This is a genomic window from Roseateles sp. GW821-FHT09H11 (assembly GCF_059415845.1).
In genome coordinates, this window is record NZ_JBWKOA010000006.1 from 321,383 (window position 1) to 376,607 (window position 55,225).

General features: G+C 69.2%; 52 protein-coding genes (1 of these 52 only partly in view). 21 read left to right on the forward strand and 31 right to left on the reverse strand.

Annotated elements, in window-relative coordinates; genetic code table 11:
* Positions 1-95: 95 nt before the first annotated feature.
* On the reverse strand, positions 96-2,369 hold the full coding sequence (locus AC07PR_RS21000; RefSeq protein WP_483105564.1) for a RelA/SpoT family protein: 2,274 nt from the start codon (positions 2,367-2,369) through the stop codon (positions 96-98).
* A gap of 45 nt (positions 2,370-2,414) precedes the next feature.
* Positions 2,415-3,281, reverse strand: a complete 867-nt coding sequence (locus AC07PR_RS21005; protein WP_495136449.1) for an alpha/beta fold hydrolase — start codon at positions 3,279-3,281, stop codon at positions 2,415-2,417.
* Positions 3,282-3,329: 48 nt separating this feature from the next.
* On the opposite strand from AC07PR_RS21005, the gene AC07PR_RS21010 reads away from it, so the two are divergent.
* A complete protein-coding gene (locus AC07PR_RS21010; RefSeq protein ID WP_483105562.1) occupies positions 3,330-4,100 on the forward strand; it encodes a 3-hydroxybutyrate dehydrogenase in 771 nt (256 codons plus the stop codon).
* 3 nt (positions 4,101-4,103) lie between these two features.
* On the opposite strand, the gene AC07PR_RS21015 is transcribed toward AC07PR_RS21010, so the two are convergent.
* Positions 4,104-4,841 (reverse strand): SIMPL domain-containing protein, encoded by a 738-nt coding sequence (locus AC07PR_RS21015; protein WP_483105561.1) that lies wholly within the window; start codon positions 4,839-4,841, stop codon positions 4,104-4,106.
* Between the two features lie 237 nt (positions 4,842-5,078).
* Here AC07PR_RS21015 and ompR point away from each other — a divergent pair, with 237 nt between their 5' ends.
* Positions 5,079-5,807, forward strand: a complete 729-nt coding sequence (ompR, locus tag AC07PR_RS21020) for an osmolarity response regulator transcription factor OmpR (RefSeq protein ID WP_067269272.1) — start codon at positions 5,079-5,081, stop codon at positions 5,805-5,807.
* A gap of 4 nt (positions 5,808-5,811) precedes the next feature.
* Positions 5,812-7,137 (forward strand): ATP-binding protein, encoded by a 1,326-nt coding sequence (locus tag AC07PR_RS21025; RefSeq protein ID WP_331613380.1) that lies wholly within the window; start codon positions 5,812-5,814, stop codon positions 7,135-7,137.
* A 211-nt stretch (positions 7,138-7,348) separates the two neighbouring features.
* Here the strand turns inward: AC07PR_RS21025 and ispF are convergent, their stop codons facing one another.
* From ispF to ispD, 3 genes are all read right to left on the reverse strand, one after another.
* Positions 7,349-7,837 carry a 2-C-methyl-D-erythritol 2,4-cyclodiphosphate synthase gene (ispF, locus tag AC07PR_RS21030; RefSeq protein ID WP_483105560.1) on the reverse strand — a complete coding sequence of 163 codons (489 nt, stop codon included), beginning with the start codon at positions 7,835-7,837 and terminating at the stop codon, positions 7,349-7,351.
* A gap of 83 nt (positions 7,838-7,920) precedes the next feature.
* Positions 7,921-8,676, reverse strand: a complete 756-nt coding sequence (gene map, locus AC07PR_RS21035) for a type I methionyl aminopeptidase (protein WP_431102376.1) — start codon at positions 8,674-8,676, stop codon at positions 7,921-7,923.
* The gene (gene ispD, locus AC07PR_RS21040) at positions 8,673-9,422 is read right to left on the reverse strand and encodes a 2-C-methyl-D-erythritol 4-phosphate cytidylyltransferase (protein WP_495136450.1); all 750 of its coding nucleotides are present in this window, start codon (positions 9,420-9,422) and stop codon (positions 8,673-8,675) included. Before ispD ends, map begins: the two co-directional genes overlap by 4 nt.
* A 178-nt stretch (positions 9,423-9,600) precedes the next feature.
* Between ispD and AC07PR_RS21045 the strand changes: the two genes are divergently transcribed.
* Positions 9,601-10,659: an RNA methyltransferase gene (locus tag AC07PR_RS21045; protein WP_495136451.1), complete on the forward strand. Its 1,059-nt coding sequence runs from the start codon at positions 9,601-9,603 to the stop codon at positions 10,657-10,659.
* Positions 10,660-10,798: 139 nt separating this feature from the next.
* On the opposite strand, the gene AC07PR_RS21050 is transcribed toward AC07PR_RS21045, so the two are convergent.
* Positions 10,799-11,995, reverse strand: a complete 1,197-nt coding sequence (locus tag AC07PR_RS21050; RefSeq protein ID WP_495136452.1) for a ShlB/FhaC/HecB family hemolysin secretion/activation protein — start codon at positions 11,993-11,995, stop codon at positions 10,799-10,801.
* 455 nt (positions 11,996-12,450) lie between these two features.
* Here AC07PR_RS21050 and mfd point away from each other — a divergent pair, with 455 nt between their 5' ends.
* The 5 genes from mfd (at position 12,451) to AC07PR_RS21075 (ending at position 19,881) form a co-directional block, all read left to right on the forward strand.
* Entirely contained in the window at positions 12,451-15,918 is a 3,468-nt protein-coding gene (gene mfd, locus AC07PR_RS21055) for a transcription-repair coupling factor (RefSeq protein WP_495136453.1), read from the forward strand.
* Positions 15,919-16,101: 183 nt separating this feature from the next.
* Positions 16,102-16,548, forward strand: coding sequence for a hypothetical protein (locus AC07PR_RS21060; RefSeq protein WP_495136454.1), 447 nt, complete (start codon positions 16,102-16,104; stop codon positions 16,546-16,548).
* Positions 16,535-17,116 carry a PIN domain-containing protein gene (locus tag AC07PR_RS21065; RefSeq protein ID WP_431102370.1) on the forward strand — a complete coding sequence of 194 codons (582 nt, stop codon included), beginning with the start codon at positions 16,535-16,537 and terminating at the stop codon, positions 17,114-17,116. Before AC07PR_RS21060 ends, AC07PR_RS21065 begins: the two co-directional genes overlap by 14 nt.
* Before the next feature lie 148 nt (positions 17,117-17,264).
* Positions 17,265-17,987, forward strand: a complete 723-nt coding sequence (serB, locus tag AC07PR_RS21070) for a phosphoserine phosphatase SerB (protein ID WP_495136455.1) — start codon at positions 17,265-17,267, stop codon at positions 17,985-17,987.
* Between the two features lie 55 nt (positions 17,988-18,042).
* The gene (locus AC07PR_RS21075) at positions 18,043-19,881 is read left to right on the forward strand and encodes a putative bifunctional diguanylate cyclase/phosphodiesterase (protein ID WP_483105553.1); all 1,839 of its coding nucleotides are present in this window, start codon (positions 18,043-18,045) and stop codon (positions 19,879-19,881) included.
* A gap of 25 nt (positions 19,882-19,906) precedes the next feature.
* On the opposite strand, the gene rraA is transcribed toward AC07PR_RS21075, so the two are convergent.
* The 6 genes from rraA to AC07PR_RS21105 all read right to left on the reverse strand — a co-directional run bounded on the left by rraA (position 19,907) and on the right by AC07PR_RS21105 (position 24,920).
* Positions 19,907-20,443: a ribonuclease E activity regulator RraA gene (rraA, locus tag AC07PR_RS21080; protein WP_495136456.1), complete on the reverse strand. Its 537-nt coding sequence runs from the start codon at positions 20,441-20,443 to the stop codon at positions 19,907-19,909.
* A gap of 4 nt (positions 20,444-20,447) precedes the next feature.
* A complete protein-coding gene (locus AC07PR_RS21085; RefSeq protein ID WP_377156560.1) occupies positions 20,448-20,681 on the reverse strand; it encodes an RNA-binding S4 domain-containing protein in 234 nt (77 codons plus the stop codon).
* Between the two features lie 14 nt (positions 20,682-20,695).
* Complete coding sequence (locus tag AC07PR_RS21090; RefSeq protein ID WP_495136457.1) at positions 20,696-22,420, reverse strand: thiamine pyrophosphate-binding protein; 1,725 nt, start codon at positions 22,418-22,420, stop codon at positions 20,696-20,698.
* 112 nt (positions 22,421-22,532) lie between these two features.
* Positions 22,533-22,979 (reverse strand): FXYD domain-containing ion transport regulator, encoded by a 447-nt coding sequence (locus tag AC07PR_RS21095; RefSeq protein WP_495136458.1) that lies wholly within the window; start codon positions 22,977-22,979, stop codon positions 22,533-22,535.
* A gap of 17 nt (positions 22,980-22,996) precedes the next feature.
* Positions 22,997-23,470: a Panacea domain-containing protein gene (locus AC07PR_RS21100; RefSeq protein ID WP_483105549.1), complete on the reverse strand. Its 474-nt coding sequence runs from the start codon at positions 23,468-23,470 to the stop codon at positions 22,997-22,999.
* A 184-nt stretch (positions 23,471-23,654) separates the two neighbouring features.
* Positions 23,655-24,920 (reverse strand): MFS transporter, encoded by a 1,266-nt coding sequence (locus AC07PR_RS21105; RefSeq protein ID WP_483105548.1) that lies wholly within the window; start codon positions 24,918-24,920, stop codon positions 23,655-23,657.
* A 69-nt stretch (positions 24,921-24,989) separates the two neighbouring features.
* On the opposite strand from AC07PR_RS21105, the gene AC07PR_RS21110 reads away from it, so the two are divergent.
* From AC07PR_RS21110 to AC07PR_RS21120, 3 genes are all read left to right on the forward strand, one after another.
* Entirely contained in the window at positions 24,990-25,907 is a 918-nt protein-coding gene (locus AC07PR_RS21110) for an AraC family transcriptional regulator (RefSeq protein ID WP_495136459.1), read from the forward strand.
* Between the two features lie 12 nt (positions 25,908-25,919).
* Positions 25,920-27,032, forward strand: a complete 1,113-nt coding sequence (gene nadA, locus AC07PR_RS21115) for a quinolinate synthase NadA (RefSeq protein WP_495136460.1) — start codon at positions 25,920-25,922, stop codon at positions 27,030-27,032.
* A 178-nt stretch (positions 27,033-27,210) separates the two neighbouring features.
* Positions 27,211-27,498 carry a late competence development ComFB family protein gene (locus tag AC07PR_RS21120; protein WP_377156568.1) on the forward strand — a complete coding sequence of 96 codons (288 nt, stop codon included), beginning with the start codon at positions 27,211-27,213 and terminating at the stop codon, positions 27,496-27,498.
* A gap of 155 nt (positions 27,499-27,653) precedes the next feature.
* Here AC07PR_RS21120 and nadB read toward each other — a convergent pair whose 3' ends face one another.
* Both nadB and AC07PR_RS21130 read right to left on the reverse strand, forming a co-directional pair.
* The gene (gene nadB / locus AC07PR_RS21125; RefSeq protein WP_495136461.1) at positions 27,654-29,267 is read right to left on the reverse strand and encodes an L-aspartate oxidase; all 1,614 of its coding nucleotides are present in this window, start codon (positions 29,265-29,267) and stop codon (positions 27,654-27,656) included.
* A 46-nt stretch (positions 29,268-29,313) separates the two neighbouring features.
* Positions 29,314-30,294: a GlxA family transcriptional regulator gene (locus tag AC07PR_RS21130; RefSeq protein WP_495136462.1), complete on the reverse strand. Its 981-nt coding sequence runs from the start codon at positions 30,292-30,294 to the stop codon at positions 29,314-29,316.
* A 136-nt stretch (positions 30,295-30,430) separates the two neighbouring features.
* On the opposite strand from AC07PR_RS21130, the gene AC07PR_RS21135 reads away from it, so the two are divergent.
* The 5 genes from AC07PR_RS21135 to AC07PR_RS21155 are packed head-to-tail and all read left to right on the forward strand — an operon-like array spanning position 30,431 to position 34,542.
* Complete coding sequence (locus AC07PR_RS21135; RefSeq protein WP_495136463.1) at positions 30,431-31,000, forward strand: GNAT family N-acetyltransferase; 570 nt, start codon at positions 30,431-30,433, stop codon at positions 30,998-31,000.
* Between the two features lie 19 nt (positions 31,001-31,019).
* On the forward strand, positions 31,020-31,760 hold the full coding sequence (locus tag AC07PR_RS21140) for an iron-containing redox enzyme family protein (protein WP_377156573.1): 741 nt from the start codon (positions 31,020-31,022) through the stop codon (positions 31,758-31,760).
* Entirely contained in the window at positions 31,757-33,037 is a 1,281-nt protein-coding gene (locus tag AC07PR_RS21145; RefSeq protein ID WP_495136464.1) for an MFS transporter, read from the forward strand. The genes AC07PR_RS21140 and AC07PR_RS21145 overlap by 4 nt, the downstream gene beginning before the upstream one ends.
* Positions 33,038-33,093: 56 nt before the next feature.
* A complete protein-coding gene (locus AC07PR_RS21150) occupies positions 33,094-34,314 on the forward strand; it encodes an aminotransferase class V-fold PLP-dependent enzyme (protein WP_495136465.1) in 1,221 nt (406 codons plus the stop codon).
* 9 nt (positions 34,315-34,323) lie between these two features.
* Positions 34,324-34,542: a hypothetical protein gene (locus AC07PR_RS21155; protein WP_377156576.1), complete on the forward strand. Its 219-nt coding sequence runs from the start codon at positions 34,324-34,326 to the stop codon at positions 34,540-34,542.
* A 56-nt stretch (positions 34,543-34,598) separates the two neighbouring features.
* Here AC07PR_RS21155 and AC07PR_RS21160 read toward each other — a convergent pair whose 3' ends face one another.
* The 3 genes from AC07PR_RS21160 to AC07PR_RS21170 all read right to left on the reverse strand — a co-directional run bounded on the left by AC07PR_RS21160 (position 34,599) and on the right by AC07PR_RS21170 (position 36,830).
* A complete protein-coding gene (locus AC07PR_RS21160; protein ID WP_331617228.1) occupies positions 34,599-34,973 on the reverse strand; it encodes a response regulator in 375 nt (124 codons plus the stop codon).
* 142 nt (positions 34,974-35,115) lie between these two features.
* Complete coding sequence (locus AC07PR_RS21165) at positions 35,116-35,283, reverse strand: hypothetical protein (protein WP_377156579.1); 168 nt, start codon at positions 35,281-35,283, stop codon at positions 35,116-35,118.
* A gap of 128 nt (positions 35,284-35,411) precedes the next feature.
* Entirely contained in the window at positions 35,412-36,830 is a 1,419-nt protein-coding gene (locus AC07PR_RS21170; RefSeq protein WP_495136466.1) for an aldehyde dehydrogenase family protein, read from the reverse strand.
* Positions 36,831-36,959: 129 nt separating this feature from the next.
* Between AC07PR_RS21170 and AC07PR_RS21175 the strand changes: the two genes are divergently transcribed.
* A complete protein-coding gene (locus AC07PR_RS21175; RefSeq protein WP_495136467.1) occupies positions 36,960-37,871 on the forward strand; it encodes a LysR family transcriptional regulator in 912 nt (303 codons plus the stop codon).
* On the opposite strand, the gene AC07PR_RS21180 is transcribed toward AC07PR_RS21175, so the two are convergent.
* The 12 genes from AC07PR_RS21180 to AC07PR_RS21235 form a co-directional block, all read right to left on the reverse strand.
* Entirely contained in the window at positions 37,862-40,828 is a 2,967-nt protein-coding gene (locus AC07PR_RS21180; RefSeq protein ID WP_495136468.1) for a hypothetical protein, read from the reverse strand. The two genes, AC07PR_RS21175 and AC07PR_RS21180, sit on opposite strands and share 10 nt — an antisense overlap.
* A gap of 99 nt (positions 40,829-40,927) precedes the next feature.
* Positions 40,928-42,979, reverse strand: coding sequence for a phenylacetic acid degradation bifunctional protein PaaZ (gene paaZ, locus AC07PR_RS21185; RefSeq protein WP_495136469.1), 2,052 nt, complete (start codon positions 42,977-42,979; stop codon positions 40,928-40,930).
* A gap of 151 nt (positions 42,980-43,130) precedes the next feature.
* Positions 43,131-44,294, reverse strand: coding sequence for an ABC transporter substrate-binding protein (locus tag AC07PR_RS21190; RefSeq protein WP_377156587.1), 1,164 nt, complete (start codon positions 44,292-44,294; stop codon positions 43,131-43,133).
* A gap of 117 nt (positions 44,295-44,411) precedes the next feature.
* A complete protein-coding gene (locus AC07PR_RS21195) occupies positions 44,412-45,074 on the reverse strand; it encodes a TetR/AcrR family transcriptional regulator (RefSeq protein ID WP_297530878.1) in 663 nt (220 codons plus the stop codon).
* Positions 45,075-45,095: 21 nt separating this feature from the next.
* Positions 45,096-46,175 carry a 1,2-phenylacetyl-CoA epoxidase subunit PaaE gene (gene paaE, locus AC07PR_RS21200; protein ID WP_377156589.1) on the reverse strand — a complete coding sequence of 360 codons (1,080 nt, stop codon included), beginning with the start codon at positions 46,173-46,175 and terminating at the stop codon, positions 45,096-45,098.
* Positions 46,176-46,229: 54 nt separating this feature from the next.
* The gene (gene paaD / locus AC07PR_RS21205; RefSeq protein ID WP_495136470.1) at positions 46,230-46,820 is read right to left on the reverse strand and encodes a 1,2-phenylacetyl-CoA epoxidase subunit PaaD; all 591 of its coding nucleotides are present in this window, start codon (positions 46,818-46,820) and stop codon (positions 46,230-46,232) included.
* A 34-nt stretch (positions 46,821-46,854) separates the two neighbouring features.
* Complete coding sequence (gene paaC, locus AC07PR_RS21210) at positions 46,855-47,628, reverse strand: 1,2-phenylacetyl-CoA epoxidase subunit PaaC (protein ID WP_495136471.1); 774 nt, start codon at positions 47,626-47,628, stop codon at positions 46,855-46,857.
* A 10-nt stretch (positions 47,629-47,638) separates the two neighbouring features.
* Complete coding sequence (gene paaB, locus AC07PR_RS21215; protein WP_377156593.1) at positions 47,639-47,944, reverse strand: 1,2-phenylacetyl-CoA epoxidase subunit PaaB; 306 nt, start codon at positions 47,942-47,944, stop codon at positions 47,639-47,641.
* 65 nt (positions 47,945-48,009) lie between these two features.
* Complete coding sequence (paaA, locus tag AC07PR_RS21220; RefSeq protein WP_377156594.1) at positions 48,010-49,011, reverse strand: 1,2-phenylacetyl-CoA epoxidase subunit PaaA; 1,002 nt, start codon at positions 49,009-49,011, stop codon at positions 48,010-48,012.
* 78 nt (positions 49,012-49,089) lie between these two features.
* Entirely contained in the window at positions 49,090-50,400 is a 1,311-nt protein-coding gene (paaK, locus tag AC07PR_RS21225; RefSeq protein WP_431102346.1) for a phenylacetate--CoA ligase PaaK, read from the reverse strand.
* A 45-nt stretch (positions 50,401-50,445) separates the two neighbouring features.
* Positions 50,446-50,913, reverse strand: a complete 468-nt coding sequence (paaI, locus tag AC07PR_RS21230; RefSeq protein ID WP_377156598.1) for a hydroxyphenylacetyl-CoA thioesterase PaaI — start codon at positions 50,911-50,913, stop codon at positions 50,446-50,448.
* Positions 50,913-51,776, reverse strand: a complete 864-nt coding sequence (locus AC07PR_RS21235; protein ID WP_377156600.1) for an enoyl-CoA hydratase-related protein — start codon at positions 51,774-51,776, stop codon at positions 50,913-50,915. The genes paaI and AC07PR_RS21235 overlap by 1 nt, the downstream gene beginning before the upstream one ends.
* Positions 51,777-51,927: 151 nt before the next feature.
* Between AC07PR_RS21235 and AC07PR_RS21240 the strand changes: the two genes are divergently transcribed.
* Positions 51,928-52,539, forward strand: coding sequence for a phenylacetic acid degradation protein PaaY (locus AC07PR_RS21240; protein ID WP_495136472.1), 612 nt, complete (start codon positions 51,928-51,930; stop codon positions 52,537-52,539).
* 84 nt (positions 52,540-52,623) lie between these two features.
* On the opposite strand, the gene AC07PR_RS21245 is transcribed toward AC07PR_RS21240, so the two are convergent.
* Positions 52,624-53,586 carry a carbohydrate kinase family protein gene (locus AC07PR_RS21245; protein WP_483105526.1) on the reverse strand — a complete coding sequence of 321 codons (963 nt, stop codon included), beginning with the start codon at positions 53,584-53,586 and terminating at the stop codon, positions 52,624-52,626.
* 168 nt (positions 53,587-53,754) lie between these two features.
* Here AC07PR_RS21245 and moaA point away from each other — a divergent pair, with 168 nt between their 5' ends.
* Positions 53,755-54,891 (forward strand): GTP 3',8-cyclase MoaA, encoded by a 1,137-nt coding sequence (gene moaA / locus AC07PR_RS21250; RefSeq protein WP_495136473.1) that lies wholly within the window; start codon positions 53,755-53,757, stop codon positions 54,889-54,891.
* On the forward strand, positions 54,891-55,225 hold the 5' portion of the coding sequence (mobA, locus tag AC07PR_RS21255; protein ID WP_495136474.1) for a molybdenum cofactor guanylyltransferase MobA. It continues 283 nt past the right edge of the window; the window shows 335 of its 618 coding nt (coding positions 1-335); it begins with the start codon at positions 54,891-54,893; the stop codon falls past the right edge of the window. Before moaA ends, mobA begins: the two co-directional genes overlap by 1 nt.

The following is a 55,225-nucleotide window of genomic DNA, read 5'->3' on the forward strand; positions in this document are numbered from 1 at the left end:
CCTGAAGAGCCTCGCAGTATATGCCGGATTTTGAGGTCCGTCCAGGAAGTCGCCGGAAAAAGAACGTCAGACGCACGACGGACTCAACGACGAACTCAGCGACGTCGCGCGCTCCGGATGCCCGAGACCTGCGACAGCGCCACCAGCGTCTGCTGCAGGCGCTGCGCATCGCTCACCTCGACGGTGAAATTCATCCGCGACAGGTCGCTGCGCGCGGGCTTGCCCTTGCCGCTCTGCTGGTTCACCGAGACCACGTTGAGCTTGTCCTTCGCGAACAGCTCCAGCACGTCCCGCAGCAGCCCCGGCCGGTCCGTGGCCTCGACGACCAGGTCCACCGGGTACATCGCGCCCTTGCCCGCCCGGTCGGGCGCGGGCTCGCCCCACGCGACCGCGATCACGCGCTCCGGCGCCGCCTGCGCCATCTGACGCAGGTTCGCGCAGTCGCAGCGATGGATCGCCACGCCCTTGCCGCGCGTCACATACCCCGTGATCTGATCCGGCGGCGCGGGCCGGCAGCAGCGCGCCAGACTCGTCAGCAACGAGTCCACGCCCACCACCAGCACGCCGCCCTTGGGCGTGCGTCCTTCCCCGACCGCGCCTTTCGTGTGGCGCTGGACGAGCAGTTCCTCCTCGTCCGCCTCCGGCACCGGCGGACGCAGCAGCGTCTCGATGTTGCGCAGCGAGTACTCGTCCTTGCCGACGACCTCGAACAGCGCCTCCGCGCTCTTGAAGCCGAGCCGCCCCGCCAGATCGTCGAGCTTGATCGCCGTCTTGCCTTCGCGCTGCAGCAGCTTCTCGACCAGCTCGCGGCCCTTGGAGATCGTGTGCGTCTGCACCTGCGCGTTGAACCACGCGCGCACCTTGGCCTTGCTGCGCTGGCTCTGCAGATAACCGAGCTCCGCGTTCAGCCAGTCCATCGACGGGCCGCCCTCCTTGAGCGCGACGATCTCCACCGTCTGGCCGCTCTGCAGCGGCGTGTTCAGCGGCACCATCTGGCCGTCGACCTTCGCGCCGCGGCAGCGGTGCCCCAGGTCGGTGTGCACCGCATAGGCGAAGTCGATCGCGGTCGCGCCCGCGCAGAGCTCGACCACGTTGGCCTGCGGCGTGAACACGTAGATGCGGTCGTCGAAGTTCGAGTCGGTCTCGGCGACGTAGTCGCGTTCCCACGCCAGCAGTTGCCGCAGCACCGCCTTGCGGGCCTGCGCGACCTGCTCCTCGAACTCGCCCGCGGCGCTCACGCCGGCGTAGCCCTTGGTGCCCGCTTCCTTGTAGGCCCAGTGCGCGGCGACGCCGTGCTCCGCATGCTCGTGCATGGCACGCGTGCGGATCTGCACCTCCATCGGCCGGCCGTCCGCCGCGATCACCACCGTGTGCAGGGACTGGTAGCCGTTGGGCTTCGGACGCGCGATGTAGTCGTCGAACTCGCCGTCCACCGGCAGGTAGCGCTCGTGCAATTGCGCCAGCACCGCGTAGCAGTCCGCGACCTCCGGCACGACGACGCGCAACGCGCGCAGGTCGAAGACGCGTTCCAGCGTCAGGCCCTTGCCGCGCATCTTCTTCCAGATGCTGTACAGGTGCTTGGGCCGGCCCTGCACCTGCGCGTCGATGCCATGCGCCTGCAGTTCGCGCTCGAGCGCGGCCCGCACCGTTTCCACCGATTGCTCGCGCTCGACGCGCTTCTCGTGCAGGCCCTTGGCGAGCTGGTGGTAGTGCTCGGGCTCCAGGAATCGGAACGCCAGGTCCTCCAGTTCCCACTTGATCTGCCAGATGCCGAGCCGGTTGGCCAGCGGCGCGAAGACCTGCAGCGATTCCGCCGCCAGCTCGCGCGGGCACGGCGTCTTGCTGGCCGCGAACCAGCGCAGCGATTGCAGCCGCGACGCCAGCCGCAGCAGCACCACGCGCAAGTCGCGTGAGAACGCCAGCAGCATCTTGCGCACGAGCTCGGTCTGCTCCTGCCGGCGTTGCTCCTCGACGCGCGCCTCGCGCGCCGCGCGCTGGATCTGCACCAGCCGGCGCGTGTGCGCGACCAGGCTCGCATCGCTCTCGCCGAAGGCCTTGGCGACGATCTCTTCAGGCTTGTTCAGGTAATCGCCGGCGTACACCAGGTAGGAGGCCGCCTGCATGGACGGTGCCGCGCCGACGCCTGCCAGGATCGCCGCCACGCCGTCCGCGTGGTCGAGCGCCGGCTCCCCGGTGCCCAGCAGGTGATCGGCCAGCAGCGGCTCCGCGAACGCGCGGGCGCGTCGCACCGGGTCCGCCGTCTCTTCGGCGCGCGGCTGCGCCGCGGGCAACCGGTGAGGCAGGTCCCCGTCCAGCAGGGCCACGATGGGCGCCGCCTGGTCCTGCCGCAGCCCCAATTCCGTCTTCATTCGTCGTTCATCCGTGTCGTCGGGGGCGCGTGCGCCGCCGGGACGTCATCCGCGGTCGAGGAATTGCTCCACCACGCGGATCTGTTCTTCATGCACCAGCGTCGGCGCATGGCCGACTCCTGGGAACTCGTGCAGCTCGGCGCGCGGGCCGCGCTGCGTCATCAGCTCGGCGGTCGTGCGCGTCAGCAGGTCCGAATCGCCGCCGCGCAGCAGCAGCGTCGGACAGCGCACCGCGTCGTAGGCCGCCCAGAGCTGGGCCTCGCCGGCTTTCGCCAGCTCCGGCGTCAGTCCGGCCAGGCCCTGGCCGATGCGCGGGTCGTAATGCAGCCGGCAGCGATCGCCGTCAGGTTTGAACATCGCCCGCGACAGCGCCAGCCACTGGTCGTCCGTGTGCGGCCCGAAACCTTGCGAGATGCCGCGCAGGTAGTCCGCGCCCTGCTGGCAGTTCTCGAACTGCGGCGCCCGGCCGAGGTAGCTCGCGATGCGCTGCAAGGCGACGAACTCGATCGTCGGGCCCACGTCGTTGAGGATCAGCCGCTTGATCGGGCTGGCCGGCATCGCCGCCAGCGCCAGGCCGATCAGGCCGCCCATCGAGGTCCCCAGCCAGTCCACCTGCGCAGGACCCAGGCGCGCCAGCAGCGTGACCATGTCCGAGACATATTGAGGAAGCTGGTAGTTGCGAGGATCGCCCAGCCATTCCGACTCCCCGCGACCGACGACGTCGGGGCAGATCACCCGGAAACGGTCGCTCAGGCGTCGCGCGATCACGTCGAAGTCGCGGCCCTGCCGCGACAGCCCGTGCACACACACCAGCACCCGCGGGTTGTCGGCCTGCCCCCACTCCCAATACGCGACCCGGTGAAGGCCACAAGGGCTCAGCGCCTGGACTTTTTTCAACAAGGGTTCAGACATCGCTCGTATCCTTTGTCCCCATCCTAACAACCCTGAAGAGGACGCGGCATGTTGAAAGGCAAGACGGCGCTGGTCACCGGCTCCACGAGCGGCATCGGATTGGGGATTGCCCTGACCCTCGCCGAGCAGGGCGCGAACATCGTGCTCAACGGCTTCGGCGACCACGCGGGTCCGAAAGGACAGGTGGAGGCGCTCGGCGTGAAGGTCGGGTATCACGGCGCCGACATGAGCAAACCCGCCGAGATCGAGGCCATGATGGCCTACATCGACCAGGAATTCGGAGGCTGCGACATCCTGGTGAACAACGCCGGCATCCAGCACGTGGCCAACGTCGACGAGTTCCCGCCGGAGAAGTGGGACGCGATCATCGCGATCAACCTCAGCTCCGCCTTCCACACGATGCGCCTGGCGCTGCCCGGCATGAAGAAGAAGAACTGGGGCCGCGTCGTGAACATCGCGTCGACGCACGGGCTGGTGGCGTCGGCCGGCAAGTCGGCCTACGTGGCCGCCAAGCACGGCCTGGTCGGCCTGACGAAGTCGGCGGCGCTGGAGACCGCCCTCCTCCCCGTCACCGTGAACGCGATCTGCCCCGGCTGGGTGCTGACCCCGCTGGTGCAGAAGCAGATCGACGACCGTTCGGCCAGGGAGAAACTCGATCCCGCCGAGGCCAAACGTCAGCTGCTGGCGGAGAAGCAGCCCTCGCTGCAGTTCACGACGCCTGAGGAACTCGGCGCGCTGACCGTGTTCCTGTGTTCGGACGCCGCGATCAACGTGCGCGGCCAGGCCTGGGCCATGGACGGCGGCTGGACCGCGCAGTGAGCCTCACTTCGTCATCAGCACGTTGCCGTTGACGTTCACCGTGACGGTGGCCTTGCCGGATTCGACCGGCAGGGCTTCGTCGGCCGACGAGGCCATCGTCTTGAAGCGCGCCTGGGCCGCCATCATGACGGGCGCCGGCTGGTCGGCGTTCACGCTGACCTCGCCGATGCGGTAGCCCGAATAGCCGAACTGCTTCGCGTACAGGGCCGCCTTGGCCTTGTAGCTGGCGATCGCCTGCGCGACCACGTCGTCCTCGGCCTTCTCGCGCGCCTCGCGCGACAGCCCGTAGCTGACGTTGGCGATGGCCAGCGAGTTGATGCGGCCGCTCAGCTTGGAGATCGCGTCGATGTCGCGGCCCTGCACCAGCAGCTCGACGCTGCCCTGCCAGCCGGTGATCTGCGGCGCGGCGCTCGAGCTGCCCTTGGGCTGGCCGTAGCGCGGATAGACCGACAGGTTGCCCGCCTGCAGATCGACCTGCCCCGGCCTGGCGACCTTGCGCGCCTCGGTCAGCGCGGCCTCGAGCGCCTGCTTGAGCTCGTTCTGGACGGCGCCCGCCTCCTTGCCCTCGCGGGTGGTGGAGAAGCGCAGCTGCAGCAGATCGCGGGTCACTTCGGTGGTGGCCGAGGCATTCAGCGCGAGCACGTCGGTCCGGGCGGCCTGGGCCTGCGCCATCGCGGGCAGCACCGCCACCGCACCGGCGGCGATCAGGGTGCGGGCAAGGATCTTGGAGCTTCGGATCATTCGGGTTCCTACGGAGAGTCCAGGTGGGAACCAGCATAACGCGTGAGGAAAGCGTCACGGTTGACCACCACGGCGCGCCGTCCATCCGCCTTTTTGGGTCATTCATCGACCTCCGGTAGGGATATGGACAGCCCTGTTACAAAAGATGTAACCATCCGGTAAGGACTGATGCATCCCGCAAACAGGTCGAAAAACAGCCCTTACAGTCCCGCTGTTACAAATTCCGGAGTGGCCGCCATGCAAACCACAACCCGCCCCAACCGTGTCCTGGTCGTGGATGACGACGCCCGCATCCGCGACCTCCTTCGCCGCTATCTGGCCCAGGAGGGCTTCGAAGTCCTGCTGGCCGAAGACAGCAAGGCGCTCAACAAGCAGCTGACGCGCGAGACCGTGGACCTCATCGTCCTGGACCTGATGCTGCCCGGCGAGGACGGCCTGTCCATCTGCCGACGGCTGCGCGCCGCGGGCGACAGCACGCCCATCATCATGCTGACCGCCAAGGTCGAGGAAGTGGACCGGATCGTCGGCCTGGAGGTCGGCGCCGACGACTACCTGGCCAAGCCTTTCAATCCGCGCGAACTGCTGGCCCGCATCAACGCGGTGCTGCGCCGCCGTCCGCCGCCGGAAGCGCCGGGCGCGCCGTCCAAGGAACCGATGACGGTCCAGTTCGGCCCGTTCGAGTTCGACCTGGCGCTGCGCCGCCTGGCCAAGAACGGCGATCCGGTGCCGCTGACCACCGGCGAGTTCTCGATGCTGAAGGCCCTGGTGCGCCACCCGCGCCAGCCGCTGTCGCGCGACAAGCTGGCCATGCTGGCCCGCGGCCGCGAGTTCGAGCCCTTCGACCGCAGCCTGGACGTGCAGGTCTCGCGCCTGCGCAAGCTGCTGGAAGAAGATCCGGCGCAGCCGCGCTTCATCCAGACCGTGTGGGGGGTAGGCTACGTGTTCGTTCCGGACGAGGCGGCCTGATCCCGTGGCTCCCCCGCGTCTGGCGCTGAACCTGTTCTGGCGCACGTTCGCGCTGCTGGCGCTGCTGCTGGCGGCCGGTGTGCTGGCGTGGCAGCAGACCTTCAAGGCCCTGGAGGCCGAACCCAAGGCCCTCGAAGCGGCCCAGCAGCTGGCCGGCCTGGTCAACCTGTCACGCGTGGCGCTGTCCAGCACCGACGCGATCAACCGCGTGGCGGTGGTCAAGTCGCTGGCGCGCAGCGAGGCGGTGTCGGTCGAGGTCGCCGAAGCGACCGACCGCTGGCTCCCCTACGAGAACTCGCCCTTCGCGCAGCGTCTGCGCAAGGAGCTGGTCTCGCGGCTCGGACCGCAGACGGTGCTCGCGAGCGGGCTGAACGGCGTGCCGGGGTTGTGGGTGAGATTCGATGTCGGCCCGGACCAGTTCTGGCTGCAGACCAATCCGGCGCCGCTGCAGGCCAACATTTCCAGCAACTGGTGGTGGATCGCGATCGCGCTGGGCGCGTCGCTGCTGGGCGCCGCGGCGATCGCGCGGCTGATCAACCAGCCGCTGCGCGAGCTGTCGATCGCCGCGAGCCGCATCCGCGAGGGCGAGTACGACTCCCGCCTGGACGAAAGCACGCTGACCAGCGAGATCCGCGAGGTCAACATGGGCTTCAACCGGATGGCGCGCGAGCTGGCCAAGATGGAAGAGGACCGCAGCGTGATGCTGGCGGGCATCTCGCACGACCTGCGCACGCCGCTGGCGCGGCTGCGGCTGGAAGCGGAGATGAGCGTCAACGACGAGCAGGCGCGGACCTACATCGCGCAGGACATCGACCAGCTCGACGCGATCATCAACAAGTTCATGGACTACGCGCGGCCCAGCGAGCTGCAGCTGCAGGCGCTCAACCTGCGCGAGCTGGTGGAACGCGAGGCGCAGGGCTTCCGCGACCCGCAGCAGATCCAGATCAGCGTGCGGCTGTCCGCGGCGCTGCGCATCTGGACCGACCCGACCGAGCTGGGCCGCATCCTGCTGAACCTGTTCGAGAACGCGCGCCGCTACGGCCACCACGGCGACGAGCCGACGCGCGTCGAGGTGACCGCCGAGGCCGACAGCGCCTGGGTCCTGCTGACGGTGCGCGACCACGGGCCCGGCGTGCCGCCGGACAAGCTCGCGAAGCTGACGACGCCCTTCTACCGCGGCGACACGGCGCGCACGGCGGCGACCGGCGCGGGCCTGGGCCTGGCGATCGTCGAGAAGTCGGTGCAACGCCTGGGCGCGCAACTGCGGCTCGCGAATGCCGACGACAGCGGCTTCGTCGCGCAACTGAGGCTCAAGCGCGCGAGCGTCTGACGGCGTCCAAGCGCGAGAGCGTCTGACCGCAGTCGGCATTCCCGCTCGCGCAGTCAACCTGCCTCTCTGGCTCCCTCTCCCGCTTGCGGGAGAGGGTGGGGTGAGGGCCAGCGGACTCGGCAGTCAGCAAGAAGGCTTCAGCACTTCCACCGCCGCTGGCCCTCACCCCTGCCCTCTCCCGCAAGCGGGAGAGGGAGTGCGACCGAGCGATTCAGTCGGAGCGGACAAGCAGGCACACCGCGCGTGCCTCGATTGCCTTGAGTTCGCCGACGGGCCCCATCTTCTCGGCCGTCTTGGCCTTCACGTTGATCTGGCCGGGGTCGATGCCCAGCACTTCGGCGAGCCGCTGGCGCATCGCCGGGATATGCGGCGCCATCTTGGGCTGCTGCGCAATGATGGTGCCGTCGAGGTTGCCGATCACCCAGCCCAGGTCCTTCACGCGCCGGTAGGCCTCTTCGAGCAGCACCATCGAATCGGCGCCCTTGAACTCGGCGGCGGTGTCGGGGAACAGCTTGCCGATGTCGCCCAGCGCGGCCGCGCCGAGCAGCGCGTCGGTGATCGCGTGCGCGAGCGCGTCCGCGTCCGAGTGGCCCAGCAGGCCGTGCGTGTGCGGGACCGTGATGCCGCCGAGGATCAGCGGGCGGCCGGTGACGAGCTGGTGGGTGTCCCACCCCTCGCCGATGCGGAAATTCAGGACCATGAGGATGTGGCGTTGACTGCGGGGAACAAGCGGGGCGGCGGTCGAAAAAGCAGACGCGACGGAAGGAGCGGACGGGGCAGCGCTCAGTGCGGCAGCGCGTTCGTGACGACGAGCGGACCGTTGCGGGTGACGATCATCGTGTGCTCGAACTGCGCGGACAGGTTGCCCTTGACGCCGGAGAGGGTCCAGCCGTCGGCCTCCTCGTCGACCCAGCGGCTCTTGGTCGACAGGAAGGGCTCGATGGTGATGACCATGCCTTCGGTCAGCACGCGCGTGTCGTTCGCGTCGTAGTAGCCGGGGATGCTCTTGGGCTCCTCGTGCAGCGAGCGGCCGACGCCGTGGCTGCAGAGGTTCTCGATGATCTTGAACTTGTGCGCCTTGGCCACGCGCTCGATCGCGTGGCCGATGCGGTTGATCTTCGCCCCGGGTCTCACTTCCTTCATCGCCTGCTCCAGCGCGTACTGCGCGGCGAAGACCAGCTGCGTCTTCGTCGGCGTCGTCGGCGGAACGATGCGCGTGCCGCCGGTGTCGCCGAAGTAGCCGTCCAGCTCGGCCGAGACGTCGACGTTGACGACGTCGCCCTTCTGGATCACGCGGTCGCCGGGGATGCCGTGCGCGGCCTGCTCGTTGATCGAGATGCAGGTGGCGCCGGGGAAGTTGTACATCACGCGCGGCGCGGACTTCGCGCCGAATTCCGTCAGCCAGCGCTCGCCCATCTGGTCGAGCTCGAGCGTGGTCATGCCGGGCCGGATCGCGTCCAGCATGCGGCGCAGCACGGTGGCGACGGCTTCGCCGGCGGCCTTCAGGCCCTGGATATCGTCATCGGATTCGACAGTCATGCGCGGCTCCTGAGCAGGCGTTCGGCCAACGCGAAGTCGGCGGGATAGGTGACCTTGAAGTTTTCCATGGAAGCCTCGACCAGACGCGGCGAATGGCCCAGCGCCTCGACGGCGCTGGCCTCGTCGGTGATGCCTTCCATCGGGCCGGCCAGCGCGGGCATCAGCAGGCCGAGGCGGAACATCTGCGGCGTCTGCGCGGCCCACTTGCCGCGGCGGTCGACGGTGGCGGCGACGCGCGTCGACGGCGCCGCGCCGGGATCGGTGCCCGGGCTCGGGACCATCGCGTCCTTGAGCGTGTCGGCCACGGGCAACGCGAGCAGACCGCCGACCTCGTCGTCGTCGCAGGCGTCGATCAGCGCATCGACCCATTCGGGACGGAGCAGGCAACGGGCGGCGTCGTGGACGAGCACCCAGTCGTGCGGCTGGGCACCGCGTTCGCGCAAGGCCTGCAGGCCGGCGGCGACGGTGTCGGCGCGTGTCGCGCCGCCGGTCCGTGCGATCCAGCCGTGCTCGCCTTCGAAGCCAGGGACGGCGGATTCGAACTGGTCGTCGTCGGGTGAGAGCACGACCAGCGTGGCCTCGACCCGCGCGACGGCGCCGAGCGCCGCCAGCGTGTGCGCGATCAGGGCGCGGCCGGCGAGCGGGACGTACTGCTTGGGGCGGTCGGCGCCGGAGCGGCTGCCGACGCCCGCGGCCGGCACCAGCGCGAAGCAGCGCGGCGTCAGGCCGATGGGAAAGGAACTCATGGGGTCGATTGTAGGGAGCGCCTTGCAGGGAGCGCCAACCTCGGCATGAACGCCCTCTCCCGCACGGCGGGAGAGGGCGGGGGCTGAGGGCCAGCGGCGGTGGACGCGCGGCCCGACGCGGGGACGCCGATTCGATCGGCGAAAATCGGATCTCCTGATCCTCCCTGCCCTGCATGCCGTGTTCGCCATCGCCGACATCCACCGCCGCCTGACCGCGCTCGGCGCCAACGAGGCGCACGCGGGACGCGTGCTGCGGCACTGGGTCCAGGCCCGGCCGCTGACCGAGGGCCGGCGCCAGCTGGTGCACTACCTGCCGCTGGCGGTGCGCGACGCGCTGCCGGCGCTGATGGACGAGCTGCACGGGCTGGCGACACTGGTCGAGCGGCATCCGGGCGAGGACGGCTCCGCGCGACTGCTGGTGCGACTGCAGGACGGCCAGACGGTCGAGAGCGTGCTGCTGCCGCGCGACGGCCTGTGCGTGTCGAGCCAGGTCGGCTGCGCCGTGGGTTGCCGCTTCTGCATGACCGGCAAGGACGGGCTGCTGCGGCAGGTCACCGGCGCCGAGATCGTCGCGCAGGTGGCGCTGGCGCGTCGCGAGCGGGCGGTGAAGAAGGTCGTGTTCATGGGCATGGGCGAGCCGTCGCACAACCTGGAGGCCGTCATGGAAGCGATCGAGCTGCTCGGGCTCGAAGGCAACATCGGCCACAAGAACCTGGTGTTCTCGACGGTCGGCGACCTGCGCGCGTTCGAGCGGCTCGCCTCAGGTCCCGTCAAGCCGGCACTGGCCCTGTCGCTGCACACGACCAAGCCCGACCTGCGCCGCGAGCTGCTGCCGCGTGCGCCGCGGCTCACGCCGCGCGAACTGGTCGAGGCCGGCGAGCGCTACGCCCGCCAGACCGGCTATCCGATCCAGTACCAGTGGACGCTGCTGGCGGGCATCAACGACGGCGAGGACGAGCTCGACGGCATCGTCGACCTTCTCAAGGGCCGGTACGGCGTGCTGAACATGATCCCGTACAACAGCGTGCCCGAGCTGCCCTACGTGCGGCCCGACTGGGACAAGGCGCGCGACATCGCCCGCCGGCTGCATCAGCGCGGCGTGCTGACGAAGCTGCGCGACTCCGCCGGGCAGGATGTGGACGGCGGCTGCGGGCAGTTGCGGGCGCGCAGTCTCGATGTCCAGCTGACGTCGATGCGCGAGGCCCGTCGGTCGATTCCCATCGCCTCGGCGGACTGAGCATCAGCGAGCCTCGACCTCGACCTCAACGTCCGTCGGCGGCGGTCGGCGGGGGTCGGCGCATGTCGGCGGACGTCGGCGCACGTCAGCGCGCCTCGACGCACATCAACGCGCATCAACGCGCATCAACGCGCCTCGCTCACAACGCATAGGCGACGCTCACCCACAGCTGCGGCATCCGCGCCTTCGGCGCCGACAAGGACCGCCGATGCATCGCCGTGCCGAGGCGCCATCCCGCCGCGCCGTCCGCGCTCCAGGGTCCGTGCTGCCAGCGCAAGCCGACGCCAGCGCCGGCAAGCGTGCGACCCTGGGGCAGGACGCGCGCACGAGCGCTCGTCTCCCACGGCGTGTGGCTGAACCTCACCCGCCCGGCGTCGACGAACCCGAACGGCTCCAGGGCCTTCCACCGGTATCGCAGCTCCATCTGCGCCAAGACACCGTGGTCGCCCGAGGCCTCGCCCAGCGGCCACGCCCGCACGCCGTGCGCGCCGCCCAGGGGGAACTTCTTCGAGGCATCCAGGTTCTTGTTCGCGATCTGCCCGCTCCCGCGCAGCAGCAGTCCCCACGCGTTCCACTGCTTGAGCAGCGCCAGGTCGCTCGACAGCAGCAGGTATTCACCCGCCGAGCGCGCGCTCGCGGCATCAGCCACCGCCGCCGCCGCATCGCGCAGGCGCACATCGCCGACCTCCATCCACACGCCGCCCCAGGCGGCACTGCCCGCCGACGGAACCATCGCCGCCTGCAAGCCCGTGGTCACCGCCACCGCCCGTCGCGAATCGGTGAACGCCATCGCCTTGCGCGCGTAGGACGCGTTGGACGCGTTGGAGGCGTTGGAGGCGTTGGAGGCGTTGGACATGGTGGATGCCTTGGACGCATTGGGCGCGTGGCCCATGCGCCGCAGCTCCACGCCGATCTGCCAGCTCAACCGCCCGTTTCCCGTCGTGGTCAGCGGAACGTCCACCGCCGCCCCCAACGCGTCGACCTGCCCCTGTGCGCCGGACCGCGCGAGCGCCCTGCCCAGCCCGTAGTGGTGATGGCTGGCCGCCACCGCGCCCCGCGTGCCACGCGAGCCCAGCGGGAACTGGTAGGCCGCGATGCCATCCCAGCCCTTGGCGCCCGGCCCCGCACCCGAGGTGATCGAGACACCCGGCGGGCTTGACAACGCCTGCACCTGTGATCCTGTCGACAGCGACGCGGGTGATCCTGTCGACAGCGACGCGGGTGATCCTGTCGACAGCGACGCGGGTGATCCAGTCGGCGCCGACGAGGGCGTCGGGGCCTGACCGAGGACCGGCGCCACGCCCGCCAGACAGGCGAGGCCAACCGCAACGGACATCGCGTGCCGCCGGGCACCGGGAGAACACACGGATCGCCGCGACGACCGTCCGGTCGCTGGCGCCCCTTCGATGAATGAACTCTGCATGCTGGAGAAATGCTCAATGAGAGACCTCCATTCTTCGAAGCGCAGGCGTTCTCACCAATCGCCGCGGATCACCAACGCGGCGTCACCACCAGCCTCATCGCGGCACCTGGACCCTGGAATGCATCAGGAACCGCGCGCCGGGTACGCCGACTGCTCCCGGGATGGTCCGCACAACGCCCCTGCGCCCCAGCGCCCCTGCGCCTCCTTGCACCTCCGCCTTCTTGCGCCCCCTTGCGCCCACTTGCGCCCACTTGCGTCCCTCTTGCTTCCCCCTTCCGCGCCCCTTGTCGCTCCTGTCACGCCGTGTCGCGGCGGGCTCCCTACAATTCCCCCGAGCCCCTTCCCGGGGCTGTTCTCATTTGTGCGCCATGCAGCTGTCCACGATCTCCCCCGGCAAACGCTTCACCCTGCCCCGCCCCACCGGCTCCGCCGACGCGCTGCTGCTCGCCCGCTTCGCGCGGCAGCAGCAGGCCGCCGGCCGGCTGACGCTGATCGTCACCGCCGAGCCCGGCGACACGCAGCGCCTGGAGGACGAGCTCAAGTTCTTCGCGCCCGAACTGCGCGTCGCCGTCTTCCCCGACTGGGAGACCCTGCCCTATGACAGCTTCAGCCCGCACCAGGACCTGATCTCCGAACGGCTGGCCACGCTGTGGCGGCTGCTGCAGGCCAACGGGAAGCCGGTCGCCGAGCGCGACCTCGACGTCGTGCTGCTGCCCGCGACCACCGCGCTGACGCGGCTGGCGCCGCCGTCCTTCCTGGCCGCGACGACCTTCAACTTCCGCCAGAAGCAGCGCCTGGACGAGGCCGGCCTGAAGCGCCAGCTGACGCTGGGCGGCTACCAGCACGTCAGCCAGGTCGTCTCGCCCGGCGAATACGCCGTGCGCGGCGGCCTGATCGACCTCTACCCGATGGGCTCGCTGGTGCCCTACCGCGTCGACCTGTTCGGCGACGAGGTGGACTCGATCCGCGTCTTCGACCCGGACTCGCAGCGCTCGCTGTACCCGGTGCCCGAGGTCCGCCTGCTGCCCGGGCGCGAGTTCCCGATGGACGAGGCCTCGCGCAAGGCCTTCCGTGCCCGCTGGCGCGAGAAGATGGACGGCGATCCGACGAAATCGCGCATCTACAAGGACATCGACACGGGCCTGGCCACCGGCGGCATCGAGTACTACCTGCCGCTGTTCTTCGACGAGGTCGCCAGCGTGTTCGACTACGTGCCCGCCGAGGCCGGACTCGTCCTGCACGGCGAGGTGGACGAGGCGCTGCAGCGCTACTGGACCGACACGCGGGAACGCCACCGCTTCCTGCAGCACGACCCGGACCGCCCGATCCTGGCGCCCGAGGAGATCTTCCTGCGGCCCGAGGAGTTCTTCACCGCGACGCACCGCCACGCGGTACTGGCGGTGCGGGGCCACGAGGCCGTCGACTACGCACGCCCGCTGCCCGACGTCAGCGTCGAGCGCGGCGCGCAGGAGCCGCTCGCGCGCCTGGCCGCGCACCTGAAGTCCACCGACTTCCGCGTGCTGCTGCTCGCCGAGAGCGAAGGCCGCCGCGAGAGCCTGCTCGAGCTGCTGCGCGACAACAAGATCGATCCGCCGTCGGTGAAGGACCTCGCCGAATTCGAGGCGAACAAGGACGAGCGCTTCGTGATCACCGCCGCGCCGCTGGCGGCGGGCTTCTTCTGGTTCGAACCGGACGAGGGGCGCCAGATCCAGCTCTTCACCGAGACCGAGCTCTTCGCGACCACGCCCACCACGCGCCGCCGCCGCAAGCAGGAGCAGGTCAGCGACGTCAACGCGCTGATCAAGGACCTGTCCGAGCTGAAGGTCGGCGATCCGGTGGTGCACACGAACCACGGCATCGGCCGCTACCTCGGCCTGATCAACATCGACCTCGGCGACGGCCCCAGCGAGTTCCTGCACCTGGAGTACGCCGACAAGGCCACGCTCTACGTGCCGGTCGCGCAGCTGCACCTGATCAGCCGCTACACCGGCGTCAGCGCCGAGGAGGCGCCGCTGCACCGCCTGGGCTCGGGCCAGTGGGACAAGGCCAAACGCAAGGCCGCCGAGCAGGTCCGCGACACCGCCGCGGAGCTGCTCAATCTCTACGCCCGCCGCGCCGCGCGCGAGGGCCATGCGTTCCGCTACTCGCCGCACGACTACGAGGCTTTCGCGGCGAGCTTCGGCTTCGAGGAAACGCCCGACCAGCGCGCCGCGATCCACGCCGTCATCCAGGACATGATCAGCCCCAAGCCGATGGACCGGCTGGTGTGCGGCGACGTCGGCTTCGGCAAGACCGAGGTGGCGCTGCGCGCCGCCTTCGTCGCGGTGATGGGCGGCAAGCAGGTCGCGCTGCTGGCGCCGACGACGCTGCTGGCCGAGCAGCACTACCAGAACATCGCCGACCGCTTCGGCCGCTGGCCGGTCAAGGTCGCCGAGATGAGCCGCTTCCGCTCCGCCAAGGAGATCAAGGCGGCGATGGAAGGCCTGGCCGACGGCTCGATCGACATCGTCATCGGCACGCACAAGCTGCTGTCGGCGGAGGTGAAGTTCAAGCGCCTGGGACTGCTGGTCATCGACGAGGAGCACCGCTTCGGCGTGCGCCACAAGGAAGCGATGAAGGCGATGCGCGCCGAGGTCGACGTGCTGACGCTGACCGCCACGCCGATCCCGCGCACGCTGGGCATGGCGCTGGAGGGCCTGCGCGACCTGAGCGTCATCGCCACCGCGCCGCAGCGGCGCCTGGCGATCAAGACCTTCGTGCGCAGCGAGACCAGCGGCACGATCCGCGAGGCCATCCTGCGCGAACTCAAGCGTGGCGGGCAGGTCTACTTCCTGCACAACGAGGTCGAGACGATCGAGAACCGCCGCATGAAGCTCGAGGAGCTGCTGCCGGAGGCGCGCATCGTCGTCGCGCACGGCCAGATGCCCGAGCGCGAGCTGGAACGCGTGATGCGCGAGTTCGTCGGCGGCAAGCACAACGTGCTGCTGTGCTCGACCATCATCGAGACCGGCATCGACGTCCCCAGCGCCAACACCATCGTCATCAGCCGCGCCGACAAGTTCGGCCTGGCGCAGCTGCACCAGCTGCGCGGGCGCGTCGGGCGTTCGCACCACCAGGCCTATGCCTACCTGATGGTGCCGGACGTCGAGGGCCTGACCAAGCAGGCGGCGCAGCGGCTGGAAGCGATCCAGGCGATGGAGGAACTCGGCTCGGGCTTCTACCTCGCCATGCACGACCTGGAGATCCGCGGCGCCGGCGAGGTGCTGGGCGAGCACCAGAGCGGCAACATGATGGAGATCGGTTTCCAGCTCTACAACGAGATGCTGTCGGAGGCCGTGCGCTCGCTCAAGGCCGGCCGCGAGCCGGACCTGCTCAGCCCGCTGTCGGCGACCACCGAGATCAACCTGCATGCGCCCGCGCTGCTGCCGGACGCCTACTGCGGCGACGTGCACCAGCGGCTGTCCTTGTACAAGCGGCTCGCGACCGCGGACCGCGCCGAGCAGATCGACGCGATGCTCGAGGAGATCACCGACCGCTTCGGCAAGCTGCCGGCGCAGGGACAGACCTTGTTCGACACGCACCGCCTGCGCGTGCTGGCCAAGCCCTACGGCGTGATGAAGATCGACGCGGCGCCCAGCGTCATCAACATCAACTTCCGGCCAAACCCGCCGATCGATCCGATGCGGGTGATCGAGCTCGTGCAGAAGAACCGCAACATCAAGCTGGTGGGCAACGAGAAGCTGCGCATCGACAAGGCACTCACGGATCCGAAGGACCGCGCGCAGGCGGTGCGCGAGGTGTTGAGGCTGCTCGGCGCGCCGGTGGCGCAGGCCTGATCGCAGGTCTGCTTTGCAAGGGTGAAACGGCGGCTCCGGCCGCCGTTTTCAATGGCAATCCGGAGAAGTGACCGACCCTCACTCGAATTGCTGGAAGACGCCCGGCACGTCCACCAGTTCGAGTCAATGACGGCAGAGGAACCGCTTCCTAGACTGACGGCTTCTCAACTTCTGGGGATGCCGATGCATCAACACACGCCACTGTTACCCCTGATCGAAGCAAGCCGTCGGATCGATGCAGTCGAATCGATCGATGTCATGGCCGCCCGCCAAGCACAGGAAGACGCGGAAGAGGCGGCCTGGGATGCCGCACGCGAAGCCGAGTTCGCTGCCAAGGAGAGGGGATGCGCCTACGCGATGACTTGCTTCCAGTGCCGGCACCTGCCGCCGGACGACCGGCTGACCGATCCGGATTCGCTCATCCGCGCGATCTCCGAAAGCAAGCGCATCTCTCGCCTTATCCTGCATGCGCGCGAGGGCTGCGAGACCTGCCCGTACCTGCCGGAGAACTACGGTAAGCCGGTGCGGGCCCGGGTTCTCGGGCTGGACGACTGGGAGGACGATGCTGAAGTCGACAGGATCCGTCGCGCGCGCTTCGACGCCTGGGAGGCGCAACATGGATCGCGTTGAACCGCTCTACATGCTCGACACGAACATCATGAGCTACCTGATGGAGCGTCCCGGATCGGAACGGCTGGCTCACTGCCAGAAGCGCCTCGATTCACTCACCGGACGTGTCGCCATCAGCGTCATCGTGCAAGCCGAGATCTTCGCCGGGCTTGAGAAGAAGAACTCCAACCGCAAGGAGCTGCGCTTGCGGGAGCTGATGCGAGAGATCCGGGTCGAGTATCTCGATCGAGGACTCTGGTTTTCCGACCTCTACGCTTGCATCAGGTCCGCCAGCGAGCAGCGCGGCCAACGCATCGAACAGTTCGACGCAGCCATCGCCGCGCACGCGATGGCGCTGGGCGCAACCTTGATCAGCAAGGACAAGGGCCTGGCGCGTGTGGAGGGCCTGAAGCTGGAGTCCTGGGATGTTCCTGGCATCAGTGACCGGCAGCACGCCCCTCGCGTCTCGGAGCCGGCCGCCGCATACCTCTCGCGCTTGAGCGATACCCGCTTCGGTTGGGCCGAAACGCCGACATTCTGGATGACCGGCACTCGCGGAGCGACCTACGTCGGCGCGCATGCGCGCTGAGGCTTGCCTCGGCGAGTGCGCTAAGCTCCCGCCCGTCCCCGCCGACTGATTGCCGTGATCATCGGCGGGGACCTTCCGCATTCAAGGTCCCGCGCGCCGGGCCCCATCTTCCAGGCCCGTTTCCAGGCCCGCTGCAGGTTCCGATCGCATGACCACCACGCCGTCCCCGTCGTCCACCTTCTCCCCGCTCGTCCTGCAGGGCTTCACGCCGCCGCTGGCGCTGCGCGACTTCAAGCTCGCCGCCTTCGACATGGATTCGACGCTGATCTCGATCGAGTGCATCGACGAGATCGCCGCCGCCGCGGGCCGCAAGGCCGAGGTCGCCGCGATCACCGAGGCCGCCATGCGCGGCGAGATCACCGACTTCAAGGACAGCCTGCGCCGCCGCCTCGCACTGCTGAAGGGCGTCGGCGAGAACGCGCTGGCACAGGTGCTGCGCGAGCGGCTCAACTTCAACCCCGGCGCGCGCGAACTCTGCGCCGCGCTGAAGGCGGCCGGCCTGAAGCTGGTGCTGGTCTCCGGCGGCTTCACCTACTTCACCCGCTTCGTCGCCGCCGAGCTGGGCATGGACTTCGTCCGCAGCAACGAGCTGGAGATCGCCGACGGCCGGCTGACCGGCGCCCTCGTGATGCAGGACTGGGGCGACATCTGCGACGGCGAGGAGAAGCGCCGCATGATGCTGGCCTGCGCCGGGCACATCGGCGCGACCTCCGCGCAGTGCATCGCCGTCGGCGACGGCGCCAACGACCTGCCGATGATGGGCGCCGCCGGGCTCTCGGTCGCCTATCACGCCAAACCCAAGGTCCGCGAGCAGGCCATGGTCGCGATCAACGACGGCGGCCTCGACCGGTTGCTGACAGTGTTGCGCTGAGGTTCTTGCCGACCGGCGTCGAGCCTGCGATGCTCCCGGCAAACAGGGAGCAGCGATGCGAGAACAGCACGCGACAAGGACGGACGAGCAGGCCGACATCGATCACCTGCAACGCGACGTGCTGGAAGCCGTCGCGCTCGGCCGCCCGCTGGCGGCGGTGATGGACCTGCTGTGCCGCGCCGTCGAGGCGCTGGCACCGGAGGTGATCTGCTCCGTGCTGGCGGTGGACGAGGACGGTCGCGTGCACCCGCTGGCCGCCCCCAGCCTGCCGACCACGTTCAGCGGCGCGCTGGAAGGCTTCATGATCGGTCCGCAGGCCGGCTCCTGCGGCACCGCCGCCTGGCGCCGCCAGCCGGTCGAGGTCACCGACATCGCCAACGACCCGCTGTGGGCCGACTTCCGCGAGCTCGCGCTGCCGCACGGGCTGCATGCCTGCTGGTCCACCCCCATCCTGCTGGGCGCCGACCAGGTCGTCGCCACCTTCGCGCTGTACTACCGAGAACCGCGCGGCGCGGCGCCCTTCCACCGCCGCATGGTGCAGGCCTGCACGCAGCTGTGCCAGATCGCGTTCATGCACGACCGACACCAGCGCGAGATCGAGCGCCTGGCCTACTTCGACGGCGTCACCGGCCTGCCCAACCGCACCCTGCTGGCCGACCGCGCCCGGCAGACGCTGATGCAGGCCTCGCGCACCGAGGCGCCGGCCGCGCTGCTGCTGCTCGACATCGACCGCTTCAAGACCGTCAACGATTCGCTGGGCCATGCCGTCGGCGACCAGGTGCTGAAACACATCTCCGAGCGGCTGCTGGGCGCGCTGCGCGACAGCGACACCCTGGCGCGCCTGGGCGGCGACGAGTTCGTCGCGCTGCTGCCGGGCTGCTCGGCGGACGACGCGATGCATGTGGCTGGCAAGCTGCGCGCGGTGCTCGAGGCTCCGATCCCGCTCGCCGGCAGTCATGCGCGCGTGCAGATGACGGCCAGCATCGGCGTCTGCGCCTATCCGCGGGACGGGCTCGACCTCGACCAGCTGCTGAAGAACGCCGACATCGCGATGTACGAGGCCAAACGCGCCGGCCGTGACTGCGCTCGCTTCTTCCTGCACGCGATGAACCAGGCTCTGGACGAGCGGCTCGACATCGAGGCCGCGCTCCGTCACGCGCTGTCCCACCAGTTGCTGCAGCTGCACTTCCAACCCAAGGTGCGGTTGACCGACCGCGCGCTGGTGGGCGTCGAAGCGCTGCTGCGCTGGCACGACGCCGAACGCGGCTGGGTGTCGCCGGACCGCTTCATCCCGGTCGCCGAGGAGAGCGGCCTGATCAATGCGCTGGACGCCTGGGTGCTCGCGCAAGCCTGCGCGCAACTGGCACGCTGGCGAGCCGAGGGGATCGCCGTGCCGGGCGTGTCGGTGAACGTCTCGCCGCAGCGTTTCCATCAGGACGACGTCGCCGCCCATGCGCGGGCGCTGCTCGCGAAGCACGGACTGGCGGCGAGCGATCTGACGCTGGAGGTCACCGAGCGGCTGATGCTCGACGACACCAGCCGCCCCCGCGAGCAACTGCAGCAGTTGCACGAGATGGGTGTCGGCGTGTCGGTCGACGACTTCGGCACCGGTTATTCAAGCCTGAGCTACCTGAAGCGCCTGCCGGTGACCGAGCTGAAGCTCGACAAGAGTTTCGTGCGCGACCTGGAGCAGGACGCCGACGATCGCGCGTTGTCGAGCGCGGTGATCGGCATCGGGCGTTCGCTCGGACTGACCGTGGTCGCGGAAGGCGTGGAGACCGAGGGGCAGCGCGCCGTCCTCGTCGCGATGGGCTGCGACGCGGCGCAGGGCTGGCTGTTCGGCAGACCGATGGCAGCGGAGGCGCTGGCCGGCTGGATCGCCGCCCAGGGGTGAGATCCGGGCCCGGCGCAGGCCTCGCTCAGCCGGCCGCGTGCACGGCCTTGGGCGTGACGATGATGCCGTCCTCGTCGGCGTAGAGCCAATCGCCTGGACGGATCCAGACGCCCTCGATCAGGACGGGCAGGTCCGCGAGGCCCTGCTCGCGGCGCTCGGTCGGCATCGGCACATGGCCCAGCGCGAAGATGCCGACGGCCGCCGCGCGCAGCTCCTCGAGGTCGCGCACCGCGCCGTGGACCAGCACGCCGGCCCAGCCGTTCTTCGCCGCGCTGACGGCGAGGTTGCCGCCCAGCAGCGACCGCCGCAACGAACCGCCGCCGTCGACCACGAGCACGCGTCCGGCGCCGAAGCTCTCGACGGCCGCCTTGACTTGCGAGTTGTCGTCCAGGCATCTCACCGTGGCCACCGGGCCGGCGAAGCGCGGATGTCCGCCGTAGCTGCGATACAGGCTGCCCGGCAGCCAGCGCGTGTCGCCGCTGGTGTCGGCCTTCAGCGAGTCGCAGAGATCGCAGGTCGAGAAACGGATCGCGGCGCGGGTCGCGGCGCTGGGACTGGTCATCGGGTCACTCCTCCGGGTCGTTCAGGATCTCGATGCGTTGGCCGTTGAACTCGACCACCTGGCCGGCGCGGATCTTGGCGGTCTTGCGCAGATCGACCTGACCGTCGACGCGCACCTGGCCCTCGGAGATGAAGTGCCGGGCCTCGCCGCCGCTGCTGGCCAGCGAGGTGGCCTTGAGCAGCTTGTCGAGTTCGATGTATTCGCCGCGCAGGGCGAAGGGGATGGCGGAAGCAGTCATGGCGTGATTTTCCGTCATCCGGCTTTCCGCTTCAGCGCCGCCTCGCGGATGCTGCTGAGCGTCGCGCGGCTGGTGGAGATCTCGACCGGCAGCTTCAGGTGGATCAGCGTCGGGACCTGCGCCGAGAGGGCCTGCCGCAGCGCGGGCTCGACGTCCTCGGTGCGGGCCGCGCTGAACGCGAGCCAGCCATAGGCGCGGGCGAGCGCGGCGAAGTCCGGGTTGTGCAGGTCGCTGCCGCTGACGCGGCCGGGATACTCGCGCTCCTGGTGCATGCGGATCGTGCCGTAGCTGCCGTTGTCGACCACGAGACAGATCAATCGCCGCGCGCCATGGGCCATCGCGGTGGACATCTCCTGGCCGGTCATCAGGAAGTCGCCGTCGCCGGCAATGTTGACGACCCAGCGCTCGCGCTGCAGCAGCGCTGCCGCGACGGCGGCCGGGAAGCCGTAGCCCATCGCGCCGCTGGTCGGCGCCAGCTGCGTGCGGCCGCCCTGATGCAGCGCCGTGTAGCGATGGAAGCGATGCAGCCAGCCGCTGTAGTTGCCCGCGCCGTTCGTGAAGATGGTCTCCGCGGGCAGCAGCCGGTCCAGCAGATGCATGACCTCGGCCAGGTCCATCGGGCCGACCGGCAGCGCCTGCTGGTTGCGCTGGTAGTCGGCATGCGCGTCGCGCGACCACTGCAACCACGGCAGCTCTTCGACGTCGGCGGGCGGGCGCAGCTGCTGCAGCGCCAGCGCGGCGCCGCTCATGCTGGCCTGGATCATCTGGTCGGCCGCGTAGACGCGGCCCAGTTCCTCGGACCCGGCATGGATGTGCACCAGTTGCTGGGCAGGCCGCGGCGCCTTCAGCAGCGTGTAGCCGCCGGTGGTCATCTCGCCCAGGCGCGGGCCGATGGCGATGATGAGGTCCGCCTCGCCGACGCGCTTGGCGAGCGCCGGATTGATGCCGATGCCGACGTCGCCCGCGTACAGCGGATCGCGGTTGTCGTAGAGGTCCTGGAAGCGGAACGCGCAGCCGACCGGCAGCTGCCAGGCGTGGGCGAAGTCCTGCAGCGCGGCGCAGGCCTCGGCGGTCCAGCCGCCGCCGCCGGCGATGACGAACGGCCGCTGCGCGCCTTCGAGCCGCGCCTGCAGTTCGACCAGGTCCGCCGGTGCCGGCCACGCGACGGCGGGCTTGGCGCGGGGAAGCACCGGCGCGTCGGTGAGCTGCGTGAGCATGTCCTCGGGCAGCACGAGGACGACCGGACCGGGGCGTCCCTGCATGGCGGTGTGGAAGGCCCGCGCGACGTATTCCGGCAGGCGATGCGGGTCCTGCACCTCGCCGACCCATTTCGCCATGCCCAGCGTGCCCGGGCCGAACATCTGGCGGTAGTCGACTTCCTGGAAGGCTTCGCGATCGCGCTGATCCGAGGCCACCTGCCCGATGAACAGGATCATCGGCGTCGAGTCCTGGAAGGCCGTGTGCAGCCCGATGCTGGCATTGGTGGCACCGGGTCCGCGGGTCACGAAGCACACGCCGGGGCGACCGGTCAGCTTGCCCTGGGCATCGGCCATGAAGGCCGCACCGCCCTCCTGCCGGCAGCCGATGAAGCGGATGCGCTCGCGGTGCTCATGGAAGCCGTCGAGGACCGCGAGGTAGCTCTCGCCTGGAACTCCGAAGACCTCCGTGATCCCTTGCTCGATCAGGGCCTCGACGAGGACGTGCCCGGCGGGGCGGCTGACGGTGCGGTGCTGATCCATGACGGACGACTGTAGCGAGCGGCCCCGCCATTGCAAGCGGGTGGGATGTCCCCTGTTGCGGCGCGGATGCGGGTTGCGAAATCCAGGGCTTCGGGGTCAAGTGTTGCCCGGGCTATTTCCTGGGTTCGAACACGCGTTCCAGCGCGTTGGCGAACTTGTCCGCGACCGTGGTGAAGACGGTGTCCGGCAGCGGCTCCTTCTTCGGTGAAGCCATCCGCAGGATGGCGATCAGCAACACTGTCGGAACGGAAAACAATGCCAGCATCACACCCGCGACGCCGTGCCAGCCATCGCCCTGGATCATCGGGTTCGTGCACTCCACGATGCGCGCGAAGGAATCGGTGATCTCCGCCAGCGGCGAGCAGTTGAAGGGCCAGATGGTCATCAGCTTCAGGATGACCAACACACCGACGATGTACAGGGTGCCGGCGACGCTCAGTCCACCGAAGGTGCTCGCGCGCTTGATCTTGTAGTCGAGCACTTCCGAATCGAACTTCTTCAACTCCCCCGCTGCCGGTTCATCGACCGGTGGGACCGGCATCAGCGGCGGCTCCGCCATCGGGAAGGACGACTCTTTCATTGCAGCTTCTCCCGATAGAAGGAGCGGATGCTGTCGTCGGGAATGACAGCCTGTTTGGCGGCTCGCGCAGTTGACCAGGGACCGCCCGGTTCATGCCCTAGCGTCGACAACTGCGACGCGCTGAGCCCGCCATACCGGTCCATCACCTGATCGAGAACGCGCCAGAACGCCGCATCCTCGGTGGACGGCATCAGCGCCTGGTACGCATTGGTCCGCGCCTCGACAGTCTCGATGTATTGGCAGATCGCCTCATGACCGAGGTTCTTCAGCCGGTGAAAGAGCGTCTCGAAAACGGGGCCGTATTCCCACGCCTCCGGTCGTTCGTCGACCGCGGGCAGCCCCTGCAGCGCGAGGCGCCACGCGTGGATGAAGAAGATCAGCTTCTGCAGCTTCAGATGACTGATGCGAATGCCGCGCTGTTTCGCTCGGTAGAGCACGGCATTGGCGACGATGGCGGGTGAGTAGGGCATGGTTTGCGGACTCCAGAGCCAACGACTCTAGATCCGCCGCATGCCGCTGCAAACGAAGGTCCCCGCGCTGTTGCGTCCACGACGCGATGCAAGTTCCGGGACCAGCCTCGATTGCTATGACGACCTCGGATGACCACCTATGCCAGTCACCCGGCACCTCGCATTGACTTCCCCCTGAGGGGTGTCAGCGCTTCCCTTGCCGCACCAGGCTCGCCGCGCCGATGCCCAGCAGCAGCGCGAACGACGCGCCGAAGAACACCGCGTTGTTCCAGTGCCGGTCCATCAGCGCGCCGAAGATCGGCGCCGCGACGGCGAAGCCGGTGTCCAGGCCGGAGTACACCGTGCCGTACACGCGCCCCGTCGCTCCGGGCGGCGCCGCGCGCTTGATCAGCATGTCGCGCGACGGGCCTGCGAGGCCCGTGCCGAAGCCTGCCGTCGCCGCCGCAATCAACGCTGCCGTCGCCGGCAGCCAGCCCGTCGCCGTCAACGCCAGCAGCGCCGCGGCGACGAACATCGCACCGGCGATGTTGCGCTCCAGGTTCTGCGACTTCGCCACCAGGAAGCCGCCGACGATCATCCCCGCCGCGCCGGCCAGCATGTAGCCGGTCACGACGAACGCGGTGCTGGCCAGGCTCACGCCGTACATCGCCGACAGTGCCGGCGACGCGAAGCTCTGGATCGCGCTCAGCGCGGAGGTCGTGAAGAAGAAGAACGAGAAGCACAGCCACACCGACGGCAGCTTCAGGAAGGCCATCGGATGCTCGTCGACGGGCGCCTTCGCCGCGCCGGCCTTCTCATGGCCCCACGAGCCCTGCGTGTCGTCGATCGCGTCGCGCTTGAAGACCAGCAGCGCGATCACGAACAGCGCCCACGCCGCGGTCGCCGCGTAGCCCAGGCGCCATTGGCCGGTCGCCTCGTGCATCGAGATCAGCAGCACCGGCGCCACGGCCCAGCCGAGGTTGCCCGTGATGCCGTGCACCGAGAACGCATGCCCCAGCCGCTGCTGCGACACCCGCTTGTTCAGGATCGTGAAGTCCACCGGGTGGAAGGGCGAGTTGCCCAGCCCTGCCAGCGCCGCGGCCAGCGCCAGCCCGACGAAGCTCTGGGCCGTGCCCGCCGCCAGCGACGCCAGCACGAAACAGCCCAGCGCCGCGAACAGCACCGGCCGCGCGCCCGTCCTGTCGACCAGGAAGCCTGACAGCGCCTGCCCCACGCCCGAGATCACGAAGAAGATCGTCACCAGCAGGCCGAGTTCGGAATAACTCAGCCCGAACTCCCGCATGAACACCGGGAACAGCGGTGGCAGCAGCATGTGGAAGAAGTGCGAGGTGCCGTGGGCCAGACCGATCAGGCTGATGGTCTGGATGTCTCGTTGCCTGCTCTGTGCGGCGCTCTGTTCGGGGCTCGGCGACAGGCCGGCCGCGTCGGCGGTGGTGGTGGCGGTGTTCATGAACGGAATGGTGACAGGGCCTTTACGTCGGAATTACGATAGCCGGACAAGTTCTGTCGAGTTTCCGCCATGGATCATCCGACCCCTCCTTCGCACCCTCCTTCGGCCTCTCCTTCGGCCTCTCCTTCGACCTCTCCTTCACCCGCTCGTCCGACGCCGCACCCCACCCCGACCCTCACCCGTCGCACCAGCCTGCCGCCGCTCGATCCGCGCCGCTATGCGCCCAGCGCCGTGCGCCCGGTGCGGGCCAAGTCGCGCAGCCTGGACGGGTTCATGGACATCCAGGCCCACCACCACACCTGGGGCCAGTTCGTCTTCTCGGTGACCGGCGTCGTGCGCGTCAGCACCGACCGCGCCACCTTCCTGGTCCCGCCCTCGCGCGGCGTCTGGATCCCCGCCGGCGTGGTCCATGCGGTGACCGCCGTCGAGCGCTGCGAGCTGCGCACCCTCTACCTGCTGGATCCGCCCGACGACGGCGAGGTCTGGGCCGAGAACCGCGTCCTCGAAGTCTCCCCGCTGCTGCGGGAGCTGGCGGTGCAGCTCGCGCGGGACGAGATCGAGCCCGCTGGAACCGTGGCCGAGGTCGTGGCCGACCGCGAGGGCTGGATCGGCAAGCTGATCCTCGACGAGATCCGCCGCGCGCCCAGCCTGCAGCTCGGCGTCGCGCTGCCGACCGACAAGCGCCTGCGCCGCCTCTGCGAGGCCGTGCTGGCCGAGCCGATGCGCCATGCCAGCCTGGACGACTGGGCGGCGGAAGTCGGCGCGAGCGCGCGCACCGTCTCCCGCCTCTTCCGCCAGGAGCTGGGCAGCAGCTACGCGCAATGGCGCCAGCAGGCGCTGCTGGCCGAGGCGCTGCGGCTGGCGGCGCATCGCAAGCCGATGCAGGTCATCGCCGCGGAGCTCGGCTACGCCAGCGCCAGCGCCTTCACCGCGATGGTCACAAGGACGGTCGGCATGCCGCCGAGCCGGTTTTTCGGCCAGACCTAGAATTCCTCCCCTATGGAACAGGTTCTCTACGACTTCGCCCGCCAGGACGCGGACGGCGCCACCTGCACCGCCCATGCCTGGGCCAAGGTGCCGGCACCGTTGACGCCCAGCCAGCGCTCGCAACTCAAGGCGCGTGCCGCCGAACTGCTCAAGGCCAAGGGGGCGGTGCTCGTCGCCCATTACTACGTCGACGGCGACCTGCAGGACCTCGCGCAGGAAAGCGGCGGCATCGTGTCCGATTCGCTGGAGATGGCGCGCTTCGGCCGCGACCACGCGGCGCAGACCCTGGTGGTCGCCGGCGTGAAGTTCATGGGCGAAAGCGCCAAGATCCTCAGCCCCGAGAAGCGCGTGCTGATGCCCGACCTGGACGCGACCTGCTCGCTGGACCTGGGCTGCCCGGCCGAGGACTTCGCCGCCTTCTGCGACGCGCATCCCGACCGCACCGTCGTCGTCTACGCCAACACCAGCGCCGCGGTGAAGGCGCGCGCGGACTGGATGGTCACCAGTTCCTGCGCGCTGGAGATCGTCAGCGAACTCAAGGCCCGCGGCGAGAAGATCCTGTGGGCGCCCGACCGCCACCTGGGCCGCTACATCCAGGAGCAGACCGGCGCCGACATGCTGATGTGGAACGGTGCCTGCATCGTCCACGACGAGTTCAAGGGCCTGGAACTGGAGCTGCTGCGCGAGCAGCACCCCGACGCGATGATCCTGGTCCACCCGGAGTCGCCGGCCTCGGTGGTCGCGCAGGCGGACGTCGTGGGATCGACCTCCGCGCTGATCAAGGCCGTGGTCGAGGGCACGGCGCGCGAATACGTCGTCGCCACCGACAACGGCATCCTGCATGCGATGCGGCAGATGGCGCCGGGCAAGGTCCTGATCGAGGCGCCGACGGCGGGCAACAGCGCCACCTGCAAGAGCTGCGCGCACTGCCCCTGGATGGCGATGAACGGCCTGCAGGGCCTGGTCGATTGCCTGGAGCGCGGCACCGGCGAGATCTTCGTCGAAGAGACGATCCGGGTCGAAGCGAAGTCGTGCATCGACCGCATGCTCGACTTCACCGCGAAGCTCAAGGAGAAGAAGGCGGCGGAAGCGGGCGCGATGGTGCCGGGCATCGGCGCGGCCTGATCGCACTTCGACGGCCGCTGGCCCTCACCCCTGCCCTCTCCCGCAAGCGGGAGGAGGCGTCTCGTGAGGGCGTCTCGTGAGTGCGCCCCGCGTGAACGAGTGTCACCGGGGGCTTTCCATCTGCGCGGGGGGCGGCCTATGCTGTGGCCATCCCAGTTGCCCACGGCAGGACGTGCTCATGGACTTCACCTCGCTCTACAACCATCACGAACGCGAAGTGTTTGCCGCGGTGATGGAGAACGCTCCGCAGTTCCCCGAGATCCACCGTGAAGCCGAATTGCTGGCCGACGTGGCCTGCGTCGCGCTGAACCGGCTGCCTCCGCGCTACATCCGCCATGCGGTGGACTACTCGTTCTACCTGACCGAGCAGGAGCGGCTGGACGTGGATGCCGCGATCAAGGAAGCGGTCAGCTACGCCTTCAACTTCGTGCAAGCGCGCAGCGTCCTTCGCACGAAGCAGCGCTGAGCGCCAACGCAGACTCAGGCCAGGGCTCAGGCCCATGGTCCACGAGGCTCACTGGGGCCGGAATGGGGCTTGGGGTCCCTGGAGGGGCGCCCCATGCCCCGTGGAGAGCCCACGCTTGACGACGGCAGGCATCGACGCAGTCCGCGACGTCCTGCTCAGCGCGTATTCCCGTTGCGCACCAGCACCGTCGGCAGACTCGCCGGCAGCGTGCGCGGGTAGTCGCGGCTGTAGTGCAGCCCGCGGCTTTCGTGCCGCAGCAGCGCCGAACGCACGATGAGTTCCGCGCAATCGACCAGGTTGCGCAACTCCAGCAGGTCGCGGCTGACGCGGAAGTTGGCGTAGTAGTCGTCGATCTCCGCGCGCAGCAGGTCGATGCGATGCAGGGCGCGCTCCAGGCGCTTGGTCGTGCGCACGATGCCGACGTAGTTCCACATCAGCGAACGCAGCTCGTCCCAGTTGTGGGCGATGACGACCTGCTCGTCCGCGTCCTCGACCTGGCTTTCGTCCCAGGCCGGCAGCGGCGCCGGAGGGAGCACCTCCTGCGCCAGGATGTCGGACGCGCAGCCCTGGCCGAGCACGACGCATTCCAGCAGCGAGTTGCTCGCCAGCCGGTTGGCGCCGTGCAGGCCGGTGTGGGCGGTCTCGCCGACCGCGTAGAGGCCGGGCAGGTCGGCGCGGCCCTGCAGGTCGGACACCACGCCCCCGCAGGTGAAGTGCACCGCCGGCACCACCGGGATCGGCTGGCGCGCGATGTCGATGCCCAGCGCGAGGCAACGCGCGTGGACGGTCGGGAAGTGTTCCTTCAGGAAGTCCTCGCCGAGGTGCGTGGCGTCGAGCCACACGTGGTCGAGGCCGTGTTTCTTCATCTCGAAGTCGATCGCGCGGGCGACCACGTCGCGCGGTGCGAGTTCGAGCCGTTCATCGTGCGCCGCCATGAAGCGCGTCCCGTCCGGCAGCTTCAGGTGACCGCCCTCCCCGCGCAGCGCCTCGGTGATCAGGAAGCTGCGTTCCTGCGGGTGGTACAGGCAGGTCGGGTGGAACTGGATGAACTCCATGTTGGCGATGCGGCAGCCCGCGCGCCACGCCATCGCGATGCCGTCGCCGGTGGAGGTGTCCGGATTGGTCGTGTAGCGGTAGACCTTGCCGGCGCCGCCGGTGGCCATCACCACGGCGCGCGCCGCGATCGCGTCGACGCGCTGGGCGTCCATGTCGAGCGCGTAGATGCCGTAGCAGCGGGACGGCTCGTCGCGCTGCACATGCCGCGAGGTGATCAGGTCCAGCGCCATCCAGCGCTGGCGCAGCTCGATGTTGGGATGGGCCTGCGCCTTGGCCAGCAGCGCGTCGTGGATGGCCTTGCCGGTGGCGTCGGCGGCGTGGGCGATGCGGCGCACCGCGTGGCCGCCCTCACGGGTCAGGTGCAGCCCGAGCGGCCCCTGCTCATCGAGCGTGAAGGGCACGCCCTGCTCGACCAGCCAGCCGACGGCATCGGCGCTGCGTTCGGCGATGTAGCGGGCGGTGGCCTCGTCGACCAGACCGGCGCCGGCCTCCTGCGTGTCGCGGACGTGGCTCTCGATGCTGTCGTCAGAGCCGAGCACCCCGACGATCCCGCCCTGCGCCCAGGCGGTGGCGGCCTCGTTGAGTTCGCGCTTGGCCAGCACGATCACCGGCACGCGGTCGGCGAGGTGAAGCGCCACGGTCAATCCGGCCAGGCCGGCACCCACGATCACCACCGGCGCCAGCGCGGCGTCGGTCCGAACAGCTGCTGTCATCGTCATCGCCCGGTCATCGGGGCGTCATCGCTTGGGAGTGGGGATTCTAAGCATCGGACCGTGGCGCGCCCCCGCCGCGTCGAAGCAGCGAGGGCGGCAGGCGCTCGTGCTTGTTCCAGTTCGCGCGGAAGGCCTGCACGCTGCCGTAGCCGCAGGTGGCGGCGATGTTCTCCAGCGACAGCCGTGAACTGGTCATCAGCCGGCGGGCCAGGTCCATGCGCAGCGCGATCTGGTACTGCTTGATGCTGACGCCGGTCTCGGCGAGGAACAGCCGGGCCAGATGGCGTTCGCTCAGGCCGGCCTGAGCGGCCAGTTCGTCGATCGTGACGCGACCACCCAGTTGTGTCGCGATCGCATCCTGGACCGCATGGATGCGCTGGTTGCCGTGGGCGCGGTAACGCGTCGCGGCGGACAGTTCGGGGTCGGCGCCGAAGCGGCGGAAGTTCACCACGTTCTCGCGCGCGACCTGGATGGCGACGTCCTCGCCGAAGGCCTGCGCCACCAGGTGCAGCGCCAGGTCGATGCCGGAGGTGACCCCGGCGGACGTGAGCAGGTCCCCGTCCTCGACGAACACGCGGTTCTCGAGCACCGTCGTCTTCGGACTGGCCGCGCGCAGTCGGGCGATGAAGCGGTGATGCGTGGTGCACAGGCGGCCGTCGAGCAGGCCGGCATCGGCCAGCAGGAAGGTGCCGGTGCAGACGCCGCAGATCCGCAGCCCGTCCGGCCGGTCGCGGCCCAGTTGCGCCAGCCAGTCCACGGCCTTGCGCCAGGCCGACGAGCGCATCAGCGCCGGCGTCAGTTTGCTGCCGATGATGAACAGCACCGAGTCCGGCGGCAGGGTGTGCGGCAGCGGGCGGATGTCGGTCAGCGTCAGCGGCTGGAAGGCGCCGACCGAGACCTCCGGCCCGATGCAACGCACATCGACCGTGCCGGCGCCGATCTCGCCGATCGAATGGATGACCTGCAGCGGGCCCGCCAGGTCCAGCACATGCGCCGACGGGATCATCAGGAAGTGGACGCTCTTCATCGCCGAAAAAGTTCCTCAGGACTTATCCCCTCCCATCATGGCCGGTTTCTTGCCGTTCTGAGCGCGTTTGTTGCCGCGTCGGCCGCGGAGGCGTCGCTAATCTGCCCCTCCCGATCAATCGCGAAGGAGACCGCCCGTGAAGTCAGAGCCATCGTTCATTGCCCGTTACGACTGGATCGATCGGATCGACGATCGACTCGCCGGGCAGCTTGTCGAGCTCGTCAACAGCACCGTGGCCGACGGCGGCATGCTGGGCTTCGAGCGGGCGCTGACGCCGCATCAGGAAGTCCAGTTTGTTGCCGCCCTGCGCGTGGGCATCGCCTCGGGCCGGACCCACCTGTTGATGGGACGCGTCGACGCGCGACCGGCCTTCATGGCGCTGCTGCATCTCAACGGCATGGCCACCTGCCGTCACCGCGCGGAACTGGCCAAAGGCGTGGTGCACCCGGACTTCCGCGGCCTGCGCTTCGTGCAGCTCGCGCTGCGCGAGATCACGCGCCGCGCCGAACAGCTGGGCGTCGAGCAGCTGGTGCTCGACGTGCGCGAGAACACCCGCGCCCACCACCTCTGGCAGTTCTTCGGCTTCGAGACCTATGGCGTCCTGGAGGACTACGCCCGCGTCGGCGACGCGGTCCATCGGGGCCATTTCATGGCGCAGGCGGTGCAGGCATTGCGCCGTCGCGTCGATGCCCCCGCCGCCCTTTGATCCCGCACAGGAGTCCCCCATGCCGCAATCCAAGGCCGCCTTCAAGGAACAGCTGCGATCGCTGCTGCACAGCCATCTGACGATGGCGCATCCCCTGTTCGACCGCCTGATGAATCCTGACGGGAAGGACATCGTGCTGCTGCGCCAGGTGGCGCTGCAGGGCTATCAGCTGACAAAGCATTTCCTGGGCTACGTCGAGCACCTGTTCTTCCACTGCCCGCTGCCGACGTTCAAGCGCGCGCTGCTGATCAACCTGTACGAGGAGGAAACCGGCCGGCTCTCCAGGACCGACAACCACGTGGTGCTGATGCAGAACTTCCTCCGTGCGCTGGGCATCGGCGATGAGGAGCGCGACGCCGCGCGCCCGCTGCCCGCGACGCAGGACCTGATCGACTACCGGCTGTACGCGGTGCGGGGCCGCGGCAGCTATCACATCGCCGCCGCCGCGGTGATGATCGCCAGCGAAGGCCAGAACCTGGAGCTCAAGGCCGGCGAGGCGCGCCACGAACTGCTGGGCAAGGTCTACGGATTGACGGAGGAGGACCTGTTGTTCTTCTCCGTCCACCAGGCCGAGGATGTCGGCCATGTCGAACAGGGCTTGAACCTGGTCGCCGAGCTGTGCGACACCGACCGGCTGCAGCAGGAAGCGCTGCACGCGGTCGATCACACCTGCCGCCTGTTCTACACGATGTACGACGGCATGTACCGCGCCTACTGCCTTCCGGCCACGCGCCGCGGCATCCCGGGGCTGGTCGCATGAAGCCGGCCACGCCTTCCCGGCACCTGGTCCACGCCCTCGTGGCGGTGGGCTTCCTGGTGATGTTCTTCTCCACCAGCATCAAGAGCCTCTACCAGGTCTACTTCGCCGACCTGGCGACCCACTTCGGGCGCGGCCGTTCCGACTTCGCCTGGTCGGGCGCCGTGTTCATGCTGGTCACCGGGCTGGCATCGCCGCTGGTGGGGTGGCTGAGCGATCGCCACGGGCCGTTGCGCACCGTGGTGATCGGCTGCCTGGCCGCCGGTGTCGCGCTCGCGGGCACCAGTCTGTTCGACCGGTCGCTCCCGGTCTTCGTCCTCGGCTACGGGCTGTTCGCGGCCTTCGGCCTGGCGGCCATGACCTATGTGCCGATGGGCGTGCTGGTCGATCGCCTCTTCGAGCAGAAGAAGTCCGGTCTGGCCTTCGCGGTGGTCACCAATGGCACCTCGATCAGCTTCATCGTGCTGTCGCCGTTCTGGCTGTGGCTGGCGCCGAAGGCGACGTGGGAGACCACCTTCCTGCTGACGGGCGCCTTCCTCGCGCTGCCGCTCGCTGGTCTGGCGTGGTTCGCCGCGGCGAAGTCGAAGGCGGCCGGCCTGGATGCCGCCAACGCCGCTTCCGAAGCGGACGCGTCGACGGTGACGGCGAAGGCGCCTCCCCCCCGCGCCTGGTCCCTGCTGCGGCGCGACAGCGGCTTCCATGCCCTGGCGATCGGCTTCATGGGCTGCGGCGCGAGCATGGCCTTCATCGATGTCCACCTGGTCGCGTTCTGGCAGGACCATTCGACGCCGCGCGCGCTGATGGGCGTCAGCCTGAGCCTGCTCGGCGTGCTGGAGCTGATCAGCGGCTTGCTGACCGGCTGGCTGGCGATGCGGCTGCCCAAGCGCACGCTGCTGGGCGCGTTCTACGTGCTGCGGTCCTGCGCCGTGCTGCTCCTGCTCGGAGCGTCGGAAGACCTTCGCACGCTGGGCTTCGCCGTCGTGTTCGGCGCGACCTACCTGGGCACGGTGGTGCTGACGTCGATGTTCTGCCTGGCGCGCTACGGCGCGGCGATCAAGGGACGGGCCTTCGGCTACCTGTTCCTGGCGCACCAGTTCGGCGGCTTCGCCTCGGTGCAGCTGGGCGCGCTCAGCCAAGACCTGTGGGGCAGCTACCAGCCCTACATCGTCGGACTGGCGTGCCTGACGGCACTGGGCGGCGTGACGAGCTGGCTGTTCCTGCGCGATCCGGACGTCGACACCGCCCCGCCTCCGGGACTGCAAGCCCGGCCCTCCGCCTGACACGTCGCCGTCCGTCGGCCACGGCCCCACCGAAACGCCTTCGAGAGGAAGCTGCCTTGGATCACCAATCCTTCACCAACGCCGTCCGCACCGGCCAGTTCCAGGACCTCAGCGACGCGCACTGCGAGCCGGTCGCCATCACCTCGGCCTATGTCTTCGCCTCGGCGGCGGACGCGGCGCGCAAGTTCAGCGGCGTGGCCGCGGGGAACGTGTACTCGCGCTTCTCCAACCCGACCGTGCAGGCGCTCGAGCGACGCATCGCGGCGATGGAGCGCGCGGAGGCGGCGGTCGCCTTCTCGTCGGGCATGGCGGCGATCGTGGCCATGGCGCAGGCGTGGGTGGCGACCGGCAGGAACATCGTCTGTTCCCGCGATGTCTTCGGCACGACCCTCATGGCCTTCCGCCATCACTTCGGCAGACTGGGCGTCGACGTGCGCGTCGTCGACCTGACCGACCTGGCGCAATGGGACGCCGCGATCGACGATCGCACCGCCTTCGCGTTCATGGAGACGCCGTCCAACCCGCTGCAGAACGTGGGAGACATCGAGGCCATCTCCCTGCTCGCCCATGCGCGCGGCGCGCTGCTGGCGGTGGACAACTCGCTGCTCACACCGTACCAGCAGAACCCCTTGCGCCTGGGCGCCGACATCGTCATCCATTCCGCGGGCAAGTACATGGACGGTCACGGCCGCGTGGTGGCGGGTGTCGCGGTCGGCGCCGAGCGGCTGATGGCCGACCTGCGCGGCGTGCTGCGCGTGACCGGCGCCTCGTTGGGCGCGATGGACGCGTGGCTGCTGCTCAAGAGCCTGGAGACCTTGCATCTGCGCATGGCGGCGATCTCCGCCAACGCGATGCAGCTGGCGCGCTGGCTGAAGGCGTCCCCGAAAGTCGCCGCCGTGGTCTACACCGGCCTGGCGACACACCCGCAGCATGCGCTGGCGGCGGCGCAGCAATCGGGCTTCGGCGGCGTGGTGGGTTTCCGCGTCCCGGGGGGCCGCGAGGGCGCGTGGTCGGTGGTGGATGCGCTGCGGCTGATCTCCATCGCCACCAGCATCGGGGACACGCGCAGCATGATCACCCATCCCGCCTCGACCACGCACGGCAGGCTGTCGGCGGCGGAGCGCCGGCAGTCCGGTATCGGCGAGGATCTGCTGCGGTTGTCGGTCGGCCTGGAGAACGTGTCCGACCTGATGTCGGACCTGGATCTCGCGATGGCCGGGCTGCCCGATCACGAACCGGCCGGTGGGACGCTGCAAGGTGTCGCGGCGCTGGGCTGAACGGTCATCATGGACACCGCCCTGCACGCCCTGTTGACCGCGCTCTTCATGCTCGGCGTCGGCGCGCCCTTCCTCATCTCGGCCTGCCGCCCGCTGCCGCGATCGGCGCGGGCGCTGCGCGTGGGCCTGGGCGTGCTGGTCATGGGGGCGTCGCTGGCGTCGGACCCCTTGTCCGTCGCGCTGCTGCACGTCGACGGCCTGATGGCCATGGCCGGCTGCGGCCCCTGAGCGGCGCCATCCCCGCGATGGCCCCTTCGACGCGATAGTCGCGAGCGCCGCGCGCCTCAGAACAGCGGCTTCTCGCCGGCCAGCACGCGCAGGTCGTCGAGCAGCTGCAGCTGCTCATGCGCCTTGTCGTAGAAGCCGTCGGCGCCGTGCTTCTCGCACAGCGAGCGGTAGAAGTCGGGGTCGCGGCTGCTGAGCACCCACAGCTTGCCGGTGTAGCCGCCGGCGCGTGCGCGCCGCAGCACATGCATGCCGGAGCCGACCTGCAGGTTCAGGTCGAGCAGCACCACATCGGGTTTGAGCACCGAGATCGCCTGCACGGCGTCTTCCTCGCTGTCCGCGTAGCCCACCACTTCCACGAAATCGAGTCCCTCGAACAATCGCAGGAACTGCTCGCGAACAAACTCGGAATCCTCGACGAGCAAGACGCGCATGCCCTTCCCTTCCTCTCACTGAATCGTTCGTCACATTTTGGCGCGGCACCGATTCACACGCGGCCGTCAGGGGCGTCGACTTCGCAACGGAGCGTAAACCGGCGCCTGTGGCGTGCGCTCTTCGCGCCGGCTTCAGGGGCGCTCAGACGACCGCGGCGATCGCTGTGCAGACGCCGCCCAGACCGGCGGCGGAAGCGAGGAAGGTGACGTCTCGCCGCTCGCTGCCGCCCTTCCACGCCATCAGCGCGACCAGGGCCAGGGTGCCGGTGAACAACAGACCGGCGATGACGGGAGTAGTGAGGAAATCCAAGGCAGTTCGAAGTGGGGTCAACAGAGGCCTCAGTGTGGGCGGACCGCGCACGCGGCTCAAGGTCGAACTTCCTTGCCCGGCATTCGGCTTTGCCGATCCCGCGAAGGCCCTCCGCCGTGCCGGCCGCCTCAGGCTGTGGTGATCGTCTTCGGTTCCAGGAAGGCCTCCATGCCCATCACGCCGAACTCCCGGCCCACGCCCGATTGCTTGACGCCGCCGAACGGCGCCAGCAGGTCCGGCGCGACGCGGTTGATCAGCACCGTGCCCGCCTCCAGTTGTGAGGCCACGCGTCGCGCGCGGTCCGCGTCGGCGGAGAACACGTAAGCCTGCAGCCCATACGGCGAGTCGTTGGCCACCTTGATCGCCTCGTCCTCCGAGTCCACCGGGAGCACGGACAGCACAGGGCCGAAGATCTCCTCGCGGGCGATGTCCATGTCGTTGCGGACATCGGCAAAGACCGTCGGACGCACGAACCAGCCGCGATCGCGTCCGTCCGGCCGCCCCTCTCCGCCAGCGATCAGCGTCGCGCCCTGGTCGAGGCCGCGGCGGATGAAATGCTGGACGCGCTCGTACTGCGCGCGGCTGACCATCGGACCGATCGTCGTCGCCGGATCGCGCGGATCGCCGACGCGCATCGCGGCGACGGCGGACCGGATCCGCTCGACGACCTCAGGCATCCGGGCACGCGGCACCAGCAAGCGTGTGCCGGCCACGCAGGCCTGCCCGCTGTTCATGAAGGCCGCAGCCAGCGCGAGGGGGAGCGCCACATCGAGATCCGCGTCGTCCAGCAACAGCGAGGCCGACTTTCCGGTCAAGGCCAGGCTCACGCGCTTCATCGTGTCGACGGCGCCACGCGCGATCAGCTTGCCGGTCGGCGTCGAGCCGGTGAACGACAGCTTCGCGACGCCCGGATGCGTGCCGATCTCGGCGCCGACGTCGACACCGCGGCCGGTCACGATGTTGACGACACCCGGCGGCAGATCCGCCGCGTGGATCGCGCGAGCGACGACATGCACCTGCCACGGGCTCAGCTCGCTGGGCTTGATCACCGTCGCGCAGCCGGCGGCGATGGCGGCCGCGAGCTTGCTGGCCATCGTGCCGGCGGTGCTGTTCCAGGGCGCGAAGAGCCCGGACACGCCGACCGGCGCCATCACCACGGTCGATGCGCCGACGCGGCGTTCGAACGCGTAGCTCGGCAGCGCGCGCGCCGCGTCGCCGAAGCACTGCGACGCGTAATTGGCGACCCACTGCGCCCGGGCGACCGGACCGCCGTACTCGGTGATCGTCGCTTCCAGGAGGTCCTCGGCATGCGCCAGCATCGCGGCCTGCAGGCGCTCGAGCATCGCGACGCGCTCCGCGACGGAAGTCCGCCCGAAGGCCGGCTGGGCGCGCATCGCGGCTTCGACGGCGCGACGGGCATCGTCGCGATGCGCGAGCCGGGCCTGACCGACCACGGCCTCGGTGGCGGGATCGATGATGTCGACGACCTCGTCGCCGGTCACGGCAACGAAGGCGCCGTCGATGTAATTCTGGTCGAAGTTCCGCATGGCTTGTCCTTTCGGCATGAACCTCAGCGACACGCCGTGGCTCGTTGAGAGGAATGTAGGCAGCGGCGTCCATGTCGATAAGCCGTCCAATGATGGACGAGTCATCCCGATTCAAAGAACAATGCAGGCATGCAGAAGGACAGCCTGACCGAATTCGAGGTGGTGCTCGCCGTCGCGCGCAGGCAGGGCTTCCGGCCGGCGGCGGTGGAACTGGAGATGTCGACTTCCGCCGTCAGCAACGCCGTTGCGGGGCTGGAGGCGCGAATGGGCGTGCGGCTCTTCCATCGCACGACGCGCAGCGTGTCGCTCACTGAGGCGGGGCGGCGCTTCATCGACCGGGTCGGTCCGGCGGTGGCGCAGATCCAGGAGGCCGTCGCGTCGGCCGACGATCGTGCGGGAGCGCCCACCGGCACCTTGCGCCTGAACAGCTCGCTGGGCGCGGCGCAGATGGTGTTCCGGCCGATCCTGGCGGAGTTCCTGCGCCGGCATCCGGGCGTGACGCTGGATGTGGTCACCGAGGGTCGGCTGGTCGACATCGTCGCCGAGGGCTTCGACGCGGGACTGCGGCTCGCGCCGCAGGTGCCGCGCGACATGATCCGCGTGCCGATCGGCCTGCCGCTGCGGATGGCGGTCGTCGGTGCGCCCGATTACCTCGAGCGCCACGGCCTGCCAGCGACGCCCGCGGACCTCGCACGCCATGCCTGCATCCGCGCGCGGATGCCGAGCGGACTGCCGTCCCCGTGGGAGTTTGCGCGCGCGAAGCGCGGCAGAGCCGCCGCGAGCGAGACGCTCGACGTGCCGGGACCGATGGTGCTCGACTCGCCGCTGCTGATGCTGGAGGCGGCGCGCGCGGGACTGGGGCTCGCGCAGATCGCCGAGTGGTATGTCGCCGACGATCTCGCGACCGGCCGGCTCCGCCGCGTGCTGGACGACTGGGCGGCTCCGCTACCGGCGCTGTGCCTGTATTACGCGGGCCATCGACACATCCCGGCGACGCTGCGCGCGTTGATCGATTTCATCCACCAGCAGCATCAGCGATGACCGCGCCGGCGAGGGCCGGGATGCCCCCGCCAGCGTCCGGAGCTTGAGTCATCGGCCTCCCCGTGGCGACGGCGCCACTCCTCGGCCACCCGCTCGAGCCGACGCCTGGCGTCGACGAACGCCGCTCGCGGCGACTGCGCCGCATCCGCATTGACCGCCAACCCGCCTTCCTGCCGCCGGGCTCGCACCAGCAACCGACCGACCGAGTTCCACACCAGCCTTTCAGACTGGCCGCGGCTGTGCTCCAGCGTGTCCGACGCCCACGCCATCCAGGGAATCATCAACAGGGGATCGGGGTGGTCCAGCTTGCCGATGGCGGTCAGAGCCGCCGACGCCGGCGTGAAGAACGCCGGACCGGACCGCAAGTGACGAAGGAAGCGGGCGAGTTCCTCCTGCAGGTCCGGCGCTCCCGTCTTGGACATCCATGAGATCAGCGCCGTGCGAACCGTGTGCTCGTCCGGATGACGGGAGAGCCAGGCACGGAGGATCTGCAGGCGCCGCCGGGTCGACGCCTCGTCCGCATACTTCAGCAGCCAGGTGATCAAGGCCGACTGGGCGCTCCGGTCGAGTCCCTCGTCGAGGCTGTGCCAGAGCCGCTCGACGCCGGCCGCCAACAGCGCCTGGTCGTTCCGGACCAGCCTGCCGACGAACGAGATGGCCCGACCGGCGGCGATCGAGAAGTCGGCCTGAGCGATGACGCGGGCCAGGCGGTCCCGACCGCCTTCGGCCGCCTGGTCGCCGTCCACGATCCACAACGCCAGTTGCGCCAGCCAGCTCTGCGAGTCCAGCGCCGCGGCCCGCTTCGACAGCGCCTGCCGCAAGGACGCGGGCACCTTGATGCCCCCCTGGTGACATTGCATGACCAGGCTGAACAGGTTGCGCGTCTCCAACTTCCCTTCGGGCGCCTCGGCCCAAGCCGTGGCGATCGCCACCATCAGTTCGTCGAAGGCCGGCATGCGGCCGTCCGGATCCTGGGCGGCATACAGGCGCAGCGTGGCCAGTGCGATGCCCAGCAGCCGGGCGCTGCCGGCCGCCTCGACAGACGCCGTCGCGATCAGGCGTTCCATCTCGCCCGTCTTCACGGGTCGATGGCGCCAGGCCATGTCGGCGACCCGCGCATGCATGGAAGCCACGCCCGACCAGGCCCGCCCGAGCTTGTGGTCGAGCTCGTGCATCTGGAAGATGTGCCATCCCTGCGCGCTGACCAGATGCGAGAGCCTCTCGCCGGCGGCGTGCCCGGACTCGGTGGCGAGCGGGAGAAAAGCCTCCAGCAGCAGCAGCGGACAGACCGCGTAGGCGCGATGGAAGTAGGCGACCAGCGTGAATGCCGCGATCTCCCAGGACAAGTCCTTGAAGGTCGCGCGGGCGGGCGGCTTGCGTCCATCGTTGAGCGTTTTCCAGATGCCCTTGACGATCGAGTCGAAGGGCTTGCCGGCCTGCGCCACCATGGCCAGGATCAGCAGGTCCTCCTCGGTCTTCATCAACCAGTCGCGATGCCCCGGATAGATCTCGGCCAGCGCGAGACGCTCGCGATCGTCCGGCCGCGCGACCCCGTGCCGCGGCAGCTCGTCGATGTTCTCCAGAAGATGCTCGCTGTTCTCCAGCAGCAGGTCGGGCGTCGCGGCGAGAACGACCAGGGCAAGCGGCCGCTTGCCCAGCTCCTTGAGGATGCGCGGCCATCCGCTGTTGGCGCCGAGCGGATCGTCCAGCAGCAGGAGCACGGGCCGATGGTCTCCGGTCACCGCGCGCACCGAGTCGACGATGCGGTTGCAAGCGCTGGTCTCCTGGTCCTGCATGAAGCGCCCGTCGAGCACCACGCAGGCGCCGTCCAGCGCGAGCAGCGTGGCAACGCGCAGGGCCAGGGTGCTCTTGCCCGTGCCCGGTGCGCCCACCAGCCACTGCACACGCAACTGGCCCTCCCGGCGCAGGCTCAGCGCCAGCGCCTGCCCCAGACGCGCGACCAGGCCGGGCGTATCGCTGCGTTCGAAGAAGCCGTTGAAATCCTCGCCGCCGGCGACGACGTCGCCCCAGTCGGCGCGCCGAGCCACGAACCAGGGGCGGAACTGGTCCTGTCGGAGCTTGCGGAGCCGCGTGCGATCGACCAGATCCAGTCCGCACTCCAGTCCGATCGCGCGCGCCGTGAACGGAAACAGGCGATCGGAGACGTGATGCGTCAGCAGTTGCTGAGGTTCCTGTTGGCACCAGTTGATCGTTCCGTCGGGACTGCGGTCGGACACGGGCATCACCGACAACAGCGCCCGCAGCGCCTGAAGCACGCCATCGAGGGCGCCGGGGGCGGGGTCCAGGCCCAGGCCGCCCGCCGCCAGCTCCTTCATCGCCTCCTGCTCGGCGTAACGCCGATCCGCCGCCGCATCGACCGCCTCGTTGGGCATGTACAGCACGGCGGTCGCCGACCACAGTTCGTCGAAGAGCGCCTCGGGACCATGCGTGATCGCTGCCGCTTGCCAATGCGCTCGATCGGAGCCCTCCGTCGGTGGCGTGAGCACCGTCCTGAGGAAGTGCACCCGCGCGGCGTCCCGTGCCGACCCGGGCAGTTCGCCCGACCTGATCGCATGCACCTTGTAGGCAAGGTCCGGGGTGACCAGCCGGAGCTGGAGCAAGGCCCGCTTGTGCGGCGCGATCCACAGCCATTTCGGCGCGAAGGCCAGCAGCAACTCCGCCAGCTTGCCAGCGGTCGCCCAGTGGTCGCCGACCTTGCATTGCCACAGGACGATCCGGCCATCACGGTCGATCTCGTCGATGTCCTCGGCCCACTCGTAGCGCAGCCGTACAGGCACGTGCCCATCCACCGGAGACACGGCCCGGCCCAGGACCATCGCGGCCAGGCGAAGCACCGCGAAGGCCCGCTGGTACTCGAACCCGTTGAGCGCGATCCGGCCGCCGCGCGTTCCCTTGAGCTGGCTCAATCGCGCTTCGTCGATCGGGAACGTTTCCAAGCCTGACAATGCCGCCTCCCCAGGTGGTCGCGAGGCAGTCTAGTCTTCCGCGTCCAGGCTGTCCCCGTGCGATCGGGGGGGCGGCGGCCCCGCGCGAGGTCAGGCGCTCTTCTTCGCGACCAAGGTCAGGATGTCATAGCTCGCCACGAGCTCACCACGCTGGTTGGTGACCTGCACGTCCCAGGCGACGACGCCTTGCGGCGGCTGGTCCGGGCGGTTGCCGCGGTCGATGCGGCGCTTGCAGGTGAGTCGCGCCTGGATGGTGTCGCCGATGGCCACGGGGTTCACGAAGCGCAGCGTGTCGAGGCCGTAGTTGGCGAGGACCGGTCCCGGCGCGGGCGACACGAACAGGCCCGCCGCCGCCGACAGCACGAAGTAGCCGTGCGCGATGCGCTGGCCGAATTGCGTGTCCTTGGCCGCGACCTCGTCGAAGTGCATGTAGAAGAAGTCGCCGCTGATGCCGCCGAAGTTGACGATGTCCGCCTCGGACACCGTGCGGCGATGCGTCAGCAGCGAGTCGCCGACCTGGATCTCTTCGAAGTACTTGCGGAAGGGGTGGATCGCGTCCTCGGTGACCTTGCCGCCGCGCACGTACTCGCCGGTGATGGCCGTGAGCATCGTCGGCGAGGCCTGCACCGCGCAGCGTTGCAGGTAGTGCTTGACGGCGCGGATGCCGCCAAGTTCCTCGCCGCCGCCGGCGCGGCCCGGGCCGCCGTGCTTGAGCATCGGCAGCGGCGAGCCGTGGCCGGTCGACTCGCCGGCCGCGTCGCGGTCCAGCACCAGCAGTCGGCCGTGGAAGGCGGCCGCGTGATAGACGGCCTGCGCGGCCAGCGCGGGCGTCTTCGTGACCACCGATCCCACCAGGCTGCCGCGGCCCTTGGCGGCGAGCGCCAGCGCTTCGTCGAAGTCGTTGTAGCTCATCAGCGTCGACACCGGCCCGAAGGCCTCGACGTTGTGGACGGCCTCGTTGTTCATCGCGTCGCGGCACAGCAGCAGCGTCGGCGCGAAGAAGGCGCCGTCGCCGACGCCCTCTCCCACCGGCGCGAAGCCGTCGCGCTCGCCGTAGACGACCTCGTTGCCCTGCGCGAGCTGCGCCAGGCGCTCGGCCACGTCGGCCTGCTGCGCCTTGGACGCCAGCGCGCCCATGCGCACGCCCTCGATGGCCGGATCGCCGATCTTGATCTTCGCGAGCCGCTCGCGCAGCGCCGCGGCCACTGCATCGATCTGCGCCGCCGGCACGATCGCGCGGCGGATGGCCGTGCACTTCTGGCCGGCCTTGGCGCTCATCTCCCGCATCACTTCCTTGACGAAGAGATCGAATTCGGGATCCCCGGGCACCACGTCCGGGGCCAGGATCGCGCAGTTGAGGCTGTCCGCCTCGGCGTTGAACGGCACCGAGCGGCGGATCAGGTTCGGATTGACGCGCAGCTGCGCCGCGGTGTCCGCCGAGCCGGTGAAGGTGACGACATCCGTCTCCTCCAGCCGGTCCAGCAGATCGCCGGAACCGCCGATGACCAGCTGCAACGCGCCGGCCGGCAGCAGGCCGGACTGCTCGATCAGGCGCACGCAGGCCTCGGCGACATAACTGGTCGCGGTGGCCGGCTTGACGATGCAGGGCATGCCGGCGAGGAAACTCGGTGCGAACTTCTCCAGCATCCCCCACATCGGGAAGTTGAACGCGTTGATGTGCACGGCGATGCCGCGCTTGGGCACCAGCACGTGCGTGCCCATGAACTGCCCGAGTTTGCCCAGCGCCTGCGCCGGGCCTTCATGGACGATGTTGCTCGACGGCAGCTCGCGGCGGCCCATCGACGCGTAGGCGAAGAGCGTGCCGAAGCCGCCTTCGATGTCGATCCACGAATCGGGCCGCGTCGCGCCGGTGTGCGCGGAGATCGCGTAGAGCGATTCCTTGTGTTCCTGCAGATAGGTCGCCAGCGCCTTCAGGATCGCCGCGCGCTGCTGGAAGTCGAGCGCCAGCAGCGCCGGCAGCGCCTGCCGGCGCGCGAAGTGCAGGCTTTCGCCGAAGTCGATCTCCTCGGCATGGGTCTGCGTCACCAACCGTCCGTTGACGGCGCTGTGCAGGCCGCGCGCGGCGGTGGCGCCGATCCAGCGACCAGCAATCAAGCTCTGAAGAACGGGGGTAGCGCTCATAGGATTCTCACAACGTCAATCGCAGGATATTTCGCGGACGAGCGGCGTAGCGAGCGGGTCGAGGTTGGGCCTGAGGCGCGCAGCCATACTCCTGTATGGCGAGCACCGCAGGCCCAAGATCGGCCCGCGCAGTAGCCGAGCGTCGGCGAAATTAGGGTTGGTATTTCCAGGTGCCGTTCTCGATCTTGACCATCACGCGCGCGCGCTGGTCCAGACCCAGATGGTCATTGGGCGACATCGTGAACACGCCGTGCGCGGCCGGCAGTTCCTTGACGCCTTCGAGCGCATCGCGCAGCGCCGCGCGGAACTGCGGCGTGCCGGGCTGGGCCTTCTTGATGGCCTCGGGAATCGCCGCCTGCAGCAGCAGTCCCGCATCCCACGCATGGCCGCCGAAGGTCGACACGCTGCCCTTGCCGTACGCGCCCTCATAAGTCGTCACGTACGCCTTGGCGCTCTTCTTGGCCGGATGGTCCGCGGGCAGCTGATCGACGACCAGCACCGGGCCCGAGGGCAGGAAGGTGCCCTCGACGTCCTTGCCGCCGACGCGCAGGAAGTCGTTGTTGGCCACGCCGTGGGTCTGGTAGTACTTGCCCTGGTAGCCGCGCTCCTTGAGCGTCTTCTGCGGCAACGCCGCCGGCGTGCCGCTGCCGCCGACCAGCACCGCGTCCGGCTTGGCCGCCATGATCTTCAGCACCTGGCCGGTCACCGAGGTGTCGGTGCGGTTGTAGCGCTCGTTGGCGACGATGCTCAGGCCCTTGCTGGCGGCGACCTTGTTGAACTCGCCGTACCAGCCTTCGCCGTAGGCATCGGCGAAGCCGACGTAGGCCACCGTCTTCACGCCCTGCGCCTGCATGTGGCTGGCGATGGCCAGCGCCATCATGATGTCGTTCTGCGGCGTCTTGAAGACCCACCGCTTCTTCGCGTCCATCGGCTCGACGATGCGCGCCGAGGCGGCCATCGAGATCATCGGCACCTGCGCCTCCGACACCGCGTCGATCATCGCCAGCGAGTTCGGCGTGACCGTCGAGCCGACCACCACGTCGACCTTGTGCTCGGTGATCAGCTTGCGGGTGTTGGCGACCGCCGTCGTCGTGTCCGACGCGTCGTCCAGGATGATGTAGTTGACCTTCTGCCCGGCGATGGTCTTGGGCATCAGCGAGAAGGTGTTCTTCTCGGGAATGCCCAGCGACGCGGCCGGCCCCGTGGCCGACACGGTCACGCCGACGTTGATGTCGGCCCAGGCGCTGCCGCCCGCGCCCATCAGCGCGGCACCGGTCATGGCCATGGCCAGCAGGGTCTTCTCGATGCGTTTCATGTTGTCTCCTTCGGAATGTGTTTTTCAGGAACGCAAGGTCAATGAGGTACTGCTACTGCGATGACTGCAAGCACTGCTTGGATTGCATGTCGGGGGCGATGGTCCTCCGCGAAGCCTTCATGAGACTTGCGGCGCCGCCGGGTCGAGTTCGTTGCGCTCGTGGCGCGCCGAAGGATCGGTGAGTTCGGTGCGGACCGCGCCGAGCCCGCCGAAGAACAGGTCCGCCACCATCGGCGCGACCGCCTCGTAGGTCAGCGCGCCGTCGGGCCGCAGCCAGGTGAAGGTCCAGTTGATCATGCCGAACAGCAGCATGGTCAGCGGCTTGTGCAGGTGGGCGCCGCGCAGCTCCGGCCGCACCGCGGCCACCGCGTCGGCGAAGCGGCCGACCACCTGGCGCTCGACCGCCACCATGCGCTCGCGGTGTTCGTCGTCGAGGAACTTCAGGTCCTCGGTCAGCACGCGGTGCTCGTTCTGCGCCTCGCCGTAAGCCTGCACGAAGCGGTGGATCAGCCCGCGCAGGTGCTCCGGCGGCGGCAGCTGCTGCGCGCTGACCTCGTCGACCAGGTCGACCAGGTGCTGCAGATGGTTCTGGCAGATCTGCGCGAGCAGCTCATGCTTGTCGCGGACGTAGTGGTACAGCGTGGGCTTGCTGACCTCGCAGGCCTCGGCGACCTGGTTCATCGAGGTCGCGGGGTAGCCCTGGTTGGCGAACAGTCGGGCAGCCTGCGCGAGGATCTCCTCGCGGGTGGCATCGAATCCTGGAGCTCGACCTCGGGCCATGGGTGTTGTTTTCCTTGTGAATCAGCGTTCGTCGAACGAGATCACGACGCGCGGGGTCAGGGCATGCGCCTGACAACTCAGGATGAATCCGGCCGCCACTTCGTGCTTCTCAAGGGCGAAATTCTTATCCATCCGGACCTCGCCTTCGATCAGCTTGCAACGGCAGGTCGAGCACACGCCGGATTTGCAGGAGAACGGCACGTCCATGCCGGCCCGCGCCGCGGCGTCGAGCAGGCTGGGATCGCTCTTGCGGAACTCGATCTCGCGCGAGACGCCGTCGCGGATCACGACGACCTTGGCGGCCTCCGCGTCCTCCTCATGGACCTCGTGCGGCGCCGGGCGGCCGGTCTGCATCTCCGGCGTGCCGAAGCGCTCGATGTGGATGCGTTCCTCGGGCACGCCGGCCGCGCGCAGCGCCGCCTCGGCCTGCTCGTTCATCTCGAACGGGCCGCAGACGAAGACCTGGTCGATGCCGGCCGCGGGGACGGGACCGCTCAGGAAGTCGCTCAGCTTGGCCTGGTCCAGCCGGCCCGCCATCAGCGGCGAATCGACATGCTCGCGCGAGAACACGTGATGCAGCGTCAGCCGCGTCATGTAGCGGTTCTTCAGGTCCTCGAGCTCTTCCTTGAACATCGTCGACGCCGGCCGGCGGTTGCCGTAGATCAGCGTGAAGCGGCTCAGCGGCTCGCGGGCCAGCACGCTCTTCATGATCGACAGGATCGGCGTGATGCCCGATCCGGCCGCGATGCCGACGAAATGCCGACCGACGGCGGGCTCCAGGGGCACGTGGAAACGCCCCTGCGGCGGGAAGACCTGGACCTCGTCGCCGGCCTTCAGGTGCCGGTGGACCCAGGTGGAGAAGGCGCCGCCGTCGACCTGACGGACGCCGACGCGCAGCTCGCCGTCGTCGACACCCGCGCAGATGGAGTAGGAGCGGCGCAGGTCCTGGCCGTCGACATCGCCGCGCAGCGTCAGGTACTGGCCTTGCGTGAAGCGGAAGGTCTCGCGCAGCGCCTCGGGCACGTCGAAGCACAGCACGACGGCGTCGTCGGTGTCCTGGTGCTTGGCGCTCAGGCGCAGCGGGTGGAAATGCAGGCTCATGGCGGTGGCTCGGCGTCTTGTGGTCGGCGGGATCTGGTCGATCGGCATCCGGGCTCAGATCGGTTTGAAATGTTCGAACGGCTCGCGGCAGGCGACGCAGCGGTACAGCGACTTGCACGCGGTCGAGCCGAAGGCGGACAACTGCTCGGTGTGCGCGCTGCCGCAGCGCGGGCAGGCGATGGTCTGGCGGCGGCGGACGATGCGGATGGGCACGCCCTGCCCCACGTCAACCGGCCCCGGCGGCGCGATGCCGTACTGGCGCAGCTTCTCGCGGCCTTCGTCGGTGATCCAGTCGGTGGTCCAGGCCGGCGCGCGGCGCATCGTCACGGTGACGGTGCCGAAGCGCGCGAGCGCGTCCCGCACGCTCTGCTCGATGACCTCGGTGGCCGGGCAGCCGGAGTAGGTGGGCGTGAGCACGACCTCGACGCCGTCGGCGGTCTCGACCAGGTCGCGCACGATGCCGAGCTCGACCAGCGACACCGCCGGCACCTCGGGATCGAGCACCTGCGACAGCACCTCCCATGCGGCGGACAGGCGTCCGCAGCCGAGGTCCGTCGCGCCGCCATCGGACGACGGCGAGCGCGGTCCGACCGGCGTCAACGACGACAGCCAGTTCAGATGCGACGGTGTCGGGGCGGCGTTCATGGCGTGTTCATCGGTGTTCGCGGCGATCCGGGGATCACCACACCCCGCCCGGGTAGGTGCGCTGCAGCGACTGCATCGTCGCCAACATGTGGCCCATGTGCTCGCTGTGGACGCCGCGCACGCCGGTATAGACGTGCGGTGTGTCCTTCGGCCGCGCCAGGCGCGCCTCGGCAAGGACCTCGTCCATCGCCGCGTCCCAGTCGGGCTTCAGCGACGACCAGGCGGGACCCAGGCCGCTGGCCTCGGCGGCGGCATCGATGTCGTCCGACGCGAACAGCTCGTTGACGTAGGGCCACAGCTGCGCAAGCGCGTCCTTCATCCGCAGCGCCGACTCGTCCGTGCCGTCGCCCAGGCGCACCACCCACTCGGCCGCGTGCTGCTGGTGATAGCGGACTTCCTTCACCGCCTTGGCGGCGATGGCGGCGACCTCGGCGTCGCTCGACGCCTGCAGCCGCGTCCACATCGGCATCAGCCAGCAGGCGGCGATCAGGTTGCGGGCCTGCGTGAAGGCGAAGTCGCCGCGCGGCAGCTCCATCATCACCGGGTTCAGGTAGTGGCGTTCCTCGCGCAGGTAGGCGAGCTGGTCCTCGTCGAGCGGCTGCTCGTTGAGCTGGCCGGCGCGCGTCAGCAGCGCGCGCGACTGGCCCAGCAGGTCCAGCGCGATGTTGCCCAGCGCGAGGTCCTCTTCCAGGATCGGCGAGTGGCCGATCCATTCGGAGATGCGGTGCGACAGCACCAGGCAGGCGTCGCCGACGCGCAGCAGGTACTGGACGTCCGCGCGTTGGCCGGGTTGGACGGAAGTGCTCATCGTCCGGTCCTCACATGTGGTCGAGCGACTCGGGCAGGTCGTAGAAGGTCGGGTGGCGGTACACCTTGTCCTCCATCGGATCGAAGTACATCGACTTCTCGCCCGGATCGGACGCGACGATCGCCGACGACGGCACGACCCAGATGCTCACGCCTTCCTGGCGGCGGGTGTAGACGTCGCGGGCCATCTGCAGGGCCATCTTCGCGTCGGGCGCGTGCAGGCTGCCGCAATGCTTGTGGTCCAGGCCCGCCTTGTTGCGGACGAAGACTTCCCACAGGGGCCATTCGTTGGCGCCGGTCGTTTGGTTGATGCTCATGATTCGGGTGCTCTGAACGGTTCGTGGCGGAGACGGCGTGATGACGGATGCGCGGGGGCGCTCGATCAGGCCGCCTTGGCTTCGGTGGCGCGCTTCTTCGCGTGGGCGAGCGCGGCGTCGCGGACCCAGGCGCCGTCGTCCCAGGCCTTGACGCGGGTGCCCAGGCGTTCGGTGTTGCAGGGGCCGTTGCCGCCGACGACGCGCCAGAACTCGCTCCAGTCGATCGCGCCGAAATCGTGGTGATCACGCTCGGCGTTCCACTTCAGATCGGGGTCGGGCAGCGTCACGCCGAGCAGCTCGGCCTGCGGCACGGTCGCGTCGACGAACTTCTGACGCAGCTCGTCGTTGGTCAGGCGCTTGATGCCCCAACGCATCGACTGCTCGGAGTTCGGCGAATCCTTGTCCGCCGGTCCGAACATCATCAGCGACGGCCACCACCAGCGGTTCACCGCGTCCTGGACCATCGCCTTCTGCGCGGCCGTGCCCTCGCGCATCATCACCAGCAGGCTCTCGTAGCCCTGGCGCTGGTGGAAGGACTCCTCGCGGCAGATGCGGATCATCGCGCGCGCATACGGGCCGTAGGAGCAGCGGCACAGCGGCACCTGGTTCATGATCGCAGCGCCGTCCACCAACCAGCCGACCACGCCGATGTCGGCCCAGGTCAGCGTCGGGTAGTTGAAGATCGAGCTGTACTTGGCCTTGCCCGTGTGCAGCGCGTCCAGCATCTGGTCGCGGCTGGTGCCCAGCGTCTCGGCGGCGGAGTAGAGGTAGAGCCCGTGGCCGCCCTCGTCCTGCACCTTGGCCAGCAGGATCGCCTTGCGCTTGAGCGTCGGGGCGCGCGTGATCCAGTTGCCCTCGGGCAGCATGCCGACGATCTCCGAATGCGCATGCTGGCTGATCTGCCGCACCAGCGTCTTGCGGTAGTGCTCCGGCATCCAGTCCTTGGCCTCGATGAAGTCGCCCGCGTCGATGCGGGCCTCGAAGGCCTCGTTGCGCTGCTGCTCTTCAGCAGTCTGCAGCTTGGTCGCCTGGTCCTGCGGACCGACGCTCATGGCTTGCGTGTACATGGATGCTCCTTGCTTCCTGCTTCGAAGCGGCGTCCTTGTGGGACACCGCCGCGTGGCCGTCGGACGCCGTCCGACGGGTTACGAGTTCTTCGGTCGCTGGTCGACAACGCGGCGGGCTTTTCCGACCAGCGTTCTTTCGATTGAATCCGGCGCGCCGACCGTCACCCGGGTCGACACGCCGATCAGCGTCTTGATGCGGTGCTGCAGCGACTTCGACATCGCCGACGCATCGCCGCCGCCCGCGGCCGACAGCTCGCAACGCACCTCGACCTCGTCGAGGTGGCCGTCGCGGCTGACGACGATCTGGTACTGGCCGGACAGGCCGGGCTCGGCGAGCACCAGTTCCTCGATCTGCGTCGGGAACAGGTTGACGCCGCGGATGATCAGCATGTCGTCGCTGCGGCCGACGATCTTGCCCATGCGCCGCATGCTGCGCGCGGTCGGCGGCAGCAGCCGCGTCAGGTCGCGCGTGCGGTAGCGGATCACCGGCAGCGCCTCCTTGCTCAGCGAGGTGAACACCAGTTCCCCTTCCGAGCCCTCGGGCAGGACCTCGCCGGTCTCGGGGTCGATGATCTCGGGATAGAAGTGGTCCTCCCAGATCACCGGACCGTCCTTGGTCTCGATGCATTCGCTGGCAACACCTGGCCCCATCACCTCGGACAGGCCGTAGATGTCGACCGCGTCGATGCCGGCCTTGTGCTCGATCTCGCGTCGCATCGCCTCGGTCCAGGGCTCGGCGCCGAAGACGCCGGTCTTCAACGAGGACGCGCGCGGGTCCAGGCCCTGGCGCACGAATTCCTCGACGATCACCTGCATGTAGCTCGGCGTGACCATGATGACGTCGGGCTTGAAGTCCTGGATCAGCTGGACCTGCTTCTCGGTCTGGCCGCCCGACATCGGGATGACGGTGCAGCCCAGCCGCTCGGCGCCGTAATGCGCGCCCAGGCCGCCGGTGAACAGGCCGTAGCCATAGGCGATGTGGACGATGTCGCCCTTGCGGGTGCCGGCGGCGCGCAGCGATCGCGCGACCAGGTCGGCCCAGGTGTCGATGTCCTTCTGCGTGTAGCCGACGACCGTTGGTTTTCCGGTGGTGCCTGACGACGCGTGCACCCGCACCACCTGCTCGCGCGGCACGGCGAAGAGACCGAACGGGTAGTTGTCGCGCAGGTCCTTCTTCGTCGTGAACGGGAACAGGCGCAGGTCGGCCAGGTCCTTCAGGTCATCCGGATGAACGCCCTTCGCATCGAACGCGGCCTTGTAGTGCGGCACGTTGTCGTAGGCATGCTTCAGCGACCACTTCAGGCGCTGGAGCTGCAGCGCGCGCAGCTCGTCCTGGCTGGCGCGCTCGATGGGCTCGAGGTCCTCGGGCCGGAAGGTCTTCACCGTCATGGGGTCTGTCTCCTAACCTGTCTCGTCGTTCCTGGGCGGGCGCGCTCAGCGCGCGGTCGCCAGTTCCGGCACCACGGGCTTGCCCTTGATGCGGTAGGAACGTCCGCGGAAGACCGCGATCAGCTCGTCGCGTTGATTGGTGATGCGGATGTCGTAGACGCCGGTGCGCCCGGCCAGCGAGATCTCGGTGGCGCGCGCGCTCAGCACGTCGCCCAGCCGGGACGGCGCGACGATGTCGATCGCGAAGCCCGAGGCGACCGTCACCTCGTTGTGCGAGTTGCAGGCGAAGGCGAAACACGAATCGGCCAGCGTCGTCACGAAGCCGCCGTGGCAGATGTCGAAGCCGTTGAGCATGTCCTCGCGCACCGTCATCGACAGCGTCGCGGTGCCGGGACCGATCGCATCGATGCGCATGCCCAGGCCCTTGGAGGCCCGGTCGTTGGCGAACATGGTGTCGCGGACCGCTTCGGCCACGCGCTGCGCATCCATAAGGGGATCCCGGGTCGCGCTCATCAGCGGTCCTTGAAGGTCGGGGACCGCTTGGTCAGGAAAGCGGCGGCGCCTTCGAGATAGTCGTGCGCATAGCCGAGCTGGCTCTGCAGCCGGGCCTCGAGCTTGAGGGCGTCCTCGAACTCCAGGTCCATCGAGGCGTCGAGCGCCTCGCGCGTCTGCACCAGCGCCTTGGTCGGCATCTTCGCGAGCTTCTGCGCGGTGGCCATCGCCTCGCTCTGCAGCTCGGCATCGGCGACGCAGCGCGCGATCAGGCCCCAGGCCTGCGCGTCGGCGGCGGGCAGCTTGTCGCCGAGCAGCGCCAGCTGCATCGCGCGAGCGCGGCCCACGAGGCGCGTCAGCAGCCAGGTGCCGCCGCAGTCGGGCACCAGCCCGATCTTGGAGAAGGCCTGGATGAAGGACGCCGACTGGCCCGCCAGCACGAGGTCGCAGCCGAGCGCGAAGTTTGCGCCGGCGCCCGCGGCCACGCCGTTGACCGCGCAGATGGTCGGCACCGGCATGCTGCGCAGGCGCAGCGCGAGCGGGATGTAGTAGTGGTCGAGCAGGTTGCCGATGTCCTTGGCCTTGGGCTTCTTGTGGGCATCGACCTCGCCGGAGTGCTCGTCGAACTCCGGCTTGATGTGGGGATCCGACAGGTCCTGGCCCGCGCAGAACGCGCGGCCGGCACCGGTGATGAGCACCGCCCGCACGGTCTCGTCGTGCGCCGCCTCGTCGAGCGCGATCCGCAACTGGCCGAGCAGGCCGGTCGTGAATGCGTTCAGCGCCTGCGGCCGGTTCAGCGTGAGGACGCGGACGGCGCCCTCGGTGCTGATCAGCAGCGGACTGTCTTCGGCAGCGGTGGATGGGGTCGTGTTGGCGGTGCTCATTCGGCTTGTCTCCTCGGCCGTCGATGGATTCAGCTTTTTCAGCTTTTATGGGTCGGCTTCTATTTACCGACCGGTCGGTAGATACTACGAGCCATCGCATCGCAAGACAAGGTCGGAAACCTAGGGTTACCACCTAAAAAGGAGCTGTCCCATGCCCTGTTACGCCATCGACGGCCTCTCGCCGGTCGTCCATCCGAGCGCCTACGTCCACCCGACGGCGGTGCTGATCGGGGACGTGATCGTCGGTCCGGGGTGTTATGTGGGGCCTTGCGCCTCCCTGAGGGGGGACTTCGGGCGCATCCGGCTGATGGAGGGCGCCAACGTGCAGGACACCTGCGTGATCCATGGCTTCCCGGATTCGGACACCGTCGTCGAGACCAACGGCCACATCGGCCACGGCGCGGTGTTGCACGGCTGCGTGGTGCGGCACGACGCGCTGGTGGGCATGAACGCGGTGGTGATGGACGAGGCGGAGGTCGGCGCGTACAGCATCGTCGCGGCCTGCGCGTTCGTGCGCGCGGGGCTGAAGCTGCCGGAGAAGTCGCTCATCGCGGGCCTGCCGGCGAAGGTGATGCGGCCGCTGACGGACGACGAGATCCGCTGGAAGCGCGTCGGCACCGAGACCTATCAAGACCTGGCACGGCGCTGTCATGCGAGTCTGGTCGAGGTGCAGCCGCTGGCCGAGGAGGAAACGGGCCGCCCTCGCCTGCAGGTCGGCGGGCCCAAGACCCTGGTCGCGACGAAGCGCGACGGCGAGGGCTGATCAACACGCAGCGCCGTCCCGCGACCTCGCACGCGAGGTCCCCGTTGGGTTCCCTGGGAAGGCGCCGGGCCGCCAGGCCCAGCGTTACGCCATCTCGGCGCGCCTGACCTGCACCTGGTCGATGAGCGAGGTGACCAGCCCGGCCGACAGGCCGTCCACGCCCGCGCCGGCGCAGGCCGCCGCGCCCGCGGCCACGGCCCAGCGCAGGTGGTCCTCGGGATCCTGCGTGCCGCCGTTCATCAGGCTGTAGAGCAGGCCGGCCATGGCGGCGTCGCCGGCGCCGATGGTGTCGACGATCTGCTCGAGCGGCGGCGGCGCGGCGCTGAGGTCGGCTTTCGGATGGAACAGCTGCGCGCCGCGTTCACCGAGCGTCAGCATCACGATCGCGCGCGGGTTCCAGGCCGAGATCTGCGCCAGTCCGAAGTGGTGGTCGCGGCTGCGGAACAGGCCGCGGAGGTCTTCGTCCGAGACCTTGATGACGTCCGCCAGCCGGCACATGCGTTCCAGCGTGCGGTCGTAGCGGGAGTCCATGGACATGCGGTAGTTGGGGTCGTAGCTGATGCGCACGCCCTCGTCCTTGAGGGATTCGGCCAGTGCGATCAGCCGCGCCGCGAGCGGTTCGCGGGTGAGGCTGATCGAGCCGAAATGCGCCCAGCGCAGTGCGCGGCGCCATCCGGCGGGCAACGCGTGGGGGCGGAAGTGCAGGTCGGCGCTGTCGTCGCCGACGAAGGCGTACTCCGGCGGATCGACCTGATGGACGTAGGCCACCAGCGGCGACTTGGCGAACTGCTGGATGAAGCGCAGGTCCAGGCTGGCATCGGCGCTGGCCTGCCAGATCGCCTGGCCGAACGCGTCCTTGCTGATGCCGCCGGCGAAGGCGCTGAGCTGGCCCAGGCGGGACATCCCGATGGCGACGTTCCAGGGCGAGCCGCCGCTGCGGCTGCGCCAGTGGTCGTGGCCGACGCGGATCATGTCGGTGAGGGCTTCGCCGAAGGAGACGAAGCTGGCCAGGTCCGCATGGACCACGGTCGTGGGGGTCAAGCTCATCCCGCGATTCGACCGCTGCCGGCCTCGCTGCGCAAGTGACAGGTCCTACAGGGTGACGACGCGGTCTCGGATGCATAGCGCACAGCCCAGCCCCTGGCGCAGGAGCACAGTGGCTCCCCGAAGGGCCTCCGCGGGCGCGGGCGGGCTGTCGGCGGCACAATCCGCTTCATGACCGATGGTGTGATTCCGCTGCTCGATCTGCGCCAGATCGGGCGGACGCCTCCCGTGCCGCATCCGCTGCCGCCACCCCGCAGCGGCCCGTGGCTGGATGCGCGCGGCCGGCCACTGCGCGACCTGCGGATCTCCGTCACCGACCGCTGCAACTTCCGCTGCAGCTACTGCATGCCGAAGGACGTGTTCGACAAGGACTACGCCTTCCTCCCGCACCGCGACCTGCTCTCCTTCGAGGAGATCGCCCGGCTCGCCCGCGTGTTCGCCCAACTCGGCGTCCAGAAGCTGCGCCTCACCGGCGGCGAACCGCTGCTGCGCCGCAACCTCGAGGCGTTGATCGCCCAACTGGCCGCGCTGCGCACGCCGGAGGGGCAGCCGCTCGACCTCACGCTCACCACCAACGGCTCGCTGCTCGCCCGCAAGGCCCAGGCGCTCAAGGACGCCGGCCTGAACCGCGTCACCGTCAGCCTGGACGCGCTCGACGACGCCATCTTCCGGCGCATGAACGACGTGGACTTCCCCGTCGCCGAAGTGCTGCGCGGCATCGAGGCCGCCCACGCCGCCGACCTGGCGCCGATCAAGGTCAACATGGTCGTCAAGCGCGGCACCAACGATGACCAGATCGTCCCGATGGCGCGCCACTTCCGCGGCACCGGCGTCGTGCTGCGCTTCATCGAGTACATGGACGTCGGCATGAGCAACGGCTGGCGCATGGACGAAGTCCTGCCGTCCGCCGAGGTCCTCGCCCGGCTGCGCGAGCACGCCGACCTGGTGCCGCTCGCGCCCTCCTCCGACGGCGAGACCGCCACGCGTTGGGGCTACGCCGACGGCAGCGGCGAGATCGGCCTGATCTCCAGCGTCACGCAGGCCTTCTGCGGCGACTGCAACCGCGCGCGGCTCTCGACCGAGGGCCGCCTCTACACCTGCCTCTTCGCCGGCGACGGCCACGACCTGCGCGCGCTGCTGCGCGGCGATGCCGCCCACGACGCGCGCAGCGACGACGAGATCGCCGCCGCACTCGGCGCGCTCTGGACACGGCGCAACGATCGCTACTCGGAACTCCGCGCCAGCCTGCCCGCGGCCTCGGAATCCGGCCCGGCGCGCCGCGTCGAGATGCACTACATCGGCGGCTGATGCGCGTCACCGCGCTGCTCCTCTGCGGCGGACGCGCCACGCGCATGGGCGGCGTCGACAAGCCGCTCCAGCCCTTCCAGGGCCGGCCCCTCGTCGATCATGTGCTCGACCGCATCGCCCCGCAGACCGGCGGCCGCGTGCTCATCAGCGCCAACCGCCACCTCGACGACTACCGCCGCCTCGGCCATCCGGTCCTCGAGGACACGCTGCCCGACTTCCCCGGACCGCTCGCCGGGATCCTTGCGGGACTGGAGTCGATCGCCGCTGCAGATCAGCGCGACGATTGGCTGCTCGTGGTCAGCGGCGACAGCCCCTGGCTGCCCGTCGACCTGCT

What these genes read in the sequence shown, in the direction of transcription:
- AC07PR_RS21000 (WP_483105564.1), bottom strand. Translation starts at nt 2,369, where the DNA reads ATGAAGACGGAATTGGGGCTGCGGCAGGACCAGGCGGCGCCCATCGTG.
- AC07PR_RS21005 (WP_495136449.1), bottom strand. Translation starts at nt 3,281, where the DNA reads ATGTCTGAACCCTTGTTGAAAAAAGTCCAGGCGCTGAGCCCTTGTGGC.
- AC07PR_RS21010 (WP_483105562.1), top strand. Translation starts at nt 3,330, where the DNA reads ATGTTGAAAGGCAAGACGGCGCTGGTCACCGGCTCCACGAGCGGCATC.
- AC07PR_RS21015 (WP_483105561.1), bottom strand. Translation starts at nt 4,841, where the DNA reads ATGATCCGAAGCTCCAAGATCCTTGCCCGCACCCTGATCGCCGCCGGT.
- ompR (WP_067269272.1), top strand. Translation starts at nt 5,079, where the DNA reads ATGCAAACCACAACCCGCCCCAACCGTGTCCTGGTCGTGGATGACGAC.
- ispF (WP_483105560.1), bottom strand. Translation starts at nt 7,837, where the DNA reads ATGGTCCTGAATTTCCGCATCGGCGAGGGGTGGGACACCCACCAGCTC.
- map (WP_431102376.1), bottom strand. Translation starts at nt 8,676, where the DNA reads ATGACTGTCGAATCCGATGACGATATCCAGGGCCTGAAGGCCGCCGGC.
- ispD (WP_495136450.1), bottom strand. Translation starts at nt 9,422, where the DNA reads ATGAGTTCCTTTCCCATCGGCCTGACGCCGCGCTGCTTCGCGCTGGTG.
- AC07PR_RS21050 (WP_495136452.1), bottom strand. Translation starts at nt 11,995, where the DNA reads ATGTCCGTTGCGGTTGGCCTCGCCTGTCTGGCGGGCGTGGCGCCGGTC.
- mfd (WP_495136453.1), top strand. Translation starts at nt 12,451, where the DNA reads ATGCAGCTGTCCACGATCTCCCCCGGCAAACGCTTCACCCTGCCCCGC.
- AC07PR_RS21060 (WP_495136454.1), top strand. Translation starts at nt 16,102, where the DNA reads ATGCATCAACACACGCCACTGTTACCCCTGATCGAAGCAAGCCGTCGG.
- AC07PR_RS21065 (WP_431102370.1), top strand. Translation starts at nt 16,535, where the DNA reads ATGGATCGCGTTGAACCGCTCTACATGCTCGACACGAACATCATGAGC.
- serB (WP_495136455.1), top strand. Translation starts at nt 17,265, where the DNA reads ATGACCACCACGCCGTCCCCGTCGTCCACCTTCTCCCCGCTCGTCCTG.
- AC07PR_RS21075 (WP_483105553.1), top strand. Translation starts at nt 18,043, where the DNA reads ATGCGAGAACAGCACGCGACAAGGACGGACGAGCAGGCCGACATCGAT.
- rraA (WP_495136456.1), bottom strand. Translation starts at nt 20,443, where the DNA reads ATGACCAGTCCCAGCGCCGCGACCCGCGCCGCGATCCGTTTCTCGACC.
- AC07PR_RS21085 (WP_377156560.1), bottom strand. Translation starts at nt 20,681, where the DNA reads ATGACTGCTTCCGCCATCCCCTTCGCCCTGCGCGGCGAATACATCGAA.
- AC07PR_RS21090 (WP_495136457.1), bottom strand. Translation starts at nt 22,420, where the DNA reads ATGGATCAGCACCGCACCGTCAGCCGCCCCGCCGGGCACGTCCTCGTC.
- AC07PR_RS21095 (WP_495136458.1), bottom strand. Translation starts at nt 22,979, where the DNA reads ATGGCGGAGCCGCCGCTGATGCCGGTCCCACCGGTCGATGAACCGGCA.
- AC07PR_RS21100 (WP_483105549.1), bottom strand. Translation starts at nt 23,470, where the DNA reads ATGCCCTACTCACCCGCCATCGTCGCCAATGCCGTGCTCTACCGAGCG.
- AC07PR_RS21105 (WP_483105548.1), bottom strand. Translation starts at nt 24,920, where the DNA reads ATGAACACCGCCACCACCACCGCCGACGCGGCCGGCCTGTCGCCGAGC.
- AC07PR_RS21110 (WP_495136459.1), top strand. Translation starts at nt 24,990, where the DNA reads ATGGATCATCCGACCCCTCCTTCGCACCCTCCTTCGGCCTCTCCTTCG.
- nadA (WP_495136460.1), top strand. Translation starts at nt 25,920, where the DNA reads ATGGAACAGGTTCTCTACGACTTCGCCCGCCAGGACGCGGACGGCGCC.
- AC07PR_RS21120 (WP_377156568.1), top strand. Translation starts at nt 27,211, where the DNA reads ATGGACTTCACCTCGCTCTACAACCATCACGAACGCGAAGTGTTTGCC.
- nadB (WP_495136461.1), bottom strand. Translation starts at nt 29,267, where the DNA reads ATGACAGCAGCTGTTCGGACCGACGCCGCGCTGGCGCCGGTGGTGATC.
- AC07PR_RS21130 (WP_495136462.1), bottom strand. Translation starts at nt 30,294, where the DNA reads ATGAAGAGCGTCCACTTCCTGATGATCCCGTCGGCGCATGTGCTGGAC.
- AC07PR_RS21140 (WP_377156573.1), top strand. Translation starts at nt 31,020, where the DNA reads ATGCCGCAATCCAAGGCCGCCTTCAAGGAACAGCTGCGATCGCTGCTG.
- AC07PR_RS21145 (WP_495136464.1), top strand. Translation starts at nt 31,757, where the DNA reads ATGAAGCCGGCCACGCCTTCCCGGCACCTGGTCCACGCCCTCGTGGCG.
- AC07PR_RS21155 (WP_377156576.1), top strand. Translation starts at nt 34,324, where the DNA reads ATGGACACCGCCCTGCACGCCCTGTTGACCGCGCTCTTCATGCTCGGC.
- AC07PR_RS21160 (WP_331617228.1), bottom strand. Translation starts at nt 34,973, where the DNA reads ATGCGCGTCTTGCTCGTCGAGGATTCCGAGTTTGTTCGCGAGCAGTTC.
- AC07PR_RS21170 (WP_495136466.1), bottom strand. Translation starts at nt 36,830, where the DNA reads ATGCGGAACTTCGACCAGAATTACATCGACGGCGCCTTCGTTGCCGTG.
- AC07PR_RS21175 (WP_495136467.1), top strand. Translation starts at nt 36,960, where the DNA reads ATGCAGAAGGACAGCCTGACCGAATTCGAGGTGGTGCTCGCCGTCGCG.
- paaZ (WP_495136469.1), bottom strand. Translation starts at nt 42,979, where the DNA reads ATGAGCGCTACCCCCGTTCTTCAGAGCTTGATTGCTGGTCGCTGGATC.
- AC07PR_RS21190 (WP_377156587.1), bottom strand. Translation starts at nt 44,294, where the DNA reads ATGAAACGCATCGAGAAGACCCTGCTGGCCATGGCCATGACCGGTGCC.
- AC07PR_RS21195 (WP_297530878.1), bottom strand. Translation starts at nt 45,074, where the DNA reads ATGGCCCGAGGTCGAGCTCCAGGATTCGATGCCACCCGCGAGGAGATC.
- paaE (WP_377156589.1), bottom strand. Translation starts at nt 46,175, where the DNA reads ATGAGCCTGCATTTCCACCCGCTGCGCCTGAGCGCCAAGCACCAGGAC.
- paaD (WP_495136470.1), bottom strand. Translation starts at nt 46,820, where the DNA reads ATGAACGCCGCCCCGACACCGTCGCATCTGAACTGGCTGTCGTCGTTG.
- paaC (WP_495136471.1), bottom strand. Translation starts at nt 47,628, where the DNA reads ATGAGCACTTCCGTCCAACCCGGCCAACGCGCGGACGTCCAGTACCTG.
- paaB (WP_377156593.1), bottom strand. Translation starts at nt 47,944, where the DNA reads ATGAGCATCAACCAAACGACCGGCGCCAACGAATGGCCCCTGTGGGAA.
- paaA (WP_377156594.1), bottom strand. Translation starts at nt 49,011, where the DNA reads ATGTACACGCAAGCCATGAGCGTCGGTCCGCAGGACCAGGCGACCAAG.
- paaK (WP_431102346.1), bottom strand. Translation starts at nt 50,400, where the DNA reads ATGACGGTGAAGACCTTCCGGCCCGAGGACCTCGAGCCCATCGAGCGC.
- paaI (WP_377156598.1), bottom strand. Translation starts at nt 50,913, where the DNA reads ATGAGCGCGACCCGGGATCCCCTTATGGATGCGCAGCGCGTGGCCGAA.
- AC07PR_RS21235 (WP_377156600.1), bottom strand. Translation starts at nt 51,776, where the DNA reads ATGAGCACCGCCAACACGACCCCATCCACCGCTGCCGAAGACAGTCCG.
- AC07PR_RS21240 (WP_495136472.1), top strand. Translation starts at nt 51,928, where the DNA reads ATGCCCTGTTACGCCATCGACGGCCTCTCGCCGGTCGTCCATCCGAGC.
- AC07PR_RS21245 (WP_483105526.1), bottom strand. Translation starts at nt 53,586, where the DNA reads ATGAGCTTGACCCCCACGACCGTGGTCCATGCGGACCTGGCCAGCTTC.
- moaA (WP_495136473.1), top strand. Translation starts at nt 53,755, where the DNA reads ATGACCGATGGTGTGATTCCGCTGCTCGATCTGCGCCAGATCGGGCGG.